General features: G+C 67.0%; 45 protein-coding genes and 2 tRNA genes (2 of these 47 cut by a window edge). 33 read left to right on the top strand and 14 right to left on the bottom strand.

All coding sequences use genetic code 11. The features are described 5' to 3' along the window. Nucleotides 1-221 carry the 5' end (the start) of a GntR family transcriptional regulator gene (locus RWR81_RS01645; protein WP_314453450.1) on the bottom strand. It extends 529 nt beyond the left edge of the window, so only the first 221 of its 750 coding nucleotides appear in the window; its start codon is at nucleotides 219-221; its stop codon lies off the left edge, out of view. A gap of 205 nt (nucleotides 222-426) precedes the next feature. On the opposite strand from RWR81_RS01645, the gene RWR81_RS01640 reads away from it, so the two are divergent. Next, nucleotides 427-1,932 (top strand): PTS transporter subunit EIIC, encoded by a 1,506-nt coding sequence (locus RWR81_RS01640; RefSeq protein WP_314453447.1) that lies wholly within the window; start codon nucleotides 427-429, stop codon nucleotides 1,930-1,932. A gap of 105 nt (nucleotides 1,933-2,037) precedes the next feature. On the opposite strand, the gene pepN is transcribed toward RWR81_RS01640, so the two are convergent. From pepN to RWR81_RS01615, 5 genes are all read right to left on the bottom strand, one after another. Continuing rightward, complete coding sequence (gene pepN, locus RWR81_RS01635) at nucleotides 2,038-4,629, bottom strand: aminopeptidase N (RefSeq protein WP_314453443.1); 2,592 nt, start codon at nucleotides 4,627-4,629, stop codon at nucleotides 2,038-2,040. A 192-nt stretch (nucleotides 4,630-4,821) separates the two neighbouring features. Then, on the bottom strand, nucleotides 4,822-6,243 hold the full coding sequence (locus RWR81_RS01630) for an LPXTG cell wall anchor domain-containing protein (RefSeq protein WP_314453440.1): 1,422 nt from the start codon (nucleotides 6,241-6,243) through the stop codon (nucleotides 4,822-4,824). Between the two features lie 220 nt (nucleotides 6,244-6,463). Continuing rightward, nucleotides 6,464-7,387 carry an LCP family protein gene (locus RWR81_RS01625; RefSeq protein ID WP_399497812.1) on the bottom strand — a complete coding sequence of 308 codons (924 nt, stop codon included), beginning with the start codon at nucleotides 7,385-7,387 and terminating at the stop codon, nucleotides 6,464-6,466. A 324-nt stretch (nucleotides 7,388-7,711) separates the two neighbouring features. Next, the gene (locus RWR81_RS01620; RefSeq protein ID WP_314453434.1) at nucleotides 7,712-8,698 is read right to left on the bottom strand and encodes a peptidase; all 987 of its coding nucleotides are present in this window, start codon (nucleotides 8,696-8,698) and stop codon (nucleotides 7,712-7,714) included. 178 nt (nucleotides 8,699-8,876) lie between these two features. Next, nucleotides 8,877-11,051, bottom strand: coding sequence for a M13-type metalloendopeptidase (locus RWR81_RS01615; protein ID WP_314453430.1), 2,175 nt, complete (start codon nucleotides 11,049-11,051; stop codon nucleotides 8,877-8,879). A 97-nt stretch (nucleotides 11,052-11,148) separates the two neighbouring features. Between RWR81_RS01615 and RWR81_RS01610 the strand changes: the two genes are divergently transcribed. Genes RWR81_RS01610 through RWR81_RS01600 form a run of 3 tightly spaced genes read left to right on the top strand, consistent with a single transcriptional unit; the run spans nucleotide 11,149 to nucleotide 14,039 of the window. Further along, the gene (locus RWR81_RS01610; RefSeq protein WP_314453428.1) at nucleotides 11,149-11,661 is read left to right on the top strand and encodes a ribose-5-phosphate isomerase; all 513 of its coding nucleotides are present in this window, start codon (nucleotides 11,149-11,151) and stop codon (nucleotides 11,659-11,661) included. Between the two features lie 13 nt (nucleotides 11,662-11,674). Continuing rightward, entirely contained in the window at nucleotides 11,675-12,700 is a 1,026-nt protein-coding gene (locus RWR81_RS01605) for a zinc finger domain-containing protein (protein WP_314453425.1), read from the top strand. Nucleotides 12,701-12,740: 40 nt separating this feature from the next. Then, the gene (locus RWR81_RS01600) at nucleotides 12,741-14,039 is read left to right on the top strand and encodes an alpha/beta fold hydrolase (protein ID WP_314453422.1); all 1,299 of its coding nucleotides are present in this window, start codon (nucleotides 12,741-12,743) and stop codon (nucleotides 14,037-14,039) included. Nucleotides 14,040-14,133: 94 nt separating this feature from the next. On the opposite strand, the gene cysE is transcribed toward RWR81_RS01600, so the two are convergent. From cysE to RWR81_RS01585, 3 genes are all read right to left on the bottom strand, one after another. After that, on the bottom strand, nucleotides 14,134-14,709 hold the full coding sequence (gene cysE / locus RWR81_RS01595; RefSeq protein ID WP_314453419.1) for a serine O-acetyltransferase: 576 nt from the start codon (nucleotides 14,707-14,709) through the stop codon (nucleotides 14,134-14,136). A gap of 127 nt (nucleotides 14,710-14,836) precedes the next feature. Next, complete coding sequence (cysK, locus tag RWR81_RS01590) at nucleotides 14,837-15,766, bottom strand: cysteine synthase A (RefSeq protein ID WP_314453416.1); 930 nt, start codon at nucleotides 15,764-15,766, stop codon at nucleotides 14,837-14,839. Between the two features lie 532 nt (nucleotides 15,767-16,298). Then, nucleotides 16,299-17,087 (bottom strand): YigZ family protein, encoded by a 789-nt coding sequence (locus RWR81_RS01585; RefSeq protein ID WP_314453413.1) that lies wholly within the window; start codon nucleotides 17,085-17,087, stop codon nucleotides 16,299-16,301. 157 nt (nucleotides 17,088-17,244) lie between these two features. Between RWR81_RS01585 and rpmF the strand changes: the two genes are divergently transcribed. The 5 genes from rpmF to tig all read left to right on the top strand — a co-directional run bounded on the left by rpmF (nucleotide 17,245) and on the right by tig (nucleotide 19,603). Next, a complete protein-coding gene (gene rpmF, locus RWR81_RS01580; protein ID WP_003784449.1) occupies nucleotides 17,245-17,409 on the top strand; it encodes a 50S ribosomal protein L32 in 165 nt (54 codons plus the stop codon). A gap of 34 nt (nucleotides 17,410-17,443) precedes the next feature. Beyond that, a tRNA-Gly gene (locus tag RWR81_RS01575) sits at nucleotides 17,444-17,514 on the top strand. 49 nt (nucleotides 17,515-17,563) lie between these two features. Beyond that, nucleotides 17,564-17,637, top strand: a tRNA-Pro gene (locus tag RWR81_RS01570). 101 nt (nucleotides 17,638-17,738) lie between these two features. Continuing rightward, entirely contained in the window at nucleotides 17,739-18,038 is a 300-nt protein-coding gene (locus RWR81_RS01565) for an FMN-dependent dehydrogenase (RefSeq protein WP_314453410.1), read from the top strand. Between the two features lie 188 nt (nucleotides 18,039-18,226). Further along, nucleotides 18,227-19,603: a trigger factor gene (tig, locus tag RWR81_RS01560; RefSeq protein ID WP_314453408.1), complete on the top strand. Its 1,377-nt coding sequence runs from the start codon at nucleotides 18,227-18,229 to the stop codon at nucleotides 19,601-19,603. 139 nt (nucleotides 19,604-19,742) lie between these two features. Here the strand turns inward: tig and RWR81_RS01555 are convergent, their stop codons facing one another. After that, the gene (locus tag RWR81_RS01555) at nucleotides 19,743-20,876 is read right to left on the bottom strand and encodes a glycosyltransferase family 2 protein (RefSeq protein WP_314453405.1); all 1,134 of its coding nucleotides are present in this window, start codon (nucleotides 20,874-20,876) and stop codon (nucleotides 19,743-19,745) included. Nucleotides 20,877-21,385: 509 nt separating this feature from the next. Beyond that, nucleotides 21,386-21,745: a cupin domain-containing protein gene (locus tag RWR81_RS01550; protein WP_314453402.1), complete on the bottom strand. Its 360-nt coding sequence runs from the start codon at nucleotides 21,743-21,745 to the stop codon at nucleotides 21,386-21,388. A gap of 473 nt (nucleotides 21,746-22,218) precedes the next feature. Between RWR81_RS01550 and RWR81_RS01545 the strand changes: the two genes are divergently transcribed. From RWR81_RS01545 to RWR81_RS01530, 4 genes are all read left to right on the top strand, one after another. Further along, a complete protein-coding gene (locus RWR81_RS01545; RefSeq protein ID WP_314453400.1) occupies nucleotides 22,219-22,857 on the top strand; it encodes an ATP-dependent Clp protease proteolytic subunit in 639 nt (212 codons plus the stop codon). Nucleotide 22,858: 1 nt separating this feature from the next. Next, nucleotides 22,859-23,533, top strand: a complete 675-nt coding sequence (locus RWR81_RS01540) for an ATP-dependent Clp protease proteolytic subunit (protein WP_314453397.1) — start codon at nucleotides 22,859-22,861, stop codon at nucleotides 23,531-23,533. A gap of 219 nt (nucleotides 23,534-23,752) precedes the next feature. Then, nucleotides 23,753-25,051, top strand: a complete 1,299-nt coding sequence (gene clpX, locus RWR81_RS01535; RefSeq protein WP_314453394.1) for an ATP-dependent Clp protease ATP-binding subunit ClpX — start codon at nucleotides 23,753-23,755, stop codon at nucleotides 25,049-25,051. Continuing rightward, nucleotides 25,048-25,404, top strand: a complete 357-nt coding sequence (locus tag RWR81_RS01530; protein ID WP_314453391.1) for a chorismate mutase — start codon at nucleotides 25,048-25,050, stop codon at nucleotides 25,402-25,404. Before clpX ends, RWR81_RS01530 begins: the two co-directional genes overlap by 4 nt. A gap of 38 nt (nucleotides 25,405-25,442) precedes the next feature. On the opposite strand, the gene RWR81_RS01525 is transcribed toward RWR81_RS01530, so the two are convergent. Together RWR81_RS01525 and RWR81_RS01520 are read right to left on the bottom strand one after the other, a co-directional pair. After that, nucleotides 25,443-27,341: a long-chain fatty acid--CoA ligase gene (locus tag RWR81_RS01525; protein WP_314453388.1), complete on the bottom strand. Its 1,899-nt coding sequence runs from the start codon at nucleotides 27,339-27,341 to the stop codon at nucleotides 25,443-25,445. A gap of 47 nt (nucleotides 27,342-27,388) precedes the next feature. Then, the gene (locus RWR81_RS01520; RefSeq protein ID WP_314453386.1) at nucleotides 27,389-29,281 is read right to left on the bottom strand and encodes an AMP-dependent synthetase/ligase; all 1,893 of its coding nucleotides are present in this window, start codon (nucleotides 29,279-29,281) and stop codon (nucleotides 27,389-27,391) included. Between the two features lie 303 nt (nucleotides 29,282-29,584). Here RWR81_RS01520 and RWR81_RS01515 point away from each other — a divergent pair, with 303 nt between their 5' ends. The 6 genes from RWR81_RS01515 (at nucleotide 29,585) to RWR81_RS01490 (ending at nucleotide 36,806) form a co-directional block, all read left to right on the top strand. Further along, on the top strand, nucleotides 29,585-30,880 hold the full coding sequence (locus RWR81_RS01515; RefSeq protein WP_314453383.1) for an ABC transporter substrate-binding protein: 1,296 nt from the start codon (nucleotides 29,585-29,587) through the stop codon (nucleotides 30,878-30,880). A 141-nt stretch (nucleotides 30,881-31,021) separates the two neighbouring features. Continuing rightward, nucleotides 31,022-32,068, top strand: coding sequence for a sugar ABC transporter permease (locus RWR81_RS01510; RefSeq protein ID WP_314453380.1), 1,047 nt, complete (start codon nucleotides 31,022-31,024; stop codon nucleotides 32,066-32,068). Next, nucleotides 32,065-32,928, top strand: coding sequence for a carbohydrate ABC transporter permease (locus RWR81_RS01505; protein ID WP_314453378.1), 864 nt, complete (start codon nucleotides 32,065-32,067; stop codon nucleotides 32,926-32,928). Before RWR81_RS01510 ends, RWR81_RS01505 begins: the two co-directional genes overlap by 4 nt. A 150-nt stretch (nucleotides 32,929-33,078) precedes the next feature. Beyond that, nucleotides 33,079-34,830 carry a glycoside hydrolase family 13 protein gene (locus RWR81_RS01500; protein WP_314453376.1) on the top strand — a complete coding sequence of 584 codons (1,752 nt, stop codon included), beginning with the start codon at nucleotides 33,079-33,081 and terminating at the stop codon, nucleotides 34,828-34,830. After that, nucleotides 34,811-35,824 (top strand): LacI family DNA-binding transcriptional regulator, encoded by a 1,014-nt coding sequence (locus tag RWR81_RS01495; protein WP_314453373.1) that lies wholly within the window; start codon nucleotides 34,811-34,813, stop codon nucleotides 35,822-35,824. Before RWR81_RS01500 ends, RWR81_RS01495 begins: the two co-directional genes overlap by 20 nt. 79 nt (nucleotides 35,825-35,903) lie before the next feature. Next, entirely contained in the window at nucleotides 35,904-36,806 is a 903-nt protein-coding gene (locus RWR81_RS01490) for a hypothetical protein (protein WP_314453370.1), read from the top strand. Between the two features lie 90 nt (nucleotides 36,807-36,896). On the opposite strand, the gene valS is transcribed toward RWR81_RS01490, so the two are convergent. Next, nucleotides 36,897-39,728 carry a valine--tRNA ligase gene (gene valS / locus RWR81_RS01485; protein WP_314453367.1) on the bottom strand — a complete coding sequence of 944 codons (2,832 nt, stop codon included), beginning with the start codon at nucleotides 39,726-39,728 and terminating at the stop codon, nucleotides 36,897-36,899. A 207-nt stretch (nucleotides 39,729-39,935) separates the two neighbouring features. Between valS and arc the strand changes: the two genes are divergently transcribed. The 14 genes from arc to RWR81_RS01415 form a co-directional block, all read left to right on the top strand. Next, nucleotides 39,936-41,585 (top strand): proteasome ATPase, encoded by a 1,650-nt coding sequence (arc, locus tag RWR81_RS01480; RefSeq protein ID WP_314453364.1) that lies wholly within the window; start codon nucleotides 39,936-39,938, stop codon nucleotides 41,583-41,585. A gap of 5 nt (nucleotides 41,586-41,590) precedes the next feature. Then, nucleotides 41,591-43,366 (top strand): proteasome accessory factor PafA2 family protein, encoded by a 1,776-nt coding sequence (locus tag RWR81_RS01475; RefSeq protein ID WP_314453361.1) that lies wholly within the window; start codon nucleotides 41,591-41,593, stop codon nucleotides 43,364-43,366. Next, nucleotides 43,363-43,551 carry a ubiquitin-like protein Pup gene (locus tag RWR81_RS01470; RefSeq protein WP_003786115.1) on the top strand — a complete coding sequence of 63 codons (189 nt, stop codon included), beginning with the start codon at nucleotides 43,363-43,365 and terminating at the stop codon, nucleotides 43,549-43,551. Before RWR81_RS01475 ends, RWR81_RS01470 begins: the two co-directional genes overlap by 4 nt. After that, nucleotides 43,548-45,104, top strand: coding sequence for a proteasome accessory factor PafA2 family protein (locus RWR81_RS01465; protein ID WP_314453358.1), 1,557 nt, complete (start codon nucleotides 43,548-43,550; stop codon nucleotides 45,102-45,104). The genes RWR81_RS01470 and RWR81_RS01465 overlap by 4 nt, the downstream gene beginning before the upstream one ends. A 195-nt stretch (nucleotides 45,105-45,299) precedes the next feature. Next, the gene (locus RWR81_RS01460) at nucleotides 45,300-45,950 is read left to right on the top strand and encodes an MptD family putative ECF transporter S component (protein WP_314453355.1); all 651 of its coding nucleotides are present in this window, start codon (nucleotides 45,300-45,302) and stop codon (nucleotides 45,948-45,950) included. A 41-nt stretch (nucleotides 45,951-45,991) separates the two neighbouring features. Beyond that, complete coding sequence (locus tag RWR81_RS01455) at nucleotides 45,992-46,789, top strand: energy-coupling factor transporter transmembrane component T (RefSeq protein WP_314453352.1); 798 nt, start codon at nucleotides 45,992-45,994, stop codon at nucleotides 46,787-46,789. Nucleotides 46,790-46,791: 2 nt separating this feature from the next. Then, nucleotides 46,792-48,285 carry an ABC transporter ATP-binding protein gene (locus RWR81_RS01450; protein WP_314453347.1) on the top strand — a complete coding sequence of 498 codons (1,494 nt, stop codon included), beginning with the start codon at nucleotides 46,792-46,794 and terminating at the stop codon, nucleotides 48,283-48,285. 142 nt (nucleotides 48,286-48,427) lie between these two features. Beyond that, nucleotides 48,428-49,060, top strand: coding sequence for an ECF transporter S component (locus tag RWR81_RS01445; RefSeq protein ID WP_314453344.1), 633 nt, complete (start codon nucleotides 48,428-48,430; stop codon nucleotides 49,058-49,060). 70 nt (nucleotides 49,061-49,130) lie between these two features. After that, complete coding sequence (locus tag RWR81_RS01440) at nucleotides 49,131-51,539, top strand: ATP-binding cassette domain-containing protein (RefSeq protein ID WP_314453486.1); 2,409 nt, start codon at nucleotides 49,131-49,133, stop codon at nucleotides 51,537-51,539. A gap of 172 nt (nucleotides 51,540-51,711) precedes the next feature. Then, a complete protein-coding gene (locus RWR81_RS01435) occupies nucleotides 51,712-53,472 on the top strand; it encodes an ABC transporter ATP-binding protein (protein WP_314453483.1) in 1,761 nt (586 codons plus the stop codon). A gap of 2 nt (nucleotides 53,473-53,474) precedes the next feature. Beyond that, nucleotides 53,475-55,214, top strand: coding sequence for an ABC transporter ATP-binding protein (locus tag RWR81_RS01430; RefSeq protein ID WP_314453343.1), 1,740 nt, complete (start codon nucleotides 53,475-53,477; stop codon nucleotides 55,212-55,214). Nucleotides 55,215-55,426: 212 nt separating this feature from the next. After that, complete coding sequence (locus RWR81_RS01425) at nucleotides 55,427-56,380, top strand: ABC transporter ATP-binding protein (RefSeq protein WP_314453340.1); 954 nt, start codon at nucleotides 55,427-55,429, stop codon at nucleotides 56,378-56,380. Between the two features lie 118 nt (nucleotides 56,381-56,498). Then, nucleotides 56,499-57,308 (top strand): ABC transporter permease, encoded by an 810-nt coding sequence (locus RWR81_RS01420; RefSeq protein WP_314453337.1) that lies wholly within the window; start codon nucleotides 56,499-56,501, stop codon nucleotides 57,306-57,308. 85 nt (nucleotides 57,309-57,393) lie between these two features. Beyond that, nucleotides 57,394-57,671, top strand: partial view of a helix-turn-helix domain-containing protein gene (locus RWR81_RS01415; RefSeq protein ID WP_314453333.1) — the 5' portion only. 523 nt of this gene lie beyond the right edge of the window; 278 of the gene's 801 nt are visible here — the first part of the coding sequence; the start codon lies at nucleotides 57,394-57,396; its stop codon lies beyond the right edge, outside the window.

Below are 57,671 nucleotides of genomic sequence, written 5' to 3'. Positions count from 1 at the left end.
GCGACGAATGTCCCCTTGCCCTGGTGGCGTTCCAGGATGCCGTCGACGACGAGGGTGTCGATGGCCTGGCGCACGGTCATGCGGGAGACATCGAACTGCTCGCACAGCTCGCGCTCCGAGGGGACCGGGGTGCCGCTGGCGAGCCCGCTCTTGATGAGTTCCAGCAGGTGGTTGCGCACGACGATGTACTTCGCCGTTCTTTTGCCTGGGTTCTTGGGCATGGGGCTCCCCTGGTCGACAGTGAGTGGAGGTGATTGGAGCATGAACTGCACTGGTCGCGACCATCGTTTCCGCTCCTTCGCGTCCACGCGTCTCTCATTATGGCGGAAGTACGCGTTCGCTGCTTGACATCGAAGGGCCTATCGGCTTTTCTGGTGGCACTGGTCCAGACGTGTTCGGTGTCGAGCCGTCCAGACCACCACCGTCATGGTGACTATCCCTGAGGCGGCAGTGAAGCCGCTCGATCCCGAACTGGAGAACATCGTGTCAGACAAGAAGAAGACGGGCAGCGCCTTCGCGCTCGCTCAGCGGCTGGGGCGATCGCTGATGCTACCTATCGCCACTCTCCCTGCGGCGGGTCTGCTGCTGCGTCTGGGGCAGGCGGACATGCTGGGGGCCGATGGTCTGGCCAAGAACCTGTCCTGGCTGCAACCCGTCGCAGACATTTTCGCCGCGGCCGGCGGAGCGGTCTTCGACAACCTGCCCCTCATCTTCGCCGTCGGCGTCGCTGTGGGATTCGCTAAGAAGGCCGACGGCTCAACAGGAGTGGCCGGCCTGTTCGGCTTCCTCGTCTACCGCGCGGTCACCTGGGCCATGTCTCCCATCGTCATGGGCAAGCCCGCCCCTCTGACTCAGGATGCCCTCGACTGCCTGCACGCCTTCGACCCCGCAAAGGGGAAGATCACTCAGGTGGGTCCCTGGAACCAGGGCATCAAGATCTGCGACATCCCCACCCAGACACCCATCAACTACGGAGTCCTGGGTGGAATCGTCATCGGCGTCGTCGCTGCCCTGCTCTGGCAGCGGTATTACCGCGTCAAGCTGCCCGACTGGCTCGCCTTCTTCGGAGGACGCCGCTTTGTCCCGATCATCACCTCCGGTGCGGCGCTCATCATCGCCCTGGTCATGTCGGCGCTTTACCCGGCCTTCAACTGGCTCATCAACGAGCAGCTCGGCGGCTGGCTCATCAACGCCGGAAACTCCAAGGGCATCGCCGGAGCCCTGGCTGTCTTCGTCTTCGGCACGGTCAACCGACTGCTCATCCCCTTCGGCCTGCACCACCTGCTCAACTCCGTGCCCTGGTTCCAGCTCGGATCCTGCCAGACGGCCTCCGGAGGTACTGCACACGGCGACCTCACCTGTTTCTTCCAAGGGGTTGACGGCTCGAACTCGTGGACCGGGAGCTTCATGACCGGATTCTTCCCGATCATGATGTTCGCCCTTCCCGCCGCCGCGCTTGCCATTTGGCACACCGCCAAGACCGCCAAGCGCAAGGTGACCGGCGCCCTTATGATCTCGGTTGCCCTGACCGCCTTCATCACCGGAATCACCGAGCCCCTCGAGTACGCCTTCGCCTACGTGGCCTTCCCGATCTACGCCGTCCACGCGGTGCTGACCGGGTCCTCCCTGGCGATCGCCAACCTTCTGGGTGCGAAGGACGGCTTCTCCTTCTCCGCCGGGGCTATCGACTACCTGCTCAACTTCGGCAAGTCCTCCGAGCTCTCCGGCGGTGTGCTCCAAGGCCCGCTCATGATCGTCATCATGGGGCTGGTCTATGCCGTCATCTACTACTTCCTCTTCCGTTTCCTCATCACCAGGTTCGACTTCAAGACTCCGGGTCGTGAGGACGATGACGTCGACGCCTTCGCCGCCGCACAGGCGGCCGCCGCCAAGTCCACGGGCAAGAAGACCGAGGAGACGCGCCAGCGCTGAGCGGTTCTGACAACCATCACTCACCTGGCTGGGGCCGGGCACATCATGTGCCCGGCCCCAGCCAGTCCGTCTCTCGATCCCGCTTCGGGCGAGCTCCCGATGCGACTACTCGCTGGTCTCAGTCGCCTGAGCCCTGGCCACACGTCGGGTGTCGTCGAGGTTCTCACGCACGATCCGCCGCAGGGCCGCCGGCGCCTGGGCGTGGGACTCCAACCAGCCCTCCAGAGCGGCAGCCGGGTCCACCCCGTCCAGGCCTACCGTGGCGCAGGACCACAGGCCAGTCAGCAGGTTCTCCGCCATGTGGAAGGTGCGAGAGGACCACACGGAGTCGATGGCCTCCACATACTCCCCCACGAAGGGAACCAGCAACTCGGGCCGGCGTTCGACATTGGTCAGGCCTCGCAGCACCCGAACCTGGGTCTCATTGGGCATGGAGGCGTCATCGATGAGCGCTCGCCAGGTTGCCTGCTTCGCCTCTGGCGTCGGGATGGCGGCACGGGCCTCGGCGGCGCGCTCCCGTCCCGTGGTTGTGCGGTCCCGCGCTTCCTCGGCACGGATCTGCTCCTCCCCGCTGCGGCCGGCGGCCACCAATCCGATCAGCAGGTCCCAACGCAGGTCCTGGTCGATGTCGAGTCCGCTAAGAGTCTTGGTCCCCTCCAGAAGGCCTGCGACGACGTCGAGCTGCTCACCGGTCACTGCGTGGGCGGCCAGGGCGCGTACGAGCTGAAGCTGCTTGTCGCTTCCGGTCTGGGCCGCCCGGGCCAGTTCCAGTAGGCGGTCAGCGATGCCAGGCGCGAGTTCTCGGCGCACGGCAGGGGGCAGGAAGGCCGACAAGCAGGTGGTGATCCGTCCTAGGAGACCTTGGATGACCGAGGAGTGCTCCTCGACGTCCAGCGCCTGCAGTGCCGCCTTCAGGAAATGGGAGGCGGCGAGCTCGCCGTCGCGCACCATGTCCCAGGCCGAGGCCAGGACGATCGAGCGCGGCAGGGACTCGGCGAAGACCTCGATATGCGTGAGCCCGTGGGATAGGGACGCCTCGTCGAGGCGGACCTTGGCGTAGGTGAGGTCGTCATCGTTGAGGACGAGGACATCCGCCCGCTTGGTGCCGACCAGCTCGGGGACTCGTGTCAGCTCGCCGTCGACATCGAGCTCGATGCGGTTGGTGCGCTCCAGCCGCGCCTCGGCGCCCGGGCCGGTCGAGCCGTAGGAGCCGATCGCCACCCGGTGCGGGCGCAGCGATGCTGGCGAGTCGGCCGGGATCTCCTGACGGACGGCCGCCTGGGTGATGACGCCGTCGGCGTCGGTGACGACTTCCAGGCGCAGGGTCGTCACCCCGGCCTCCTGGAGCCACAGACGGGTCCAGGAGCTCAAGTCACGGCCTGAGACCGCCTCCAGCTCCCGGAGCAGGTCACCCAGCTCGGCGTTGGAGTAGGCATGTGCCGCCAGGTATCGCTGGATGCCGGCGAAGAAGTTCTCCCTGCCCACATAGCCCACGAGGGCGGCCAGGACGGAGGCCCCCTTGGCGTAGGTGATGCCGTCGAAGTTGACCTCGACATCGTGGAGGTCGTTGATCTCGGCGGCCACCGGGTGAGTGGAGCTGAGCTGGTCCTGGTTGTAGGCCCAGCCCTTCTCCAGGGCCTGGAAGGTCGTCCAGGCCTGGTCCCACCGGGTGATCTCAGCGGTAGCCAGGGTGGAGGTGTACTCGGCGAAGGACTCGTTGAGCCACAGGTCGTTCCACCAGGTCATGGTGACCATGTCGCCGAACCACATGTGGGCCAGCTCGTGCAGGATGGTCACGGCCCTTCGCTCGACGCGGGCCTCGACGGGCCGAGAGCGGAAGATGTAGTCGTCACGGTGGGTGACGCAGCCTGCGTTCTCCATAGCCCCGGCGTTGAACTCGGGCACGAAGATCTGGTCGTACTTGGTGAAGGCGTAGGGCGTTGCGAACAGGTTCTCGTAGTAGGCGAAGCCCCTCTTGGTCAGGTCCAGGATCTCTGCTGAGTCCATGTGCTCGACCAGGCTCTTGCGGCAGTAGACACCCAGGGGAACAGTACGCCCGTCACTCGCCACATACTCATCGATGGCTCCCACGTAGGGACCCGCGACGATCGCCGTGACGTAGGAGCTCATCGGCTTCGTGGGGGCGAATGCGAAGGTGTGGGCGTCACTCGAGCCGTCGGAGGCCTCAGCGGGAGTCGGCTCGGGCGTGGGGGAGTTGGACAGCACCGTCCAGCTCGACGGAGCGGTGACGGTGAAGGCGAAGGAGGCCTTGAGGTCCGGCTGCTCGAAGACGGCGAACACCCGCCGGGAGTCGGGTACCTCGAACTGGCTGTAAAGGTAGGTCTCGCCGTCGGCCGGGTCAGTGAAACGGTGCAGTCCCTCTCCGGTGTGCATGTAGGCGCAGTCAGCAACGACGACCAGCTCGTTGTCGGCGGCCAGCTCCGTCAGGGTGATGCGCGAGTCCGCATAGACCTCAGCCGGGTCGAGGGCGTGCCCGTTGAGGGAGATGGAGTGGACAGTGGAAGCGATCAGGTCGATGAACGTGGAGGACCCCGGTGTGGCGGAGAACCGCACGGTGGTGGATGAGCCGAAGACTGTCTCACCACGCGTGAGATCGAGGACGACGTCATAGGTCTGGGTGCGCACTGTCGTACTGCGCTCTGCGGCCTCGAGACGAGTCAGGTTCTGACCGGGCATAAGAACTCCTGTCTGAAAGGGCGGTGCTTGCGGCTCATGGGGTCAGGCGATTGTCTCACCTCCGGCTCGTCCTGGAAGGATCGCTTGTAGCGCATGATGTCGCCGGGGAGACGACACATATGTGTCGTCTCCCCGGCGACTGGGACGGTCCCGGTGTATCGGGATACTTTATGAGTTGTGAAGAGTGGGGGCTCAGTTCTTGCTGCGGCGACGTAGGAGCAGGACGCCTCCTCCGACGACTACGAACAGCGCCGCGATGCCGCCGAAGATCAGGCTGTTCGCTCCGGTATGTGCCAGCGCCTTGCCGTTGTCGGCAGCCTTCGGGCGAGAAGAGGACTCTTTCCCTCCCGGGCTTCCGTCACGTCCCTGGCTGTCGGCCCTCTGACCTGTCTCAGCTTTCTTACCCGGATCATCGTTGTTACTACCCGCGTTGCTGTTCGCAGTGCTCCCGTGGCCGGCGGTGGGGTGCTCGGGACTCTCGGTGGGGCCCAGACCACCGGAGGCCTGGTGTCCGCGGTCGGCATGGTCACCACCACCCGGGTTATCACTGGTTTTGCTGGGCTCGGTGGTCCGCGGCTCGCCGGTGGAGGAGTTCCCCGTCTCGCTGCCGGCGTCGGCCTTGCTCCCGGCGTTGCCGTCGTCCTGGGTGGCGGTGGCGCTGGGCTCGGTGGTCCGCGGCTCGCCGGTGGAGGAGTTCCCCGTCTCGCTGCCGGCGTCGGCCTTGCTCCCGGCGTTGCCGTCGTCATTGATAGTGAAGACACGGTTCGAGACGGTGGTCAGGGTCTGACTTGCGGCCGTCTCGTCGTGATGGGAGCCGGTGAGAACCAGCAGGTACTCTCCGTCGGCCGCATCGGCTGGGGCGGGTAGCGCGCCCAGGAGACTGCCGCTGGTATCGACCGTCAGCTCGCCGAGGGCGTACTGGATATCTGCATCGTTCTTGTTCTTGAGGACGACGCTGACTTTCTCGCCGGCGTAGAACCCCTGCGCGTTGAAGGAGAAGGTCTGAGAACCTCCCTCCGACGCGGCAGAGACCTCGTAGGAGCCGGTGATGCGGGTGTCGTCGAAGAAGATCGGTGCCTGCTGCCGGTTCGTCACCGGAGTCGTGTCGGTCTGGTCGCCGTAAGTCGTACAGCTCGCACCGATAGTCCACCCGTCGGTGCCGGGTGCGATGCTCGAGCCGATGGACTTGATGAGTGACGCTATGTCCACGTCGGTCGACCAGGTGCCATCCGAGGCCGCCTCGGTCTTGACGACGTCGGAAACGCCGCCGTCCGGTGCATAGAGCGCGATGTCGACGGTGGCCTGCCGTCCCGTGCAGTCGGTCCCGGAGACGGTGAAGGATGTGTTGGTGCTGGCGGAGGCGAACGTCCTCTTCTGAATGATCCTGAAGCCGCTGCCTGAGTCGGCCGCGTCGGAGCTGGTGGGGCTTGCGGTGCTTTCGCCGGGGCTGCTGCTGGCGCTGCTCTCACTGGTGGCGCTGCTCTCACTGGAGCTGCTCGGGCTGTCGGTGCTGCTTCCATTGGAGTCGCTGGCGAGAGCCGGTGAGGCAATGAGAGAGGCTCCGGCCATTGCCGCCACTGCGCTTGCTGCGGCCAGGGGGCGTCCAAGACGCATGTGTCCTCCTAGGTCTACGGGGAAGGATGGCTGCCGATGATCCGCTTCTTCACCGGTTCGTATCTACCGTAGCGAGGAAAAAGTGGAGGATGCTTGACTGAAGCGTGATGCCGAGCACTTCTCTGAGTGTCATCACTCACGTGAGAAACCTGTATTTTAGTGGGGTGAGGTCAAAAATATTGCGATTTCGCATCATTCTTCTGGTAGTAATGCGGCATGCTCAGGAGCCCGTGGGGTGACAGCTCTTGGGGGTGTATCCGTGGCGGGCCAGCAGATCGCGTGACTCCTGGCTGGGGGAGACGATGATGGAGTCGTCCCGAGGCCCTGTCGGAAGGTCGACGAGCGTGGTGGAGCCGGTCTTCTCGGACTTCGAGGCACTGCGTCCCAGCGCTGCCAGGTCGCTGAGACCGGTGTCTGAGTCAAGGGTGATGTTTCCGGCGATGGTGTGCGCCAGTCGGTGGAGCTCCAGAGGGTTGCTGGAGCGTTGACTGATGGCGGACAGAGCCGCCCGCATCACCGTGGCGGTGGATTCGCTGCGTCGCCGTGCGCCGTCGGCCTCGCTCATCGACACCCAGGTCCCATTGTTCAGGATCTCCGGATGGCGGGAGCGGACCAGGGCGAGGGCGTCGATTCCTGTGAGCCTGTGAGGGCCGGCGGAGGTGATGTTCAAGCCGGTGTAGGCGTCCCGCACCGGTTCGGGGACATCCACGTCGATACCTCCCAGCGAGTCGATGATGTCGGCGAACTGGGCCATGTCGATGGTGATGAGATGGGTGGTCGGAACCCCGAGCCCGGTGCACAGGGCGTTGACTGTGTTCTGCGGTCCGGGGACGTAGGTGGTGGCCAGGCGGTCCAGCTCCATGCCTCTGCTGTTGATGGTGAGGTCTCTGGGCAGGTTGATGATCGTGACTCCGGAGTCGGAGGGGCGTACCAGGGCGATCACATCGGCCCGTGACCCCTCCACCTCCTGAGCGGTTCCGTATCGGCTCTGCTCACCCGGTACGGTGGTGCGGGAGTCTGTTCCCAGGATGAGCCAGGTCTCGCCTGCTGCCGCGGAGGACGTGGAGGGCATTGCGATGTCGACACGCGCGGGGCGGTGGGCCAGGACGGCTGCATCGGCCCCTACTGCGAGGCAGGCGGTCATCGTCACGGTGATCAGTGCAACGACGATCTTTCGACGTCGTGACCACTGCCTCAGGGATTGGCGGCGGTGAGTCCACCGGGGGCGGGGCGGGGTGCCTTCGGCGGCGCCTTCCGCGTTCTCGGCTGCGGAAATGCTGGTGCGCTCGTTATCGGAGGTGAAGTCCATGGCCTCAGTAACCGACTCCGGGGGACGTCCTGGAGCCACGTGCGGTCTTTGCCTGCTGTGTAGTGCCTGCGATTCCATAGAATCGCAAGGGGAGGCGGCACCTCAGTAGTGCCGCCTCCCCTTGGGGAGAAGGTGACTCAGTCACCCTGGGAAGTGCCGTCAGGCCTTGCGGCGACGCGCGATCAGGACGCCACCGCCGATGGCCACGAGGGCGACTGCGATTCCGCCGAAGAGCAACCCGTTGGCACCGGTGTGGGCAAGTGGCTTGTTGGAGGTTGGGGCGGCTGCCTGGGTGGCTCCAGTTTTGACCGAGACGGTTGCGTCGCCTCCACCGCTGGGGGCGGCTGCCCGTGGAGTGGCATCGGTGGTGTCGTCAGAATTGCCGCCGAGGCCGTTGTCACTGGTGCCGTCGTTGTTGTGCTCGGCGAAGTCGAAGGCGCCGTCCTTGACAGTGATGACCTTCCGGCTCGTGGCGGACTCGCCGTAACGGTTGCCCTCAAGGGTCAGTAGGTACTGGCCGTCGGGCACGCCGGACGGAGCGGGCAGGGAGCCGTGCACCTTGCCCTCGGCGTCGGCGGTCAGCTTGCCAACCGGGTAGGTGACGGAGGGGTCATCCTTGCCGATCAGGGTGATGGTGACCTCCTCGTTGGCGGAGAAGCCGGTGGCGTTGATCGTGAAGGTCTGGGCGCCGTTCTCATCGGTGCTGATCTCGTAGCCGCCGGTCACGTCGGTGTTGTCGAAGGCGATGACCGTCTGGACCTGTCCGTGCTCCTCGCCGTAGGAGACACAACCGGCGCTAATGGTCCAGCCGTCGGTCGAGCCGTCAGACTTGGCCTCAATGCCTGTCGACTTGATGAGTTCGGGCAGGTTCAACGTCGCGGACCAACTGCCGTCGTCTGTGGTGTCCGCCTTCACGATGGAGGACATGGTGCCGTCGGGGGCGTAGAGAGCAATACCGACGGCGGCGTCTTGGCCGGTGCAGCCGGTTCCGGAGACCTCGAAGGCGGTGTCCGAAGGGTTGACGATGTTGGGCTGGTCGTCAGCGAACTTGAAAGCGTCGTCGGCCAGGGCGGGGGAGGTGGCCAGGGAGGCGCCGACTGCGGCGGCCATAACGCTCGCGGCGGCCAGGGGGCGTCCAAGACGCATGAGTACTCCTAGGTGTACGGGGATACGTGCCAACCGGTGAATCGGGCGTCACCGCGTCGTTATCCACCATAGCGTTGAACAGGAGTAGGTTCCATTGCTTTTCGTGACGGAGATGTCACCATGCTGTGATTTCGTCGTGATTCCCCTCACTGGAAAAAAAGGACTATTTCTTTGAGCTTCACCAGATGGACACGCGTTTGTCGGGCGCCAACCACAGGGCGTCATCGGACGTGACATCGAAGGCCTTGTAGAAGGCGTCCACATTGCGAACGATTCCGTTACACCGGAACTCCGCCGGCGAGTGCGGGTCGACGGTCAGGAGGAGTTCGGCGTAGTCCGGGCGGCTCTTGGAGCGCCAGATTCTTGCCCAGGAGTAGAAGAAGCGCTGCAGGCCGGTGAGTCCGTCGATGACCGGTGCTTCATCCACCGAGGAGATGCCGGCGTCGGCCAGGGCCAAGGAATAGGCCTTGAGGGCGATGCCCAGACCACCCAGGTCGCCGATGTTCTCCCCGATGGTCAGAGCGCCGTTGACGTGCGGGATCTCCGCCTCCGCCGTGCCCGCGGCCCCGTGCTTGGCGATGACGACCTCCGGCGTGTAGGCGTCGTACTGGCTGATGAGCGCGCTCGTGCGCTCGGAGAAGGCCTCTCGGTCCTCCTGGGTCCACCAGTCGCTGACCTTCCCGGTGCCGTCGAAGGTGGAGCCCTGGTCATCGAAGCCGTGGCCGATCTCGTGGCCGATGACGGCGCCGATCCCTGCGTAGTTCACGGCGTCGTCGGCCTGCGGGTCGAAGAAGGGCGGCTGAAGGATCGCAGCGGGAAAGACGATCTCGTTCATGGCGGGGTTGTAGTAGGCGTTGACCGTCTGCGGGGTCATGTGCCATTCGTCGCGGTCCACCGGCTTGGTCAACTTGCTCAGCGAGTAGGCCGTATCGGCCTGCTCCACGCTGCGCACCGAGGCCAGGACATCCCCCGGGACTACCTCGACGGCGGAGTAGTCGCGCCAGCGCACCGGGTAGCCGATCTTGGGGGTGAACAGCGCCAGCTTCTCCAGGGCGCGTTCCCGTGTGGCCGGACTCATCCACTCCAGTGAGGAGATGGACTGGCGGTAGGCCTCGATGAGTCGGCCCACCAGGGCCTCCATCATCGACTTGTGCGACGGCGGGAAGTGCCGCTCCACGTAGATCTCGCCCAGCGCCTCACCCAGGCAGGACTCCACCAGGCCGACACCGCGCTTCCATCGGGGTCGCAGTTCGTCAGTCCCCTGGAGCGTGCGGCCGTAGAAGTTGAAGTTCTCCTCCACGAAGGCGCGTGACAGCAGGGTGGCGCGTCCGTGAACGACGTGCCAGGCCGCCCATGCCTTGAGGTCCTCCAGGTCGGTCTCCTGCCATACTCCGGCCGCGTGGGGGAGGTAGTCGGGCTGGGTGACGATGGCCTCGTCGAGGAAGGAGGTCTGCTCGATACCGGCGGTTCGGGCGGCCGCGCGAATCCCCTCGCGCCACTCGTGCCAGGGCAGGTCGGGCGCCGAGTCCACGATCTCCTGCCAGGACATCGGGTTATTCATCTTCTCCACGTCACGGCAGGCGACGCGGTCCCAGTGGCCCTTGGCCAGAGCGGTCTCCACGGCCATGATCCGCTCGGCGAGGTCCTCATCGGAGGAGCCGAAGGACTCCGCCAGGCCCGCCAGCGCCAGCATTCTGGCCATGTGCGCCACGTAGGCCTGGCGCAGTGGGGCCTGAGCCGCCTCGCGGTAGTAGGACTCGTCCGGCAGCCCCAGCCCTGACTGGCCGATCCAGCTCGTGTAGCGCTCCGGATCGTTGATGTCGACCTCGACATCCGCACCGACCACGCCCATGAAACCGATGGGCATCATCGCTCCCAGCGCTCGGGCCAGCTCCTCCTTGGAGGAGGCATCCAGCACCGGCGCCAGCTCCTCAGCCAGAGGCTCGGCCCCGAGCTCCTCCAGGTGGGCCTCGTCCATGAAGGCCTCGTAGAGGGCGCCGACTCGGCCCCGGTTGGTGGCCAGGGCCTCCGAGGTTCCCTCGGGCGCGACGGAGGAGAAGTCCTCGGCAAGCTCCTCGACGATCCGGCGGCAGGCGGCCTCGGCCTCGTCGCGCAGCACGGTGAAGGCACCGCTGCTGGGGCGATCCGCCGGGATCTCCGCGGTGGCGAGCCACCCGCCGTTGACGAAGCGGAACAGGTCATCCTGGGGCCGGATCGAGGAATCGCTTGTGGCCGTCTCCAGGACGCCGGCGAGAACCGGGTGTGTGGTCTCAGTAGCGGTGTCCAGCCATGCGGGGGGGCGTGATGGTGAGTCGGAGGAAGGGTCGGTGGGAATCGGCGAGGCGTCAGTCATGACGAACACGCTAACTCGGCTCGGCCCCGTCGGTGTCCTGACAACGCTCATGCTCTCCTGGTGCGGAGCGCTGTTCGCGTGAGGCACAATCCTGTCCATGCGTATCCATATCGCCTCCGACCACGCCGGCTTCGAGCTCAAGGGCGCTGTGATCGAGCATCTGCGGGAGGAGGGGCACGACGTCATCGACCATGGAGCCCACTCCTACGACCCGGATGACGACTACCCTGCCTTCTGTCTGGCCTGTGGGGAGGCCGTGGTGGCCGACGCCGGAAGCCTCGGCATCGTTCTCGGGGGGAGTGGCAACGGGGAGCAGATCGCCGCCAACAAGGTTGACGGGGTACGCGCGGCTCTGGCCTGGTCGATCGAGACCGCCCGGCTGGCTCGCCAGCACAACAACGCCAACGTCGTCGCCCTGGGTGGGCGCATGCACGACCTGGGAGCGGGACTGGCGATCATTGACGCCTTCCTCAGCGAGCCCTTCAGCGGAGACGAGCGTCATGTGCGCCGCATTACCCAGCTCACCGACTACGAAATGCGTACCCACGACGGCGCCGCTCCCGCCGGAGGCCCCTCCGGCGCCCCCACCATCACCCCTACCGGGGTCTGACCGGGGTCGCCGTATGCCGGAGGGCCACACCATCCACCGGCTCGCCGCTGCCCTGGGCGAGCTCTACGGTGGACAGAACCTGCACGTCTCCTCCCCGCAGGGGCGTTTCGCCGAGGGGGCCGGGCGTTTGGACGGCCAGGCGCTTCTGGGCAGCCAGGCCCACGGCAAGCACCTCTTTCTTCCCTTCGGTTCCCACGCCGACATGTCACACGACGACCCCAGTGTCACCTGGCTGCGGATTCACCTGGGTCTCTACGGTTCGTGGACCTTCGACGGCGACCGCGAGTTCATCGCGCCCCACGCCATCGGCGCGCCCCGCAGACGCGTGGGTGAACGTGGCGAGCACGCCCTCAAGGGAGGAGGGGGCTCAGCCCTGACCGGGCTGAACGGCGGTGCTGCTGGTGCCGACGACGCTCAGCGGAACGATGGGGGCGCCGATGTCCTTCGTCAGCATGGCCCGGCTCCCGACGAGTGGAAGCCGCCCGAGCCGCGTGGTGCGGTGCGACTGCGATTGCTCGGCGAGCACGGGGTGGCCGACCTGACCGGGCCGGCGGCCTGCGAGCTGCTGGACGCCGAGGGCGTGGCCGCCGTACGCCGCCGCCTCGGCCCGGATCCGCTGCGTGCCGACGCCGACCCGGAGGTCTTCGTGGCCAAGGCCCGCTCGCGGCGCAAGAGCATCGGGGAGCTCCTCATGGACCAGTCCGTCATCTCCGGGGCCGGCAACATCTACCGGGCCGAGACCCTCTTCCGGGTCGGGGTCTCGCCCTTCCGAGCGGGTAACCGCATCAGCGAGGAGCGGCTGCGGGCCGTCTGGGAGGACCTGCGCCCCCTCATGGAGTACGGGGTGGCCACCGGCTTCATCACCACCGTCGACCTCGACGACGTCCCCGACCCCCTGCCGCCCGACGACCCCGAGGCCGGCCGGTGGTACGTCTACCACCGCACCGGCCGTCCCTGCCTGCGCTGCGGGACCCCGGTGGCGGAGCGGGAGGTGGCGGCCCGTCGCCTCTTCTGGTGCCCGACCTGCCAGGCCCGCTGAATCCTGCTGGAGTCCCGCCGAGCGCCAGTAAGGTGGCGGCATGTCGAACGCCTCTCCCGCCCTGCACTCCTCGAGCTGGTCCTCCTCGACTGCCGGCCTGCTGACCCGGGACCACTGTCTGACCGTTCCCCTGGACCGCAGTGGGCAGGAGGACCCGGCCCCGGACGGGACGGACTCCATCACCGTCTACGCCCGTGAGATCTCAGCCGCGGTCGTCGACCCGCTCTCCCGGCCTCCACTGGTCTTCCTCCAGGGCGGGCCGGGCTGCGAGGCGCCCCGGCCCAGTGCCGATGCCGGCCTGGGCTGGATCGGTGCGATCCTGGAGCACTATCGGCTCATCCTCATCGACCAGCGTGGCACCGGCGCCTCCAGCCCGGTGGACCGCCCGGACGTTGCCGGCTCGAGCGCGGCCACCGCCCGGCTGCTCACCCACCTGCGCGCCGACGAGATCGTCGAGGACTGTGAGGACCTGCGTCGGGCCCTGGGCCTGGAGCGCTGGAGCCTGCTGGGCCAGTCCTTCGGAGGATTCTGCGTCACTCGTTACCTCTCGGAGCACGCCCAGAGCCTCGAGACTGTCTACATCACCGGTGGCCTTCCCGCCGTCGGGCACAGCATCGACGAGGTCTACACCCTCAGTTACGAAACGATGCGGGCCAAGAGCGAGGAGTACTACGCCCGCTACCCGCAGGACCGCGACCGGATGGCGCGCCTGGCTGAGAAGGCCGGTCGGGGCGAGTTGAGGACGGCAGGCGGGGACCTCGTCGGACCTGAGCGCCTGCGCTCGCTCGGCGCCCTGCTGGGTGGAGCCGGGGGAGCGGACACGATCCACTACCTCCTCGAGCGCGACCCCGACTCCTGGGCATTCCGTTACGACCTGGGGCAGTGCCTGCCCTTCGGCGGCAGGTTCCCGCTCTACGCCGTCATCCACGAGTCCTGCTGGGCCGACACCGGCACCACTGACTGGGCCGCCCAACGCGTGCGTCCCGCCGTCTTCGACGACGATCCCACCCTGCTGACGGGCGAGCATGTGCGCCGTGAGGTCTTCGTCGAGGATGCTGGTCTGCGCCCCTGGCTGGAGGTGGCTGACCTCCTGGCCGCGCACGAGTGGCCGGCACTCTACGACCCGGCTCGCCTCAGCTCCACGACGACCCCCGGGGCGGCGGCCGTCTATGCCTGTGACGTGTTCGTGCCGATGACCACCTCCCTGGAGACGGCCGCGCTCATCCCCGGCCTGCGCACCTGGATCACCAGCGAGTATGAGCACGACGGCTCGCGCGCCTCCGGCGGCCGGGTCTTCAACCGCCTGCGTGACCTGGCCACCGGAGTGATCGCCCGCTGATCGGGTGCATGGGTGCGCTCAACGGGCGATCCAGGGGCATGCCGGAGTACTCGAGGGACGGCGTGAGGCGGTCGCCGGGTCGCTGAGAGGTAGCTCAGATGTAGATGGTCGGGTCCATCATGAGCTCGGGGTCAGTGCGAGGGTCTCGGGCCCGGCTGGGCACGCCCACCGCGACGTGCCCCGTCGGCAGGTTCTTCACCAGGACCGCGTTGGCTCCGACCTTGGCCCCGTCCTCGACGACGACCGGCCCCAGGACCTTGGCGCCGGCGCCGATCTGGACATCGTTGCCGATCGTGGGGTGACGCTTGCCGGGGTTCATGGACACCCCGCCCAGGGTTACCCCGTGGAACATGAGGACGTCATTGCCGACCTCGGCGGTCTCGCCGATGACTACGCCCATGCCGTGGTCGATGAAGAAGCGCTCACCGATCTTGGCGGCCGGGTGGATCTCGATGCCGGTGAGGTTGCGGGCGGCCTGGGACAAGGCTCGCGCGGCGAACCGGTGCCCCTTGTGCCACAGCTTGTGGGCTGCCCGGTGGGCCCACAGTGCGTGGACACCCGGGTAGAGGAGTGCCACCTCCACGTTGGAGCGTGCGGCGGGATCGCGTCTGCGGGCCGTGGCCAGGTCCTCGCGGGCCAGGTCCAGCAGGGACCTGTGGGAGTTGTGCATGGTGTGCTCCTCTGACGGGGTGACGGTGCGGCCCAGATCGGTCTACTGAGCCGTCACCTCACCCGCTGCGCCGGTGACAACACCGACGGCGGCTCGCCTGTTCCCAGGTTCGCCGCCGTCGGGGCCGTCAGTCGAGGTAGTCCTTGTACAGAGGCGTGGACAGGTAACGCTCACCGGTGTCTGGCAGGACGGTGACGATCGTCTTGCCCTCGAACTCAGGACGCCTGGCCAGCTCACCGGCGGCGGCCAAGGCGGCGCCTGAGGAGATGCCCACGAGGAGGCCCTCCTCCGCGGCGGCGCGGCGTGCGTAGGTGATGGCGACGTCGGACTCGATGTGGAGCAGTTCGTCCCAGATTCCCTGGTCGAGGATCTCGGGAACCACGTTGGGCCCCAGGCCTTGGATCTTGTGGGGAGCGGCCTGCCCCTCGCTCAGCAGCGGGGACTCGGAGGGCTCGACGCCGTAGATCTTCACTCCCGGCTTCTCCTGACGCAGCACCTGGCCCACACCGGTCAGTGTGCCTCCGGTACCGATTCCAGCCACGAAGACGTCGATGTCGCCTCCTGTCTGCTCCAGGATCTCCCGGGCCGTGGTCTCGCGGTGGACCTTGGGGTTGGCGGGATTCGTGAACTGGGAGGCCAGGATCGAGTTGGGGATGGCCCCCTGGATCTCCTCGGCGCGCTTGACCGCACCGGCCACACCGCCCTCGGTAGTCAGCACCAGCTCGGCGCCGAAGGCGCGCATGATGGCCCGTCGCTCCTTGGACATGGTCTCAGGCATGGTGATGATGACCTTGTAGCCCAGGGCCGCTCCCACCATGGCCAGGCCGACGCCGGTGTTCCCGGAGGTCGCCTCCACGATGGTGCCACCGGGCTTGAGAGCGCCGGACTCCTCCGCGGCGCGAACGATGGACAGGGCGATGCGGTCCTTGACGGAAGATGCAGGCTCGAAGGCCTCGACCTTGGCCAGGACGGTGGCGGGGGCGCCATCGGTGACGCGGTTGATACGGACCAGGGGGGTGTTGCCGACCAGAGCGGTTGCGTCGGGTGCGTAGGTCATAGTGATGTCCTTTGGGGTTGCGGGTTGATCGAGCTCCTCGGCTCCGGTTCCGGCCTGGCAACGGCGAGGGCGGCGTTGAGCGCGAGAACTCTGGATAACAGAGAAGGGGGACGGTCCGCGTCCGTCAAGAGTGGCCACGTTGCGTCATGTGGCTGAGAACAGCAGGGGTGACCGCCTGCTCCGGGAGCGCCGGGCATGCGCGCAGCGGTACGCGCACAGATGTCGTGGCCTGGCGCTCTACCGACACCGGCAGCAGCAACGCACAGGCATACAGAACGCCGGGAGCAACGCAGGAGGCGTGGCACGCATGACGGTCATGGCCATCACGGGTCCTCCTGTCCTGAAGGCGACTGGCTGCGCCGTTTGGTCTCTCAACTGTGTCTGAGCTGCTCGTGCAGCTCCCCCGAGGTTCTGGTGCCTCGGTCATTGCCAGAACCTTACCCCGTCTACGGCGGTGATCGCCACACTCGGTCATACGCCTGAGTCGCATCCTGATCGCGCGCAGTCATGCTGTGCTTGTGGCTCAGGAGTCTCAGTCCGTGACCGCCGGCAGCTCGACCAGACGGCTCCCCGCGGGATCGGCGGTCCCCTCGCCCCGGGTCAGGGCGGCCAGTGGTGCTTGCAGGGCTGAGGGGTCGGCGCAGGACGTGGCCAGCACCAGGACGGCGTGGGTCGGCCCCCAGATCGTCTCCTCGACGTGGATGACCGGCTCGTCCTTGGAGGTGCCATCGGCCTCGGTCGGTCCTGCCGACACGGTTCGATCTCGGGAGCGCAGTTCCGCCTCGATCCTGCCGGCCTGGGCGACCGGCACTCGTAGGTCCCACAGATGGAGCCTGGTCAGCAGGGCGCGCGATGCCTGTTCCAACGCCTGGGCCGTGGCCTCCGAGTATGCCCGCACCAGTCCGCCGGTTCCCAGAAGCGTCCCGCCGAAGTAACGGGTGACGACGACAGTCGTGTTGGTCAGACCTGTTCCACGCAGCACGTCGAGCATGGGCTGTCCCGCCGTACCGGAGGGCTCGCCGTCGTCATTGGAGCGCTCAGTGGGCTGGTAGGAGGCCGACAGGGCATCGGGCTGAGAGAGGTCGGTGATTGTTGTCGCCGAGCAGTGGTGGCGGGCATCGGGGTAGGAGGAGCGTACGCGGGCGATGAACTCACGGGCCTCTTCCATGGAGTCGGTACGGCAGGCGCGCGCCAGGAAGTGCGACCTCTTGATCTCCAGGTCGGTCTCGGGCTGCTCGCCACGAGTCAGCGTGAGAAGTCCCGGGACACCCGGTCCCTGAGATGACTGGTCGGACGGTGTCTGAGAAGCGCGCGAGGCCATGGGAAGATCCTCGCATGTGGAGGCGCGGGACCGATGTCACACGCAATGGGGCGGTCCTGGACTGGAAGCAGTCGCGCGAATGTCGTTATGGTGTCCCTCGGTCCAGTTTCGAGGGGTCACCTGAATCCCTAGTGGTTTATGAGAGAGGAGCGGGCCCATGGCAGTGCCGAAGCGGAAGATGTCCCGCAGCAACACCCGCAACCGCCGCTCACAGTGGAAGGCGAAGCTCACCGAGCTCAACACCATCCGCGTCCAGGGCCGCGAGATCTCCGTGCCCCGTCGTCTGGCGCGGGCCTACAAGGAGGGCCTCATCGAGCAGTGAGGCTGCCGGTGGAGGGCGATAACCCTTCATCCATGCGGGTGTAGCTCAATGGTAGAGCCTCTGCCTTCCAAGCAGATTGCGCGGGTTCGATTCCCGTCACCCGCTCTGTGAGCCGAAAGGGGCCGCCTCCTCGGCGGCCCCTTTCATCACGTCACGGGCTGTGGCGCAGTTTGGTAGCGCACCTGCTTTGGGAGCAGGGGGTCGCGGGTTCAAATCCCGCCAGCCCGACTCTTCGTCCTGTGGGGCAATGATGCGCTGTGGACTCGTGCCGACGTCGGACGGGTGAGCCGCGACCGTAGCGTGACCCCGCGTGGCTCTACGCTGGGTGCATGCCCTCGTACCGATCTATTCTCACGGTGACCGTGCTCAAGCCGGGACATGCGTCGGAGGACGTCGAGTCCGCCGCCCGTGAGGCCGTGAGGCGGATGACCGTTCTGGAGTCGTTCCAGATCGGTATCGTGCGCGGCCGGCCCCGAGTGACAGTCCGTTTCACGAGTGTCGACGATGCCGAGGCCCGCGAGGTGCACGCGATCGTCGTCGATGAGGTCAGGAAGGTCGCCCAGGTCGAGCAGGCATGGCCGGCCTGCGTCCGCGCAGGCAGGAGCGTGCCGCTGGAGCTGGGCTCGTGACTGGCCGCGACTGAGCATGACGGCTCTCGACCCTGTGTCCAGAGTCATGCGTCAGGAGAGGATGCATCATCGATCCGACTGCCCGTTTGCCCTAAGATGGCACGGATTGACGCCACAGACGCGCGTCCGCCGAACACTACCGAACGCTTCGGTGTTACCGCAGAACTCAGACCTTGGGAGCAACCCCCGTGAAGACCACTGTCGAGAATCTTGACCCCAGTCGTATCAAGCTGACCGTCGAGGTCCCCTATGAGGAGCTCAAGCCCAGCCTTGATGCTGCCTACAAGGAGATCGGCTCCCAGATTCAGGTTCCCGGCTTCCGTCGTGGTCACGTACCCAACCGCGTCATTGACCAACGGGTCGGCCGCGGCGCCGTCATCCAGGAGGCTGTCAACAACAAGCTCTCCGACTTCTACCGGGACGCCATCACCGAGGCCGAGCGGGTCCCCATGCTCCAGCCCGAGGTCGACGTCGTCGAGCTGCCCAACGCCACCGGTGAGAACGGTGGCCAGCTTGCCTTCACTGCCGAGGTCACCGTTCGCCCCGTCATCGAGCTGCCCGACCTGAGCAAGACCGAGCTGACCGTGGACGCCGTCGAGGTCACCGACGAGGACGTCGACACCGAGCTGGACAACCTGCGCGCCCGTTTCGGTTCCCTGAAGTCCGTGGGGCGCAAGGCCAAGACCGGTGACTTCGTCACCATTGACCTCAAGGCCGTCATCGACGGCGAGGAGGTCGACTCCATCTCCGGTGTCTCCTACGAGATCGGCAAGGGCAACATGCTCAAGGGCTTGGACACCGCGCTGCGTGGCCTCAAGACCGACGAGTCCGCGACCTTCACCACTGAGCTGGCCGGCGGTGAGCACGCAGGTGAGAAGGCTGAGGTCACCGTGACCGCCACGGCCGTCAAGCAGCGCGAGCTGCCCAAGGTCGATGACGAGTTCGCCCAGCTCGCCTCCGAGTTCGACACCGTCGAGGAGCTGCGCGAGGACCTCATCAAGCAGGTCACCGAGCGTAAGACCGGGGAACAGGCCGTCGCCGCCCGTGACGCCCTGCTCGAGCAGCTGCGCAGCGAGGTCTCCTTCGACGTCCCTGAGGCCGTTGTCGAGGCTGAGATCGCCCAGCACCTCCAGGCCGAGGGCAAAGAGAGCGACGAGGAGCACGCCAAGGAGATCCGGGACGACATCGTCACCGGCGTGCGTGACCAGATCATCCTCGACGTCCTGGCCGAGGACCTCAAGGTCGGCGTGGCTCAGGACGAGCTCCTCGAGTTCCTCTTCCAGACCGCTCAGCAGTACGGTATGGAGCCCGCCCAGTTCCTTCAGGGAGCCCAACAGGCCGGCCAGATCCCAGCCTTCGTCTCCGAGGTCGCCCGTAACAAGTCGCTGGCCATGGCCCTGCGTCAGGCCAAGGTCGTGGACTCCAAGGGCGAGGCCGTCGACCTGTCGGCCTACATCGGCTCCGACGAGGACGATGCCGCAGCGGCTGCAGAGGCTGCTGCCGTCGCAGCCGCCGAGGCTTCCGACGAGGAGAGCACCGACTCTGCCGAGAGTGACGATGAGTGAGCTGACAGTCGGCTGCGCAGCGAGTTGACACTGTCCCGGAGTACAGGGGAACCATCGGCGGGCCCGCCTTCTTACGAGAAGGGGCCCGCCGATCTGTGTGCCGCCCAGATGCTGTTACCGGGCAGCTGCGGAATCGAACTCAGCTCGCGGTCACCAGCTCTTTGCGCCTGGGACGAATGACGCCGAAGTTACGCTCCGGAATTGCCATCTTGAAGTAGTAGGCCACCCCGATGGGAACCACGATGAGGCTCACGAAGAGGCAGTAGAAAGGCTGGAAGATGAGCCACTTGTTCCCATGGTCCCAGTGAAGCCAGACGATAGCTGCGTAGTAGATGAACAGCGCAAGCAGGAGCGTCCAACCAGGAGAAGCGACCGCAATCCACCTGAGGATGAACATACTGATGACCACAATTCCGCTGTACAACCACAAGAAGGGGTGATGGAAGCCGAATCTGAAGTTGATGATGAAGAGTCGGAAGGAACCTCCACTCCATGCAATCCGTTGGCGCCACCAGGAGTACAACGTATCCGGAGCGTTGGTGTTGACATGGGCAAGAACGTGGACGGCCTTGTAGCCCAAGGCGTCGCCGATAATGCCGGACTCAATATCGTTGCCTTGGAAGAACAACGAGTGGCGGGCCATGATCTGGCGCATGACATCGGTCTTACCGATATGAAGAGCGCCACTGAGCAGCCATGGCATAATTCTACGGGCGCGCATGGAGACCACGTACTCGTGGCGCTGCATCTGGACGATAAAGGGGCCCCTTTTCTGAGGGACAATGGTAACCGAGGCGAAGTCGGCCTTGTTGGCCACGAGCGCTCCGACGATGTGGGTCAGTGGCTCCTTTGCCGTCGTGTCGGCGTCGAGGCAGACAATATAGGAGTTGAGCGGGGCGGCCAGTAATGCGTCTCGAACAACTGTGTCCCGAGTAATGCCGGAGGTGCTTCGTTTGCGTCCCACCTTGCGAGGAATGTACTCGCTGCGGAAGATCACGAATCCGTAGCAAATGGCGATATCTTCAAGATCTCGATAGAATTGCTCGGATTCGCCGGAGGTCGTGCATAGGACCACTCGGTTTCCGTAGGGGCGCAGATAGTCCGCGTTCTGAAGGTACTTGACGTTGCCGTAGATCGGCACGAGCACGCTGAAGTCGTCTGTGACAGCGCTCGGGTCCACTTCCACTGCCTTATACCACTTCGACGTGATGCCGGCCCATATATCGATCCCGATCCAGAACAGGATTCCCACCAGAAGAGTAATAATGATCATGTGGTGGTCCTCTCTGGTGCGTGGAATTGTGCGGGCTCGCTGAACACTAGTAACCCCTTACTGGGTGGTGTCGGCAGGCTGAGGGTGTATCGGTTGAGAGGAGTGGAAAGTGTTGAAGGATAAAATGAATGTGAGGGACTGGTGGCGTTGAGTGGCGAGGCGCAATAGGACCTCGGCCATACATAATCTAACCCTTGGTTGGTTTAATTAACCAGGAGAGTCACGTGAGATGTCTTACCGTGCCGGTATTGTCCTTCATCCTGGGTGGGGCATGTCACTACATGGGGTGCTCTGGTCACGAGTCACTGCTCTGATGCTGGAGAACGCTGCACTGAGAGCCTTGGCCTGGCGGACATCGTCAGGGCTCGCACGAGGACGAGGGGTGGGGATGGTGGAACATTCGGCGCTCCGCTATCCCCACCCCTCGCGATGAGGGCCGACTCATCGATGGGTGGTCTTGTTCATGGGTGAGGCCTTACTCCGTGGCGGCCTTGTTCATGGGTGAGGCCTTACTCCGTGGCGGCCTTGTCGACGTCGACCATCACCAGCTGCATGCGGCACGGTGTCACGGCCGTCAGAGCGTGACGGTCACCGGGTGCCAGGTAGATGACGTCCCCGACCTCCATCCTCTCGGTGCGCTCGCCGATGGAGAAGTCCATCTCACCCTCCAGGAGCGTGACGATCACTGCCCGGGGGGAGGAGTGCTCGGTGAGGACCTGACCGGCGTCGAAAGTGAAGATGACGGTGCGCAGGATGTCGTTGTTGACGACGACCCGTGAGGTCGTGGCCTCCTCGGAGATGGGGAGTGCGGCGTTGAGGCCGAGCCGGAACAGGGACTCAGTGGACGGGGTGCTGGCAGCGGGGGACATGTGTTCTCCTTCGGTGCTGGGTGATTCTGGGTGATGAGGACTGTGAAGGTTGTAAGGGCTGAGCCGACCATGCCATGAGGTGATGGCGTCCCGAGCGCCGGCGTCGGCGCGGTCGTCGTGACGAACAAGGTGCAGACAAAGGCGTGGGCAACAGCCGTCTTTCGGGTCCCGCGCACGTTCGTTGGACCTGTGTGCCGAGTCCTGGCAGGGTGCTCAGGAGCATCGCCATCGCTGTGGCCCTGACGGGCGGCCCGTGACGACCGTCAGAGCAGACAGTACCTGCGACGCGACCGAGGGGTGTGATCCGCCGGGGTGCTGACCGTCGGGGAGGACGCCGTGATCGCGGGGGATGCTCAACGTGGATCCTCTCTCGGCCGGTGCACCTGCGCCGTGGGCGAAAAGGGTGCGATGGCGGGCATGCTGGCCGGGGGCGTCGCGTTAGCGTTGGCGATACCGAACATGAGAGGACTGACGTGAGCGAGCTCTACACACCCGCTGCGGTCGCCCCGCCCCAGGCAGCCGACACCGACGGTGCAGGTCTGGGGCTGACCGACTCCATTTACAACCGCCTCCTCAAGGAACGTATCATCTGGCTCGGTTCCGAGGTGCGCGATGACAACGCCAACGCCATCTGCGCGCAGATGCTGCTTCTGGCTGCCGAGGATCCTGAGCGGGACATCTACCTCTACATCAACAGCCCCGGCGGTTCGGTCACCGCAGGCATGGCCATCTACGACACCATGCAGTACGTCCAGCCCGATGTCGCCACCGTGGCCACCGGGCTCGCGGCCTCCATGGGGCAGCACCTGCTGTCGGCGGGCGCCAAGGGCAAACGCTACCTCACCCCGCACGCCCGTGTGCTCATGCACCAGCCCTCCGGCGGTGCCGGCGGCTCAGCCACGGACATCCGCATCAACGCCGATCTCATCATCAAGATGAAGCAGGAGCTGGCGGAGATTACAGCGGCCAACACCGGGCACACAGTGGAGGAGATCATTGCCGACTCCGACCGCGACCACTGGTTCTCGGCTCAAGAGGCCCTTGAGTACGGCTTCGTCGACCACATCGTGCGCTCCAGCCGGGAGATCGGCAAGCAGAACGGAGGCAACTGACATGTCCTCGTCCCAGCCCTACTTCGAGGCCGTTGCCCGTCAGGTCGGCGCCATGCCGCAGGCCCGCTACGTGCTGCCCCAGTTCGAGGAGCGCACCGCCTACGGCTTCAAGCGCCAGGACCCCTACGCCAAGCTCTTCGAGGACCGCATCGTCTTCATGGGGGTCCAGGTCGACGACGCCTCGGCCGACGACATCATGGCCCAGCTCCTGGTCCTGGAGTCCCAGGACCCCGACGGCCTCATCACCATGTACATCAACAGTCCCGGCGGCTCCTTCACGGCGCTGACGGCCATCTACGACACCATGCAGTACATCAAGCCACAGGTGCAGACCGTCTGTCTGGGGCAGGCCGCCTCCGCTGCCGCCGTGCTGCTGGCGGCAGGTAGCCCGGGCAAGCGCCTGGCCCTGCCCAATGCGCGGGTCCTCATTCATCAGCCTGCAATGGAGGGCATGCAGGGGCAGGCCAGTGACATCGAGATCGTTGCCGATGAGATCGATCGCATGCGCGCCTGGCTCGAGGACACGCTGGCCGCGCACACCGGTCGGGACCGCGCCGGGATCCACGCCGACCTTGAGCGCGACAAGATTCTGACGGCCGCGGCCGCCAAGGACTATGGGATCGTGGATCAGGTGCTCACCTCCCGTAAGGCGCCTGCTTCTCCGCACTCCTCCTGAGTTGTGCGCACGGTCGGCGCTCCAGCCGGTTTCCGGCGAGGGCGCTGACCGTGCGGACGGTGAAAAGGAGTAGCCAAAACGCTGGCAGCATGATGTGCGACATGGCATATTGCGGACTGGACACGCCGCCCATGTCCTCGGCGAGCCCGCCCTGCCAGCCCGTAGGCTGGCGCGAGGCCCGCCCTGGCACGGGGACTGATGACGAATCTGGAGGAAACGGTGGCACGTAACGCTGAGAGTGTGGATCTGCTCAAGTGCTCCTTCTGCGGCAAGAGCCAGAAGCAGGTCAAGAAACTCATCGCCGGGCCCGGTGTCTACATCTGCGACGAGTGCATTGAGTTGTGCAACGAGATCGTCGACGAGGAGCTGGGCGAGTCCAATGCCGGCGTCCCTCTTGAGCTGCCCAAACCTCGGGAGATCTTCGACTTCCTCAACCAGTACGTCATCGGCCAGGAGGCCGCTAAACGAGCCATGAGCGTAGCGGTTTACAACCACTACAAGCGTGTCCAGGTCAAGGAGCGCTCCGTGGCCGAGGGCGACGGTCTGGAACTGGGCAAGTCCAATATCCTCCTGCTGGGGCCCACCGGAACCGGTAAGACCCACCTGGCCCGGACCCTGGCCCGACTCCTCGACGTCCCTTTCGCCATCGTCGACGCCACGGCCCTGACTGAGGCCGGTTACGTGGGCGAGGACGTGGAGAACATCCTCCTCAAGCTCATTCAGGCCGCAGACGGCGACGTCAAGCGCGCCGAGAAGGGCATCATCTACATCGACGAGATCGACAAGATCGGTCGTAAGGCGGAGAACCCCTCCATCACCCGCGACGTCTCGGGCGAGGGTGTGCAGCAGGCGCTGCTCAAGATCATCGAGGGCACCACGGCCTCCGTACCTCCGGGCGGTGGACGTAAGCACCCCCACCAGGAATTCCTGGAGATCGACACCACCAACATCCTCTTCATCGCCGCCGGAGCCTTCGCCGGGATCGAGGAGATCGTGCGCCATCGGCGGCGCAAGGAGTCCGGAGCCCAGATGGTGGGCTTCGGCGCGCAGCTTGCCGGTCCGGGCTCCAAGGACGTCTTCACCACACCGGTGCGTCCCGAGGATCTTCACAAGTTCGGTCTCATCCCGGAGTTCATCGGTCGTCTGCCCGTCATCGCCACCGTTCAGGACCTGGGGGTGAGCGAGCTCGTGCGTGTCATGACCGAGCCCAAGAACGCCCTGGTATCCCAGTACCAGTACCTCTTCAGCCTCGACGGTGTCGAGCTCGAGCTGACCGATGCCGCCATTGAGGCGGTGGCTTCCCTCGCCCTTGAGCGTAAGACCGGCGCCCGCGGACTGACCTCCATCGTGGAGGAGGTTCTGGGACAGGCTATGTTCGAGGTTCCCTCTCTTCCCGAGGTCGGGCGCGTCGTCGTTGACGCCGATGCTGTCAGAGGTACTGGAAGACCCCGCTACCAGGCAGGATCGGGAACACTCAGCTCGACCACCAAAGTGGGGGAGCGGAGCCGGACCGCATGAGCGCGGGCCGGACCGGAGTTCCTCCGCAGCTGGCCGTCTATCGCGCCACCATTGACAACCTTGACGCCGCCCTCGTCCATCTTCTGGCCGAGCGTTTCCGCTGCACCCAGCAGGTGGGCCTCCTCAAGGCCGAGTTGGATCTGCCGCCGGCCGATCCCGGGCGCGAGCGTGAGCAGGTGGCGCGCCTGCGGGCTCTGGCGGAGGAGTCCGGCCTCGATCCGGTCTTCGCCGAGAAGTTCTTCGCCTTCATCGTCGCCGAGGTCATCCAGCACCACGAGGAGATCCGCGGTGGACATGAGACCGAACGCGTCCGGAAAGCGGGATTGCCGACGCCGGCGAATGCAACCGTCTAGCCCGTTGCTCGGGAGTGCGCGCCCCGTCGTCGGTCTTTTCAGTCCTGCAATGGTGTCGCGGCGCTGGGTACGAGCGGTGTGCGCATGTAGAGTGCGTCGATCTCGGCGGCGAAGCGCTTCTCCGCCTCGGCGCGGCGCACCTTGAGCGAAGGCGTGAGCAGGCCGTTGGCCACCGTGAAGTCCGTGGACAGCACCTCGAAGGTACGGATCGACTCTGCTCGGGAGACCGCCTCATTGGTGCGCGCCACCGCCCGTTCCAGCGCCGCACGCACCCGCGGGTCCCGGGAAGCGTCGACGACGCTCATCTCCTCCAGTCCGTGGGAGGACAGCCACAGTGGCAGCATCTCGGCATCCAGGGTGACGAGCGCCCCGACGCAGGGCCGGTTATCACCCACCACGAGCACCTGGCTGACCAGCGGGTGCCCCCGCAGCCGGTTCTCCAGCGGCGCCGGGGCGACGTTCTTGCCGCCGGCGGTCACGATGAGCTCCTTCTTGCGCCCGGTGATGCGCAAGAACCCCTCGGCGCTCTCGAAGGAGCCGATATCTCCGGTACGCAGCCACCCGTCGTCGGTGAAGGCCTCGGCGGTGGCGCCCGGGTTGTTGTGGTACCCGGTGAAGGTGCCGATACCCCGAACCATGATCTCCCCATCCGCACCCAGCCTGACCGCACAGCCCGGGAGCGGTGTGCCGACGGTGCCGATCCGGGTGGCGCCGGGCAGGTTCACGGTGCACGGACCCATGGTCTCGGTCAGACCGTAACCCTCCAGGACGGTCACGCCGGCACCGCGGTAGAAGTGCCCCAGGCGCTCGCCCAGTGGTCCGCCCCCGGAGATCACGTGGGTGACTCGTCCACCCAGGACGGAGCGCAAGGCGGAGAAGACGAATCGGTCGAAGGCCGCGCGCTGGGCCCTCAGTCTGCGAGAGGGGCCCTCGGGAGTGTCCAGGGCTCGTGAGTAGGCGATCGCGGTCTTGGCCGCCAGACGGAAGACCTTCTGCCTGGCTCCGGTCGTCTTGGCGTCAGCGGCGTTGTAGATCTTCTCGAAGACGCGAGGCACGGCCAGGACCGCGCTGGGCTGGAAGGAGCCCAGGTCGTTGACGAGATTACGCACGTCGGGCACGTGGCCCAGTACGCCCGAGCGTGAGCACACGATCGCGATCTCCACGAACCGGCCGAGCACATGGGCCAGCGGCAGGAACAGCAGAAAGCGGACCTCGGCCCCGCCCAAGACCTCGGGCACGTGCGGGCAGACGTTGACGCACAGGTGCACGAGGTTGCCGTGGCTGAGCTCGACGCCCTTAGGACGGCCCGTCGTGCCGGAGGTGTAGACGATGGTGGCCGGGGACTGTGAGGTCAGGGCCGCGCTGCGCCGGTCGAGCTTTCCGGGGTCCACGCCGCGGCCCGCCTCGATGAGCCCAAGGACGTCCTCGCGCTCCACGCACAGGACCTGCAGGTCCGCCAGCTCGGGCACGGTGGAGGTCAACGCGCCGACCATGGAGGCCATGGCCTCGTTCTCCACGACGATGAGCCTCACGCCGGCATCGGAGAGAATCCACTGGGCCTGTTCGGCTGAGGAGGTCTCGTAGACGGGAACCACCACCAGGCCCGCCTCCCAGGCGGCGAAGTCCAGTAGTGTCCACTCATACGAGGTGTGCGACATGATGCCGATGGCATCGCCGGGCTCGAGCCCCTTAGCCACGAGTCCCGCGGCGACCTCGCGTACCTGGGTGCGGAAGGCGCTCGCGCTCATCTCCCGCCAACGCCGCCCCAATGGGGACTTGCGGGCGATGAGTCCACCGTCGGGATTGCGGCGCGCGCGCTCTGCCAGTGCCCAGGGCGTCGTCATGCCGTCGTGAACCGGGACCAGGGGCTCGGTGGCGTACTCCCCGGAAGGGGCGGAGGAGACTGTATCGGCCGGGGATGTGGAGACGTCGGTCATGGTAGAGAGTATGCCCGCCTCGAACGGTCGATGGCGGCTGCGCCCTCTTACTCCTGCGGTCCCTTGCGCGTGGAGGAGTAGATGTCCGCGATGACCTCGGCATGTGCCTCCATCACCGGGCCGCGTTTGACCTTCAGCGAGGGCGTGAGCAGGCCGTTGGCCTCGGTGAAATCAGTGGTCAGTACCCGGAAGGTGCGGATCGACTCGGCCCGGGAGACCGCGCGGTTCGTGCGTGTCACGGCCCGGTCCAGAGCGGCGAGCACCTGTGGGTGGGCGGACGCCTCGACGACGTCCATCGCCGGCAGCCCGTGGTTGCGCAGCCACTGGGGGAGCATCTCCTTGTCCAGCGTGATGAGCGCGGAGATGAAGGGCTCTCCGTCACCGACGACGAGCACCTGGCTGATGAGCGGGTGGCCGCGCAGCCGGTCCTCGAGCTGGGTGGGGGCGACGTTCTTGCCGCCGGCGGTGACGATGAGCTCCTTCTTGCGCCCGGTGATGCGCAGGTAACCGTCGTCGTCGAGAGCACCGATGTCGCCGGTGCGGAACCAGCCGTCCGCCGTGAAGGACTCCTGCGTCGCCTTGGGGTTCTTGTGGTAGGTGGAGAAGACGCCCAGGCCACGGACCTGAATCTCGTCGTCCTCTCCGATGCGGATCTCGTTGCCGCACACGGGCGGGCCGACGGTGCCGATCTTGTTGAGCCAGTCGGCGTTGACACTGATCGGACCGATCGTCTCGGTCAGGCCGTAGCCCTCCAGCACAACCAGTCCCAGACCTCGGTAGAAGTGGCCCAGGCGCTGACCCAGGGGACCGCCGCCGGAGACGATGAATCGGGCGTTGGATCCCAGGAGGGCCCGGATCCTACGGAACACCAGGCGGTCGGCGACCACGTGCGCCCGCCGCAGGGAGCGGGAGGGGCCGGCCGGGGTGTCCAGGGCCCGGGAGTAGGTGATGGCGACCTTGGCGGCCCAGCGGAACAGCTTGAGCCTGGCACCGCCTCCGGCCTTGGCGTCGGCGGCGTTGTAGATCTTCTCCAGGACGCGCGGCACGGCCAAGACGTAGGAGGGAGCGAAGGACTGCAGGTCCGGCAGGAGCGTCTTGACGTCGGGGGTGTGCCCCAGTACGCCCTCGCCGGCCAGGGACAGCAGCTGGAGGCAGCGGGCGTAGACGTGGGCCAGCGGCAGGAACAGCAGCAGTCGCACATTACTGCCCCACAGGACGCCGGACAGGTAGCGTACCCCGTGGTAGGGGACACCGACGGCGTTGCGGTGGGTGAGCTCCACACCCTTGGGACGGCCGGTGGTGCCCGAGGTGTAGATGATGGAGTAGATGTCGTCGACCTTGAGGGCGTTGGAGCGCTGATCGACCTGCGAGGGGCTGACTCCCGAACCGGCCTGAACGATCGTCGTGATGGCGTCGGAGTCCAGTGCGAGAACCTTCACCGGGTGCTCGACGTCGGCGACGGCGCCACGTACGAGCTCGGCCAGCGTGCCGCTCTCAGTGATGACCAGGCACACGTCGGAGTCGGTGACGATCCACTCGACCTGCTCAGCCGAGCTCGTCTCGTAGATGGGGACGGAGATCAGGCCCGCACGGGCGATGGCCATGTCCAGCAGGAACCAGTCATAGGAGGTGTGCGCCATGATGCCGACGGCGCTGCCCGCCTCAAGACCCATGCCGATGAGGCCCGCGGCCACATGGGCGACCTCCTCACCAAAGGCACGGGCCGAGACCTCCTGCCAGTCGCCTGACACGGAGGACTTGCGGGCCACGAGCGGCTTGTCGCCGCTGCGGGCGATGCGGTCGGCGAGCAGCCACGGAACCGACCAGTGCGCCTCGGGCTGGAAGGGGATCTCGGTGCTGGAGACCCCGCCGGTCATGTGGCCGGGGTAGCGCGGCGACCTGGTGCCGGTGCCTGGGGATGAGGAGGGGTGAGAGCTCACGATCTCATTGTGTCAGGCCGATGGAGAGGCGACGTTCCATTGAGGTGAGAGATCCGGGGGACGGCTGTGGAGGTTTTCACAGGCGGTGTGCGGCGATCTCGTGGAGTCCGTGCGGCGGCGATGTCGGGTGGGACGTGGTCGGCGTGAGAGTTCCTCTCAAAGGACGAGGGATCACGAAGTCGAAATGTATTGACGGCCCGGTTACCGGTGTGTAACGTGAGTTACATGTTCGAGTCGACGCGCGTCGACAGCCTGGTCTCATGTGAAAGAGGGGCCAGCAATGGTTTCAAGGAGGAAACACACATGACACGCCTTCCCCGCCGCCAGTTCATGCAGGGGTCGATCCTGGCTACCGCCCTGGCGGCCACGGCCTCCTGCTCGAAGAAGAGCGGCGGCACTGACAGCGGACCCGTGTCCTTCGAGGGCACCGGTCCGATCACCTGGGTCCAGGGCAAGGACAACTCTGCCGGCAAGGTTCAGGCTCGTATCGATGAGTGGAACAAGGCCAACCCCGATGAGCAGGTCAAGCTCATCGAGCTCTCCTCCGAGGCCGACCAGCAGCGCACTTCTCTCATCGACAACGCCAAGACCAACTCCAGCACTTATGACGTCATCTCGGTGGACAATGTCTGGGTCTCCGAGTTCGCCGCCAATCGCTGGATCGTTGAGCTTCCCGAGGATGAGCTCAAGAATGACGACATCATCGAGCCCGTCTGGCAGACCGGAGTCTACAAGGACAAGCTCTTCGCCGTTCCGTACAAGACGGATGCCCCGGTGATGTTCTACCGCAAGGACTTCCTGGCGGAGGCCGGCGTCGCGGTCCCCAAGACCTGGGACGAGGTGAAGGCCGCCATTGATGCGGTCAGGGCCCTGCCGGGGCATGAGTCCATCGGCGGATTCGGCGGCCAGTTCGCCAAGTACGAGGGACTCACCTGCAACGCTGCCGAGTTCATCCATACCGCTGGTGGCGACTTCTACAGCGATGACAGTAAGGTGGTCGTCAACTCACAGGAGTCCATCAAGGGTGTCCAGTGGCTCGTCGACGGCTTCTCCCAGGGATACATTCCCAAGGAGTCCTTGGAGTGGAAGGAGGAGGACGGCCGTAACGCCTTTGAGGCCGGCAACCTTCTCTTCTATCGTCAGTGGCCCTACCAGTACGCCAACAACCTTGAGGCACTGGGGACGGACAAGTTCGATGTCGCCGCGCTGCCGAGCATTGACGGCAAGCCCTTTGTCCCCACCCTGGGCGGGCACAACTGCGCCATCACTCAGGGCTCGAAGAACAAGGCCACCGCCCTGAAGTTCGTCAAGTGGTGGATCAGCAAGGAATCCGAGAAGTACGCCCTGGACACTCAGACCCTCGCGCCGGTTCTCGGGTCGCTCTACGAGGACGCTGAACTGCTGCAGAAGTTCCCCTACCTGACCATCCTCCGGGAGAGTCTCAAGAATGCCAAGAGCCGTCCGCATGCGGTCCTCTACGGGGATGTGACTGCGGCGATTCAGAACGCCATCTACCCGGTGATCCAGAATCCGGGCAGCAAGTCACCGAAGGACGCCATCGTCTCCTTGGAGGAGGAGCTGAAGAAGCTGGAGTCCTGAAGCAACCCTCTGTGGGCCGATGATACGTCGCGGTTCTTTTGTGGGAAAGCGCGCCGCCCCGCCGGGCGCCGTGTTGTTTCCGTCGTCCTCGTGGCGGCTGCGCTTTCCCTCACGGTCTCGGCAACCCAATCAAGGAAATCCATGAGTACAACGACGCTTCCTTCTTCCTCAAAGGCCGTCAATCGTCAGTCCAAGAACGCCAAGGCTCAGGCGCGGCTCGCCTGGTTGCTCATCACACCGACCGTTCTGGTCCTGACGATTGTCATCCTGATACCTATTTTCCAGTCACTCCAGCAATCCATGTTCGGCAAGGCGGGGGTGGACCCGGAGACGGGCTTCGTCTCCGACACCGAGCCGTTCATCGGGATGAGGAACTACACCGATATCTTCACCGAGGCCGGTGGCCGCTTCTGGACTGCCGCCTACAACACGACACTGTTCGGAGTGGTAACAGTCGCCCTGGAGACCATTCTCGGTGTGGCCATGGCGCTCATCATGCACAGGGCGATGAAGGGCCGCGGTATTGTGCGCGCCTCCATCCTCGTGCCCTGGGCGATCCCCACAGCCGTCTCCGCCATCCTGTGGGGCTGGATCTTCAACCAGAAAGGCGTCGCCAATGCCATTCTGGGGCAACACATCATGTGGGCCTCGGGCGGGTTCAGCGCGAAGATGGCCATCATCATCGCCGACGTGTGGAAGACGGCCCCCTACATCGGACTGCTCACTCTGGCCGGGCTTCAGCTCATCCCCGACGAGGTCTACGAGGCGGCCAAGATCGACGGTGCGAGCGCCTGGAGGCGTTTCACCTCCATCACCCTGCCTCTGGTCAAGCCCGTGCTCGTGGTGGCGGTTCTCTTCCGCGCCCTGGACGCCCTGCGCATGTTCGACCTGCCCTACATCCTCATCGGTCCCAGGAAGGACAGCGTGGAGACCCTCTCCATGCTCGTCCAGGATGAGGCCTCCAACCTGAGGTATGGCAGTGCCGCGGCCTACGCCCTCATCCTGTTCCTCTACGTCTTCGTCTTCGCCGTCGCGTTCCTGAAGATCACCAACACCGACCTCAGCGGCAACGATGAGGCTCGACGCAAGCGCAATGAGCGCAAGCTGCCGGTCAGCGCCTTCTTCAAACGCTCCGGCTCCTCTACTCCTGCCCCTCGGACGGCTACTGAAAGGAGTCAGCAGGCATGAGCACCTCCACCGCCGCACCGGTCCGCAAGACCAAGAGGAACTGGGGGAACATCTTCTCCATCGTCGGCATCGCCCTCATCGTCATCTACTGCCTGGCGCCCTTCTACTGGATGCTGGTGTCCTCCCTGCGTCCTGACAAGGAGATCTTCGATAACAGCTGGTGGCCTCAGCACGTCTCCTTTGAGAACTACAAGGCGGTCTTCTCCTCGAAGAATGACTTCGGAAACGGACTCATCAACTCACTCATCGTCTCGATCGTCGTGACGGTCGTCGCCCTCCTGGTAGCGACTTTCACGGCCTACGCACTCGCTCGTCTGAGCTTCCGGGGGAAAGGCCTTCTCCTGCTGCTGGTCATCGCGACCTCGATGTTCCCTCTGGTAGCCATTATCGTGCCCCTGTTGAAGAACTTCTCCGAATGGGGGTGGACGGACACCTACCAGGCGATGATCGTTCCTGATCTGTCCTTCTCCCTGCCCCTGGCCGTGTGGAACCTGACGAGCTTCTTCCGGCAAATGCCCCAGGAGCTCGAGCAGTCCGCCATGGTTGACGGGTGCACCCCCGGCCAGGCCTTCCGCAAGGTCATCCTCCCGCTGGCGGCACCGGGGATCTTCACCACCGCCATCATTATCTTCATCGGTGCCTGGAACGAGTTCCTCGTCGCGGTCACCATGATCACCAATCCCAGTATGCAGCCGGCCACGGTGCTGCTATCGAAGTTCACCGGCGCGTCCCAGTTCAACACGCCCTTCGGATCCCAGATGGCGGCCGGTGTCATCATGACGCTGCCGCTGGTCCTCATGGTGCTCCTCTTCCAGCGCCGCATCGTGGCGGGTCTGGCCGCCGGCGGCCTCAAGCAGTAGCGCCGACGCCGGCTGCGGCCCGAACCGCTATAGGGTTCGCACGTCACAGCGTCTCTCTGCGGGGTGGCAGCACCAAGCCGCCCCGCAGAGGACATCTGACCTCCTCGCCCTCACCTCGCCGCAGCACCGCGGCCCGATCAGGACCCACCTATGACCTCAACCGATGACTCCCGCTCCCAGAACCTCCCGCCGCGAACAGACACTGACGCCTGGTGGCGCGACGCCGTTGTCTACCAGATCTATCCACGCTCCTTCGCCGACGCCAATGGCGACGGAATCGGCGATATCCAGGGAATCCGTGAGCACGTCGACCACTTAACCGCGCTTGGAGTCGACGCCGTGTGGCTCTCACCCTTCTACCCCTCGCCCCAGGTAGACGCCGGCTACGATGTCTCCGACTACTTCGACCTGGCCCCTGAGTACGGGTCCCTGGAGGATCTTGACGCTCTCATCGCCGATCTCCATCAAGCCGGCATCCGGGTGGTCATAGATCTGGTCCCCAACCACTCCTCCGACCGGCACGAGTGGTTCCAGGCCGCTCTGGCGGCGGGTCCTGGTTCCCCAGAGCGTGACCGCTACATCTTCCGCCACAGCGTCAACGGCGCCCCGAACAACTGGGGCTCGCTGTTCGGGGGCCCCGCCTGGCAACCAGTGGAGCCCCTCACTGGGCGAAGCGAGGACCGGGACTGGTACTACCTGCACCTGTTCGCGGCCGAGCAGCCCGACTTCAACTGGTCCAACGAGGACGTCCACGAGCACTTCCGCTCCTTCCTGCGCTTCTGGGTGAGGCGCGGCATCGACGGATTCCGTGTGGACGTTGCCCACGGCCTGGTCAAGGCCGAGGGGCTGCCCGACGACGACCTCGGTCCGGACCGGTGGAACGTCGTCGGCGCCGAGGGCGGGGGCGGGAGTGAAAACCTTCCTGACGTTGGCCCCGCCTTCAACCAGCCCGGGGTCCACGACATCTACCGCGAGTGGCGCCGCGTGCTGGATGAGATGGGAACGGACATCCTCATGGTTGCCGAGGCCTGGGTGCCCACCGAGGCGGATGCCGCCCTGTACGTGCGCGCCGACGAGATGAGCCAGGCCTTCAACTTCCCCTTCCTGGACGCCGGGTGGGACGCCGTCGAGCTGCGCCGGGTCATCGACGTCTCCCTGACCGAGTACGGTGCCGTTGGGGCTCCGGCCACCTGGGTACTGTCCAACCACGACGTCGTGCGCCACGCCTCCCGCCTGGCCTACCCCGCCGAGATGGACACCGATCCTGGGATCGGGCCGAAGGACCCCCAGCCCGACGCCGAACTCGGCCTGGCCCGGGCCCGCGCCGCCACCCTGTTCATGCTGGGCCTGCCCGGCAGCGCCTACCTCTACCAGGGTGAGGAGCTGGGGCTGCCCGAGCACACCACCATGGAGGATGAGGCCCGCCAGGACCCCCTGTGGGAGCGCACCGACCACCTCGTGACGGGGCGCGATGGCTGCCGGGTTCCCCTGCCCTGGACACGGGACGGGGTCTCCTACGGTTACAGCACCACCGGCCGCACCTGGCTGCCCCAGCCCGAGGGGTGGGGCAGCTACTCGCCGGAGGCCCAGGAGGGACACGAGGACTCCACCCTCAGCCTGTACCGGAGGGCCATCGCCCTGCGCCGAGAGCGCCGGCTCGGGCGTGGTTCAGTGGAGTGGCTTCCGGCTGAGCCCGGGGTCCTGCACCTGCGCAACGGCAGCACCGGCGTCGCCCTCAACACCGCCGAGCAGCCGGTGACTCTCAAGGGCTCCGGTAGCCTGCTGCTCACCTCCTGGCACCAGGATGACAGGGGTGATGCGGGTGCCGTCGTCCTGCCGCCCAACGGCGCCTGTTGGCTGGATCTGCCCGCCGGAGGACCCGATGGCGGCGACCCGCGCTGACGTGGCCAGGGCGGCGGGGGTGTCGCCATCGACCGTCACCTATGTCCTGACCGGCCAGCGCTCGACGCGTTCCAGCACACGCGAACGGGTCATGCGGGCCGTGCGTGAGCTCGACTATCACCCCAACACCGCTGCCCGATCACTGGCCTCCCCGCTGCTGCGTACTGTGGGGGTCCTGTTTCGGCGTCAGCGCTCGACCATCGATGCCAACGACCTCGACTACGTCGACGGAGTGCGCCGGGCCCTGGAACCCAGCGGGATCCAGGTCGTCATCCCGGTCATGACCTCCTCGGCACCGCTGACCGAGCTGCATGCGCTTGTCCGCTCAGGCTCCCTGGGAGGGGTCGTCCTCATGGACGTGGCCCAGGGCGACGAGCGCGAGAAGATGCTCCTGGAGGAGAGGATCCCCGCCGTCCTCATCGGATCCTCAGGTCTCAGTGGAGGTACCCCGTGCGTTGACACCGACTTCGCACAGATGGCACACGCGGCGGTGTCGCACCTGGCCGGCCTCGGGCACCGGCGTGTCATTGCGCTCATGCGGGAGACCGCACATGACGACTCCCATGCACGCCAGGACCAGGCCCGTGAGCTCCTGCGGGCTGCCGATGACCTGGGGATGGACGTCCTGGTGCATCAGGTGCCGGAGCTGGCACTGGCCGGCAGTGACGTCGTGGGGGCAGGAGGCCTGGTGGAGGGGTGCACCGCCGTCATCTCCAACAACCCGGCCGCCTGCATGGGACTTGCCTGCGCGGCACACGCCCACGGACTGTCCATTCCTGCTGACCTGTCCGTGCTCACACTCGGGGTCACGGAGTACCGCGGGCGGCAGGGGGAGGCCTTCAGTGAGTTGAGTGTGGACCGTGAGTCGATGGGAACCGCCGTCGGAACCCTGCTGCTGACCCGTCTGAGGGGAGAACCCGATCCGGCCGAACGCAGCACGCTCATGTCCGCAGTGCTGAATGACCGTGGTTCCACGGCACACTACTGGGGTTGAGGGGCAGATGCGAAACCACCCGGATCGTCGCATGATCTGCCAGACTCGACGGTGAGGGTGCGGCGTTGAAGGAGAAGGGATGACGCGGAGCAGGACCCGCGTGGTCAACACTCTGATCGTCCTTCTGAGCGTGGCCGTGGTCTGCCTGGCCTTACTCCCGTGGCTGATCCCCAGGATCCAGGAGGCGGTGCGGGACAAACCCGACCCCGGCCGGGTCCTGACGGCTATCAGGGAGCATCAGGCGGTGCTGGACGCCGAGTGGACCGATACGGAGGCCTCCACCGAGGCTTCTCCGCCCACACGGGCCGAGACGACCATCCGCGATCTGCGTGAGCGGCTGGCTCAAGACGGCATTCCGGCGACCTCTGCAACGAGCGAGGTCAAGCGCATCAGGGCCACCTACCAGGATGACGACAGCGTCCATGTGATAGCCGAGGTCTCCACGTCCAAGACCTACGCAGACGGTTCCGGCACGACCAGTGTGGAGACGAACCTCCACATCCTCGCCCTCACCGGGAACGATGCCGACGGCTACACCGTGGTTCGTGACGAGATCGTCGATCCGGCGCGTCCCAGCCCTCCCGATGACATCCGCCACCGCGCCGACCTGATGGCGCTAGGACTGAGCATCGTGTTCGCCCTCATCACCGTCATCGCGATGGTGCTGTCCTGGCGGGGCCGTGCCCATCTGCCCCGTGGCCTCGCCTGGCCGCGGTATAGCGGTATCTTCGCTCTGGCGGTCGGTTTCGCCTGGGCGTACACGGTGGGCAATGCCCGCATCCTGGACGACTTCGGGGGCAGCACACTGAGTTGTAACGGGGAACGTTTCGACTCGCTCGACTCCCGGCTCATCCCCTTCTACTCCCATGACTGCGTGACTCAGAGCCGCATCGACGTGCTTGCGGCCCTGCTGGCTGCCGTGGTCATCGTCCTCATCGAGTACCGGATCCTGTTGAGACTCGAGGCGAGAACCGATCCGTGAGCCTGTCCGGTGCGTCCTAGAACGACGACGGTGACGCCGCCCCGCCCTGGGATGGCGCCACCGTTCGTCAGAAGACCGGTTGCTAGCGGTTCACTTCTTCTTGGCCGGCTTGGCCGGGGCCTCGCCGAGCTCGGCGGCCGTGACCGTCACCAGTGCGGCTCCGTCGGCCGACTCGGAGTCCGCCGCCTGGGCGGCCTGCTCGACGGTGAAGGGGCCGGTGACCTTGGCGGCCTCCGTCAGGTCCGCACGCACCGCCTCGATGGCCTCGGCGTACTCGGGCCGGTCGGCGGCGACAGCCAGCGTCACCGAGAGGATCGGCGTCTTCTGGCTCGTCTTTGCCTCCGACTTCACCTTGCGTAGCGCCGCCAGGGCGGTTCCGGCGCGGGCGACCAGTTCGGCGTCGGCCCCGGCGGAGGCCTCACGCAGGCCGACTGACTGCGGCCAGGCCGCCCGGTGCACCGAGCTGCTGCGGTACCAGCTCCACACCTCCTCGGTGGCAAACGGCAGGAAGGGGGCCAGCAGACGCACGAAGGTGTCCACCGCGATCGCCAGCGTCGCCCGCGCCGAGCGGACGGCCTCGGGCTCGTGAGAGCCGTCGAAGTCGTTGGCACGGTCCTTGACCAGCTCGATGTAGTCGTCGCAGAAGGTCCAGAAGAAGGATTCGGTGACCTCCAGGGCGCGTGCGTGCCCGAACTCCTCGAAGGCCGCCGTGGCAGTGTCGACGACGTCGGCCAGCGCGGCCAGGACCGCGCGGTCGATCGGCTCGCTGACCACCGAGGCGTCCAGGCAGGGGGCGGGTGCCGCGGCCACGGTGGCCTCGTCGGCGTCCCAGGGGATCCCCATGGACAGGGCGAACTTGGAGGCGTTGAGGACCTTGATGGCCAGGCGGCGGCCGATCTTGATCTGGGTCTCCTCGAAGGCCGCGTCCAGGCCCAGGCGCGCCGAGCTGGCCCAGTAGCGCACGGCGTCGGAGCCGTACTGCTCCAGCAGGCCCATGGGGGTGACCACATTGCCCTTCGACTTGGACATCTTCTTGTGGTCGGAGTCCAGGATCCAGCCGGACAGGCCGGCATTCCGCCACGGCAAGGCCGCGAACTCCAGATCGGCGCGCACCACCGAGGTGAACAGCCAGGTGCGAATGATGTCCTGACCCTGCGGGCGCAGGTCCATTGGGTAGACCCGCCCGAAGAGGTCCTCATCGCTCAGCCATCCCGAGGCCAGCTGGGGCGACAGGGAGGAGGTGGCCCAGGTGTCCATGATGTCGAGCTCGCCGACGAAGCCGCCGGGCCTGCCGCGCTGGTCCTCGGTGTAGCCGGCCGGGACGTCGGAGGAGGGGTCCACCGGCAGCTCGGACTCGTCCGGGGTCAGGACCGCGTCGTAGTCGACCTCGCCGTCGGAGCCGACCTTGTACCACAGCGGGAAGGGGACGCCGAAGAAGCGCTGGCGCGAGACCAGCCAGTCGTTGTTGAGGCCCCGCACCCAGTTCTCGTAGCGCACGCGCATGAAGTCGGGGTGGAAATCGAGCTCGCGGCCGCGCTCGAGCAGCTCGTCGCGCAGGTCGGTGCCGGAGGCCGGGTTCGTCCACTTCTTGCCGCCGTTGCGGATGTACCACTGGCGGGAGGTGACGATCTCCAGGGGCTTGTCGCCCTTCTCGAAGAAGTTCGTCTGACGCACAGTCTTGGTGGGCTCACCGCGCATCTCACCGGTCTGCGCCAGACGGGCCACGAGGGCCTCGCGGGCGGAGAAGGCGGTCTTGCCGGCCATTGCCTCATACATCTCGCGGCCCGCCTCGGAGGTGATCCACTCGGGCGTCTCGGTCTCGATGCGCCCGTCCTTGCGCAGGATGGCGCGCAGCGGCAGCTGCAGGTCGCGCCACCAGTCGATGTCCGTGGTGTCACCGAAGGTGCAGCACATGGCGATGCCGGCGCCCTTGTCCTTCTCCGCGGCCGGGTGCGGCAGGACCGGCACCTCGACGCCGAATACGGGGGAGGAGACCCTGGTGCCGAACAGGGGCTGGTAGCGCTCGTCGTCGGGGTGGGCCACCAGGGCCACGCAGGCGGGCAGCAGCTCGGGGCGGGTGGTCTCGATGCATACGTCGACGCCGTTCTCCACCGGGGCGCCGGCGGCCTCGGCCTTGGCGGCGGCCTCCTCATCGACGATGTGGAAGGCCAGACGGTGGTAGAAGCCGGGGTACTCGCGAGACTCCAGCTCGGCCTGGGCCACCGCCGTCTGGAAAGTGACGTCCCACAGGCCGGGTGCCGCCGCCTGGTAGGCCTCACCACGCTCAAGGTTGCGCAGGAAGGCGGTCTGGGCGACCTTGCAGGCTCGCTCACCAATGGTCTGGTAGGTGTGCGACCAGTCCACGCTCAGGCCGAGCCGGCGCCACAGGGCCTCGAACTGCTTCTCGTCCTCGACCGTGAGGAGCTCGCACAGCTCGACGAAGTTGCGACGCGAGACCGGCACCTGGTCGCGGGCCTTGATCGACTTGCCCTCGCCACCGGTGTGCGGCGGGGTGAAGTCCGGGTCGTAGGGCAGGGAGGGGTCGCAGCGCACCCCGAAGTAGTTCTGGACGCGGCGTTCGGTGGGCAGGCCGTTGTCGTCCCAGCCCATGGGGTAGAACACCGCCTTGCCGCGCATGCGCTGGAAGCGGGCCACCGTGTCGGTGTGGGTGTAGGAGAAGACGTGCCCCACGTGCAGGGAGCCGGAGACCGTCGGTGGCGGGGTGTCGATGGAGAAGACCTCCGCGCGCTCGGCGCTGCGGTCGAAGGCGTAGGTCCCCTCGGACTCCCAGCGCTCGCCCCAGGTGGTCTCCAGGCCGTCGGTCGACACCTTGGCCGGCACTCGCGGGCCGTGAGGCTCGGAGGGCAGCAGACGGCTGGACGATAACGGGGGAGCGGTGGGGCTCGTGGGGGTCTCAGACATGGGGTCGATTCTGTCACGGCGCTGCCGGAGGCCTCGACACGGCCCGGTGTGAGGTCGGCAGAGGTCAGCAGGGGCCAGTGGCGCTCGTCCGTGTCCGGAGTGCTGTTCCTGGTTACGAAACGACTGTGGATTGGTACGCTTGTACCAGTGAGGGCAAGGGTCGATGAGGACTGGGCCAGGGCAGTCCGGTAGTCAAGGAGGACGCGTATGAAAGACGAGCCGGTGGAGTACAAGGACTCAGAAGGGGAGACGCTGTTGGGTGTCTCCAGGAACCCGTCTGCGGAGGTTGCCAGAGATGTCAGTGCGGACGTGACCGACCGGCTGCATGAGCTCACCGAGCATGCCGGTGTGCTCAGCCGCAAGAACACCCACCTGGCCAACGCCCTGCGAGCGGCGCGCCAGGAGCTGGCTGCCCTCCATGAGGACATCAAGGCCCTGCAGCTTCCGCCCCTGGCGCACGCCACCGTCCTGGCTGTAGACGTCACGGCGCGCACCGCCGACGTCTCCATCGCCGGGCGGCGCCACCGGGTGGGTGTGGGGCCCTCCGTCGTGGCCTCCTCCCTGCACCCGGGCGACGACGTCGTCCTCAACGAGCACCTCGTCATCACCGCCACCTGCCCCTCGCCGCGCTTCGGCGAGGTCGTCACCGTCAAGGAGACCTATGATGACGGCACCGTCCTGGTCCTGGCCCGCCACGACGAGGAGCAGGTCCTCACTCTCTCGGCGGTCCTGACCGACCGCCGCCCCCGGGTCGGCGACGCGCTCGTGGCCGACCTGGCCGTGCGCATGGCGCTGCGCCCCGTGGTGCGCTCCGAGGTCGAGGAGCTCGTCCTGGAGGAGGTGCCCGACGTCGGATATGAGGACATCGGTGGACTGGGTGAGCAGATCGAGCTCATCCGCGACGCCGTCGAGCTGCCCTTCCTGCATCCCGACCTCTACCGCGAGCACCGGCTCACCCCACCGCGCGGCGTGCTGCTCTACGGGCCGCCCGGCTGCGGCAAGACGCTCATCGCCAAGGCGGTTGCCGCATCCCTGGGCGCCGGTGGCCGGGGCGAGGCCTACTTCCTCAACATCAAGGGCCCCCAGCTGCTGGACAAGTACGTGGGGGAGACCGAGCGGCGCATCCGCGTCATCTTCGCCCGTGCCCGGGAGAAGGCCGCCACCGGGGTCCCCGTCGTCGTCTTCTTCGATGAGATGGACTCCCTGTTCCGCACTCGCGGGTCCGGGCGGTCCTCGGACGTGGAGACCACCGTGGTTCCGCAGATGCTCGCTGAGATCGACGGCGTCGACGAGCTCGACAACGTCGTGGTCATCGGGGCCACCAACCGGGAGGACATGATCGACCCGGCGATCCTGCGACCGGGGCGCCTGGACGTCAAGATCCGTATCGGCCGACCGGACCGGGACGGCGCCGCCGAGATCCTGGCGACCTACCTGACGCCCGACCTCCCGATCAGCCAGGAGCTCCTGGCCGCCCACGGCAGCGCGCAGGGAGCGGTGGACGCTCTCATCGACCAGGTGGTCGAGGCCCTTTACGCCCGCCGCCGCGCCACCGAGATGGTCGAGCTCACCCGCTCCGACGGACAGGTGGAGATCCTCCACGTCGCCGACCTCGTCAGCGGTGCCATGCTCGCCAACATCGTCGATCGGGCCAAGAAGGCGGCGGTCAAGGACCTGGTCACCAGCGGGAGGCGCGGTCTGACGCAGGAGCACCTGCACCGCGCCGTCATCGAGGAGATCATGGAGAACGAGGGTCTGCCCGCTACCGTCCACCCCGACGACTGGGCCCGCGTCAGTGGGCGGCGCGGCGCCCCGGTGACCTCCATGACCGTGCTCCAGCGCCCCCGGGAGGAGTGAGGACAGTGGCATCGACGAGCTCTCAGCGGATCCCCGGCCGCGAGGTCACGGTCATGGGTCTGGAGACCGAGTACGGCATCCTCGGTGCTGAGCCCGAGGACGTCGTGGCGGCCTGTCTGGAGGCCGAGAGCGAGCAGGGGCGCTGCCCGGGTGTGCGCTGGGACTACTCGGGGGAGTACCCCCTGCGTGACGCCCGCGGTTTCGAGGTGGACCGCTCAGCGGTCGATCCTTCCATGCTCACCGACGTCTCGGGAGCCGCATCCGTCGAGGGCCCCGTCCCCGGGCGCCTGCGCACCACCGTCGTTGCGCGCCTGACCGCCCAGGAGGAGGCCTGGCAGCGCGGCACCGCCACCTGCCTGTCCAGTGGCGGGCGCCTCTATGTGGACCACGGCCACCCCGAGTACGCCACCCCCGAGTGCACCGGGGCCGCGCAGGCCACCCTGGCTGACCGGGCCGGGGACCTCCTGGTGGCCCGGGGGGCCGAGCTACTGCGCCGTCATGGCTCGGCGGCCCGCCTGTTCAAGAACAACGTCGATGGCAAGGGTGCCACCTACGGCACCCACGAGAACTACCTCGTGCCCCGTTCGATCGACTTCGACGACCTTGTCCAGGCCCTCGTGCCCCTGCTCGTGGTGCGCCCGCTCCTGGTCGGCTCCGGCCGGGTCGGCACTGGCGCCGTCTCCCAGGACGCCGCTTTCCAGATCAGTCAGAGGGCCGACTACCTCGAGAAGGTCGTGGGACTGGGAACCACGGTGGACCGTCCCCTGGTCAACACCCGCGACGAGCCCCACTCCGACCCCGAGCGCTGGCGGCGCCTCCACCTGGTGCCTGGTGACGCCAACTGCTTCGACACGATGACCTGGCTCAAGCTCGGCATGACCTCCCTGGTCCTCCAGGTCCTGGCCGACTGCGTCCCGGCCTCCTGGCGTCGCCTGCGCCTGGCCGACCCGGTGGCCCAGGCCCGGGAGGTATCCCGCGACACCCGCCTTCGCGGCGCCCTCGAGCTCGCCGACGGACGGCGCCTGAGCGCCCTGGAGATCCTGGAGCAGTACCTCGAGACGGTGCGCGGCCACCTGAAGGGCCAGGGGCGTCCCGCGCCGGCGCCGGCGGGCGACCCCCTGAACCCGGACCTGGCTGCGCTGGCCGACGGCTCCGACATCGGCGGAGCCGAGACCGGTGCGATCCTCGCCTTCTGGCAGGCCTCGTTGCGCGAGCTCGAGACCCTGCGCGCCGGGGGTGACGAGGCGGGAGGCCCGGGGGACTCGGAAGGTCCCGCAGGGCACCTGGAGTGGGTCGCCAAGAAGCAGCTCCTGGACGCCACCGCCCGCCGCCACCCCGATGCGCGCGGGCGCGACGTCCTCCACTCCGTCGACCTGGCCTGGTCCGAGCTGTCCCCGGCCGGGCGAGGCCTGTCCGAGCGGGTACCGGCCGGCGTCGTCGCCAGGAGCGGGCTCGGCGACCAGATGCTGGAGGCCGCTCTGAGCGAGCCGCCCACCACGACCCGGGCCTGGCTACGCGGTAGGCTCGTGGGTGCCTTCCCCGGCCAGGTGGTGGCCGCCGGCTGGCACTCCATGGTGCTGGAGACCGGTGAGAAGGATCAGCGTCGTCTGCCCCTGACCGACCCCTTGTCCTTCACCCGCGCCATCGCGTCCCCGGCACTCGAGGGCACCACCGACGTCGTCGAGGTCCTGACGCGCCTCACGGGTGAGCGTCTCGGCCATCCAGAACCGGGCACCGGACCCGTAACTACACCCGCCACCCTGTCAGGAGAGCAGACATGAGTGAGTTCGCCCAGCCTTCCCGCAGTCGCCAGGACGACCCCGCCCCCGACGATGACCCGACGCCCGCCCCCGCCGGGCCTGCACGGGGCCAGGGCCTGGACTCGGTCCTGGACATGATCGACGACGTCCTGGCCGTCGACGCCCAGGAGTTCGTGCGAGGCTTCGTCCAGAAGGGCGGCCAGTGAGCACCAGTGCCCCGGGGCCGCGCGTCACCGGCCTGGAGACCGAGTTCGGTGTCCTGTGCGCCTCTGTGGGACAGACCGGTGAGGCGCAGGGCACCCTGCCGGACGTGGAGCAGGCGGCGGCGCTCATCTTCCGCCACCGGCCCACCGGATACCGCAGCACCAACCTCTTCCTGCCCAACGGCGGGCGCCTCTACCTCGACATCGGCGCCCACCCCGAGTACGCCACCGCTGAGTGCGTGCGCGTGCGCGACCTCGTGGCCCAGGACCAGGCCGGGCGCGAGATCCTGGCCGGCATGGCGGAGCGCGCCGCCGCGGGCCTCGCCCAGAAGGGGATTTCCGCCCGCATCCACCTGCTGGCCAACAACACCGACTCCGCCGGCCACACCTACGGCTGCCACGAGAGCTACTCCGTGCCCCGCCACCTGCTCGACGACGCGCCCGGGACTCAGGGCGCCGATGCTGGGCGAGGTGAAGCCACCATGGCGGTGCTCACCTCCTTCCTGGCCACCCGCCCCGTGCTGGTCGGCTCCGGGAGACCACTGGAGTCGGCCGCTGCCGGCAGTGCCTCGGACGGTCAGGGGCCGGAAGGCGAGGACGCCTCCTGGGGCCTGTCACCGCGCGCCCCGCACCTCAAGGCCCTGGCCTCGGCCGACACCACCGGTCAACGGGCCCTGGTCAACACCCGCGACGAGCCCCACGCCGACGCCACCCGCCTGCGCCGCCTGCACGTCACCTGCGCCGACACCACCATGGCTGAGCCGACGACGGGACTGCGCAGCGCCCTGACCCTTCTGCTCCTGGACGCCCTCGAGGCCGGGTGGGACTTCACCGACCTCGTCCTGGCCGACCCGCTGGCCACACTGTCCGCGCTGGGGGAGAGCCCCTGGGGCGATGTCCCGGCCGTCACCGTCGACGGCCGCCGCCTGAGCGCCGTCGACCTTCAGGAGGCCTTCCTGGAACGCCTCACCTCCTACCTGGACGAGGTCGGAGTGCCGGACTTCCTCCGTGGTGCTGAGCACCTACTGACAGACCTGGCCCCGCGCGTCATCTCCTCGCTGCGCAACCATGACGACGGCTCCATCGACACCGAGATCGACTGGGCGATTAAGCGCCGCCTCATGAGCGCCCAGCGCGAGCGCCACCCCGAGCTTGCGGGGGAGGTGCTGGACGCGCTGCGCTCGCGGGTCGACCTGGCCTACCACGACCTCAACGCCGAGACCGGGCTGGCCCCACGCCTGGTTGCCCAGGGGGCCATGGTGCGCCTGTGCGAGCCTGCAGAGATCGAGCGCGCCCACCACATGCCCCCGGCAACACGCGCAGCCCTGCGCGGAGCATTCGTGGCGGCCTGCCTGGAGGTGGGCGCCGACTTCTCGGTGACCTGGGAGAGCCTGCGCCTGGACTCACCGCCCGCCGCGCCGATCGACCTACCCGACCCCCTGGCGACCGTGAACGACGCCGCCCAGTCCCTGACCCAACAGGTGCGGCGCCTGCGCCCTGAGGAGATGCACCGCATCAACCTCGTGGGACGCGGAGGCCTGGGGGCCCCGGGCTAGGCTCCTTCGTCCGCCGCGCCGGACTCCGCCATCGTCAACCCACCATCCGGTTTTCCCGTCTTTTCAACGGTTAGTTCTGTGTGCCCTAGTGCTGCTCAGCGCCGGTTCGGCCCTTGCGGGAACCACTAAGGAGGAGTAGAAACTTAGGCGTGCCTCACCAAAGCTGGTGGGGAGCTGATGAGTCAAGGAGCCGGTATGGCCAACACAGTCAGTTCAGCCAGAACAGCCGAGAACAGCCCAGCCGGCCGCAGTGACGGCCGGGCGAGGAGTATCACCTCACCGCGCAACCTCATCAACGTGGGAGTCTTCACCGCCCTGTACTTCATCGCCCTGTTCGGCTCCGGGATGCTCGGGGCGATCCATCCGATCATGATCTTCGTCGGAGGGATCATCGGTGTCATCGTGGAAGCGATTATCTGCATGCTGTACGTGTCCCGGACGCGGGCCATGGGTGCCTACACCATCCTGGGTCTCATCATCGGCATCCTCATGGTCGTCACCGGACACGCCTGGGTCACGCCGCTGGTCGCGACCGTCCTGGGACTCGCCGCTGACGCCATCACTCGTGCCGGCGGATACGACAGAACCATCACTAACGCCCTGGGATTCGCCGTCTTCTCCATGTGGGCCATCAGCCCGATCCTGCCGGTGATATGGGCTTCAGAGGCTTATTTCGCCCACATCCGCGAGTCCATGGGGGACACGTACGCCAGTGATCTCCAGGCGCTGATCAGCCCGATGTTCCTCCTGGTGTGGATGCTCGTCATCGCGCTCCTTGCCTACGTCAGCGCCCTGCTGGGAATGAGGGTGCTGCGCAAGCACTTCAAGCGAGCGGGCGTTGCCTGAGCATGCGGCGCACGCGACCCCGGGGGTCCAACGTTTCTGCGATGGGCGTGGAGGAGTCCCCGGCCTCACCGCAGGAGCTCGCTCGAGAGGGCTGCTCTGTCCTGGATGCCGCCTTTGGGGGACGTCCCCGCCCCAGGGGTGCCGCTGCTCCTCGTGTCCACGCCGATCCGCGCAGCAAGTTCATCCTGCTGCTCGTGTGCAACGTGCTGGTCATGGGCATGGCCTCCAACCGCGCCGTTGGACTCATCGCCGTTCTGGTGGGCGTGCTCATCGCCCTGGACGAGCCGGTGCGCGTGCTCATCAGCTACTCCGCCATCACCGCAGTGTTCTGGGGGCTCACCCAGCTGCCCCTGTGGTGGCCTTCCGGGGTCGCGGTCTTCTGTGGGGTCGTCGCCTACTGGCTGCTGCGCTTTGCCATCTCACTGTCGCTGGGGGCCTGGTTCGTCACCACCGCCCGCGTCAGCACCCTGCTGGCGGCGCTCAACCAGCTGCGCGCGCCACGGTTCCTCACCATCCCGTTGGCAGTCCTCTTCCGCTTCGTGCCGGTGGCCCTCGATGAGGCCAGGGGCGTCATGGAGGCCATGCGGCTGCGCGGCTACAGCGGCTCCTACCTGTGGCGCCACCCGCTGGACGGCATCGAGAAGCTCGTCGTCCCGGTCCTGGCCGCCTCGGCTCGCAGTGCCGATGACCTGTCGGCCGCAGCCCTCATCCGGGGCCTGGGCAGCGGTGGTCGCCCCACCGTTGTCGACCGCCTGCGTTTCGGGGCTGCCGATGCCGTGCTCCTCGCGCTCAGCGCCGGCCTGGTGGTCCTGGCGCTGCAACCCGTCTGGGGGAGGTGACGATGACGCCCTCCCACGATTCTCGCCTTCATCTTCGTGGCGTCTCCTACGCCTATCCCACCGGCCAGCGGGTCCTCGACGACATCGACCTGGACATCGCACCCGGAAGCCTCACCCTCGTGTGCGGGGCCTCGGGATCTGGCAAGTCCACCATGCTGAGGCTGCTCAACGGGCTCATCCCGCACTTCCACGACGGTAAGCTCACTGGCCGGGTCCTCATCGACGACCAGGAGGTCTCCTCCGTCCCGATCGAGCGCTCCGGTCTGCGCACCGCCACGGTCTTCCAGAATCCCGCCTCTCAGTTCTTCACCACCACCGTCTCCGACGAGCTCGCCTTCGCGCCCCAGAACTACCAGGTGCCCGCGCAGGAGATCCGGCGACGCCGAGCCGATGCCCTGGAGGAGCTGGGCATCACGGACCTGGCCGGTCGGGACCTGCGCGGCCTGTCCGGCGGACAGACCCAGAAGGTCGCCTGCGCCCAGGCCCTGGCCCAGCGGACCCCCGTCATCCTCCTGGACGAGCCCACCTCCAACCTGGATCCGAGCGCGATCGACGATGTGCGCGCAACCATTGAACGACTCAAGACCGCCGGGCGGACCCTCGTGGTGGCCGAGCACCGCATCTACTTCCTGCGCGGCCTCGTCGATGAGGCCGTCATCATGGGGCAAGGGCGCGTCCTGCACCGGATGACGGGCGAGGAGCTGTGGCGGATCGGTCAGGCACGGCGCAAGGAGCTGGGCCTGCGCACCTTGGAGCGGCCCCGGCTGGCCACGAGCCCCGTACCCGTTGCGGCCCTGGCTGGCCACGCGGATGGGGCGGCCGACGACGCGGTGAGCGGCGTCGAGCGTCCCTCCCGCGCGACCGGTGGCACACTCCGGGCTGAGCCTGACGAGGTTCCGGAAGAACCGCGAAAGGAAGACCTGCGTATTGAGAATCTCAAGGTCGAGCGCGGTGGCCGCCTTATCCTCGACATCCCCGAGCTCACCTTCCCAGCCGGTGCGATCACCGGCGTCATAGGGGCCAACGGGATCGGGAAGACGACCCTGGCGCGAGCCGTCTGCGGTCTGCAACGCACCCGCCGGGGCGCACGCGTCTCCTGTGGCGGCAAGGATCTCACCGCCGGCCAGGCCTTCCTCGTCATGCAGGACGTCCACCGCCAGCTCTTCGCCGAGTCGGTCTCCCAGGAGGCCAGCTTCCCGCAGCTGACACGTCTCGACCTGGCTGACCTGGCCGACCGTCACCCACTCTCTCTCAGCGGCGGGCAGAAGCAGCGGCTCGTCATCGCCACCGCGATCGACCAGGACGCCCGCGTCGTCATCCTGGACGAGCCCACCTCCGGCGTTGACCACCGCCACCTCGTGGCTATCGCCGCCGAGCTGCGGGACCTGGCTCGCGAAGGGCGCGTCGTCATCGTCATCAGCCACGACATCGAGTTCCTCAACGAGTGCGCCGACTACGTCGTCGAGATTGAAGGAAAACTCACCAGAGAACAATAATGATAATGATTTGCAAATGCGGTGGCGTCCGAGTAGACGTGAGGTCGTCGCGCTGCCCCGTCTGGTACCGCCCGGCTCGGCGTCTGTGCGTGACGCCCGACCGCTCTCACCATGATCTGCAAGAAACTTACAAGGAGAAGACATGAGCACCACCAACCGCCCAACGGCGCCCGCCGGGCAGGAACGCACCGTGCGCACGTCGTCACGCTCGGGCCTGGCCGACTCCGCGCTCGGAACCCGCAACCTCATGACGATCGCGGCCCTGGCCGTGGTCTCGATGATCCTCCTGGTGCCCCTGAACTACCTGGCCCCGGCGGCGGGAGCCTCCCGAGACGCAGTTCTCCTGGGCTGCGCGATCATGGGACTGTGGCTCGTTCCTTTCCTGCTGCCCGCCACCGTCGTGCGCCGCCCCGGCGCCGTGATGATCGCGGCCCTTCTCATGGGGATCATGAGTGTCTTCACCACTCCGACGGGTCCCGCCGCCATCGTCGGCACCCTCATCGGCGGAGCCTTCGTCGAGACGCCCCTCGCCCTCATGCTCTACCGGAAGTGGACCTGGTGGTCCTTCCTGATCTCGGCGACGACCTTCGGCCTGCTCAACGGCATCATGTACGTCTCCGTCATGAGCGCCTCGGCGGGCATCGCCTCGGCGAGTGCCGGCGTCATCATCGCCGTGGTCTCGGCACTTGTCGGTGGTGTCATCACCATCGTCCTGACCCGGCTGCTCAACCGCGCCGGCGTCGGCATCGACCACCGCGTGACCGGCCGTGCCTGAGTCGACGCTCGCCGTGTCCGACGCGCCGGCGGTGGAACAGCCGCATGGCGGGCCGGAAGGATCGGCCCTGGTGAGGATCGAGGGGCTCAGTGTCCACTACCTCGGACGCGAGAGCTGGGTCCTGGACTCAGTGAGCCTCACCCACCTGCGCGGTCGGGTCACAGCCGTCATCGGTCCGTCGGGCTGCGGCAAGACCACGCTGGTGCGTGCCCTGTGCGGTCTCATCCCGCACTGCCTGCCCTCGGAGTACTCCGGCAGCCTGAGCCTGGACGGCACCGAGGTCGCAGACGCCACTGTCCAGACCCTGGCCGAGACCGTCGCCTACGTCGGTCAGAGCCCCGACGCCGCTGTCGTCACCCGCAGAGTCCATGACGACGTCGCCTTCCCCCTGCAGAATCTCTGCCTGTCCCGGACCGAGATCTCCTCACGGGTCCATGAGGCCCTGCGCAGGGTGGGACTGATCGAGCGTATCTGGGACGACCCCTGGACGCTTTCAGGTGGACAGCGTCAGCGGCTTGCCGTCGCCGTCGCCCTGGCCATGCACCCCCGGCTCCTCGTCCTCGACGAGCCCACCAGCACCATCGATACCACCGGCCGCGAGGAGTTCTACGACCTCATTTCCTCTCTGACAGCCTCCGGCACGGCGGTCGTCGTCATCGACCACGACCTCGACCCGGTGCTACCCATCGTCGACCAGGTCCTGGCTCTCGATACCGTCGGAGGCATCATCGCCGTCGGCACCCCGCGTGAGGTCTTCATGGGGCACCGCGGTGAGCTGACCGACGCCGGCGTATGGATGCCCCGGGCGCTGCGCGACGCCGAGGACGGCCTGCCCGCGAGCTCTTCCGCACCTGAGGCACCACTGACCTGCGCCGAAGCCGGAGTCCGAGTGCCGCGGCTCGCTGATCTGTGTGCGGACGTCGAGGTGCGCTACCTGGAAAAACAGATGCGGGACTCCGCTGAGAGCTGGCAGCAGGTTGAGTCCATCGACACTCGCGACGCGCTCGCCGGCCGCACCCGGCCGGAGCCCAGAACCAGTGTCGAGCTGGTCGACCTTGAGGTGCCGGGGCGCTCGCCCAGCGTGTCCATGCGACTGGGGGGCGGAGAGCTCGTGGGGCTGGTCGGCCCCAACGGCGCGGGCAAGTCCTCGATCCTGTCCGCCCTGGCCGGCCTCGTGCGCTCCACCGCACGCAAGGCGGTGGTCGGTGGCCGGGACGTCGGCAAGGGCAGGCACCCGGTCGGATACGTCTTCCAGAACCCCGAGCACCAGTTCGTGGCCACCACCGTCGGAGCCGAGCTCGCCGTCGGAGGCACGCCGCCGGAGCGGGTCAACCAGCTCCTCGAGCAGTTCCACCTCGTTGCTCACCGGGACCACCACCCCCTGACCCTCTCGGGCGGCCAGGCCCGGAGGCTGTCGGTGGCCACCATGGTCAGCGAGGAGCGCGACGTCGTCGTCCTGGACGAGCCCACCTACGGGCAGGACTGGGACAACACCTGCGAGCTCATGGACTTCATCGACCAGCTACGAGACCAGGGGCGCACGGTCATCATGGCCACACACGACCTCGAGCTCGCCCTGGAGCACTGCACCCACATCATCGCCCTGCCGGGGCCGACGGCGCGAACCGGAACGGGCCCGGACCCGGCGCACAAGGTCGCCTCGGCCGACGACGCCGGTCAGACGGCGAGGACAGTCGATGCCGAGGCGGATGCCTCGCCCTCCGGATCGCTCGGTCTTCCTGCGGTCCCGCCCAGGCCCCAGCCGCGGCGAGGCCTGTTCACCTCCCTCAACCCCCTCACCCTCTTCCTGGCGGTTGTGCCCGCCATGGTGATGGTCTTCGCTCTGCGCAACCACCACCTCAACCTGGGCCTGATGCTGACCTCCTCGCTCCTCGTCGTGGCCGCGCGCGCCTCCCTGCGGCGCACCATCGCCTCGGTGATCGCCCCCTGGGCCGCCACTGCGCTCTTGATCTGGATCCTCAGCGCAGGGTACCGCCAAGAGAATGCAGTGACTCTCTACGACCTGGGTGACGCGGTGACAGGAGGTACCAGCATCGGCGCGCTTGTCGCACTCGTCCTCGTCTCAGGGGTCTCCACCGACCCCGAGGCCCTCATCCGGACCCTGACCACGACCTTCCACATGCCTTACCGCCTGGGGGCGGCGGGTACCGCGGCCATCGCTTTCATCACCCGCTTCCATGACGACTTTGTCCTTCTGCGCACCGCCAGGGCACTGCGTGGAATCGGAAGGCGCTGGGGGCTGCTGGCCCCCGTGGTCCGCTGGATCGGATCATTCCTGCCGCTGATGATCCTGGCCATCCAGCACGCCGAGCGCGTCGCCCTGTCCATGGACTCGCGCGCCTTCGGTGCCCATCGGCAACGCACCGAGATGACCGACGAACCCTTGAGAGCGCGCGACTGGAGCGTCGTCGTGCTCACCTGGACGCTGGTCGCCATCACCTGGAACACACTCCGCTGAGGAGAGCACCATGCCCAACCGACCGATTCACCAGACGACTCACCAGACGACGAAACGCTTCACCGAGGAGCCAACCGACCGCCCCGAAGAACCCGAAGAAGTTGGTGACACCGGCGGCGCTGGGCATCCCGGCGTCACCATCGGTGAGCTCATCCGGCCCGCCCGCCCGGCTATGATCGTCTCCGGCCTGTTGACCGCAGTCGGAGCCCTGATGTCCATCGTCCCCTTCGAGGCCCTGCGCAACATGGCGGCCATATGGCTGGGGGAGACCTCGCCGGAGGGCTGGCGGGGCAGCCTGTGGGTGTGGGCGGCCATCGCCGTCGTCGCCCTCTTCCTCTCCCAGGCCCTGTACCTGGCCGGCCTCGGGGTCACCCACCTGGCCGAGGCCAGGCTGCGTCGCCACCTGCGCCAGCGGATCGTTGACGCCATCAGCCATTTGCCCCTGGGACGGGTGGCGCAGATCCCGCACGGCACCATCCGCAAGATGGTCTGCGACGACACCTCCGCCATCCACACCCTCGTGGCCCACGTCCCCGGGGACGCCACCAACGCCGTCGTCATGGCGGCGGCCGGCACGGCCTACCTGTTGTGGACCGACTGGCGCCTGGCCTGCGCGCTGGTGGGGCTGTGGGCGCTTGCCCTGGTGGTGATGGCCATGGCCCTGTTCGGCGTCTCCGACATCACCGAGCGCTTCGGTGCCGCCCAGACGGCGCTGGCCGCCGCAACCGTTGAGATGCTTGAGGGCATCAAGGAGATCAAGGGGTTTCAGGCCACAGACGCCTCCCGCACCCGCTTCAGCCAGGCGCGCACCGAGTTCTCCAGGCTGTCATACGAGTGGGTGAGCAAGTCCGGCAAGGCCATCAGCGTCATGGGTGCGCTCCTGCGTTCCTCCACGGTCTTTGTGACCGTCGCGGTGCTGGCCGTCCTGTTCACCGCCCAGGGGTGGACGCCGCTGTCAGCGACCCTGCCCTTCTTCCTGGTGGCCCTGGGGCTGCCGGAGGGACTCATGACTCTCATCGGTCTGACGCAGCACATGTACGAGTCCAGGCTGGCCGCTCAGGCCACCGCCGGTCTGCTCTCCCAGCCGCCGATGCCCGAGGGAACCCACGACGACGGTGAGGGGCCCGCTCCCGGGCGCGTCGACGTCGAGGACGTCACCTTCTCCTACGAGGCGGGCTCTGCGGTCCTGCACGGAGTGTCCTTCACCGCCGAGCCGGGAACCGTGACGGCGCTCGTCGGCCCCTCCGGCGGAGGCAAGTCGACCCTGGCCCGCCTCATCGCCCGCTTCTACGACGTCGACGACGGCGCCGTGCGCGTCAGCGGCGTCGACGTGCGTGAGGCGACCTTCCCCTGGCTGCTCTCGCGCGTGGCGATCGTCCTGCAGGACGTGGCCCTGTCCCATGAGTCCGTCCACGACAACATCGCCCTGGGACGTCCCGGTGCCACCCGGGAGCAGGTCGAGGCGGCCGCCCGGGCGGCCTGCATCCACGAGCGCATCACACGCCTGCCCCACGGCTACGACACGGTCCTAGACGACGAGGGCGGATTCCTCTCCGGGGGAGAGCGCCAGCGCGTCACCCTGGCGCGCGCCTACCTCCAGGACGCCCCGGTCCTCGTCCTGGACGAGGCCACCGCTCAGGCCGATCCCGCCTCCGAACGAGACATTCACCGGGCCCTGTCCCAGCTGGCGGCCGGACGGACCGTCATCATCATCGCCCACCGCCTGTCCACCATCCGTGACGCCGACCAGATCCTCGTCGTCGACGCCGGACGCATCACCGAGCGTGGCACGCATGAGGACCTCCTGGCCGCCGGCGGCCGCTACGCCGCCATGTGGAGCAGCCAGGACCTGAGCGAGGAGACCGACGCCGCCGCGCTGACCGCCCCGGCCGAACAGCTCGGAGCCGAGGCCGCCGGGCAGGAGGAGAAGTAGCCATGTGGAAGCTGCTGACACGAATCGTCAACGCCGCCGAGATCCGGGTCATCACCGCCTGGTTCGCGGCCTCCGCCGTCCTTCAGGGCCTCACCCTGGCTCTCATGATCCCCTTCCTGCGCGCCCTCTACTCGCGCTCGGAGTCGCTGACCGGTTGGCTGATCGCAGTCGTGCTCATGGGGGTGATCACTGCCGCAGTGGACACCACGGCCATGCACCGCTCCTACCGGGTCAGTGTCTTCGAGGTCTGCGACACGATGATCGACCGCATTGCCGAGCACGTCCTGACCCTGCCCCTGGGCTGGTTCAGCGCCGAGCGGGAGGCCGTGGTCGTCAACGCCACCTCCAGGGAGGTCAACACCCTCTCCCACCTGGCCTCCATGGTGATCCCACACCTGTGCAACGCCTTCATCGTGCCGCTGGTCATGCTGGGGGCCACGGCCATCGTCGAGTGGCCCCTGGCGCTCATCATGGCCGCCACCATCATCCCTCTGGCCCTCGTGTTGCGCCTCATGGGGGCCGCTACCACCCGTGCCAATGAGATGGAGGACCGCACCGCGACCGTCGCCGCCGGACGCCTCGTGGAATTCGCCCGCCTTCAGCCGGTGCTGCGCGCCACCGGCGTCACCGAGACTGGCTGGGCGCCGGTGCGCGCCGCCCTGGAGGCCGACTCCGAGTCCACTCTCGAAGGTCTGAGGGTCAAGGGCAGGCCCGGCCAGTACTTCAACCTCATCGTCAATGTCGCTTTCGCGCTGGTCATGGCGGTCGGCCTGTCACGCGTGAGCGGGCACCGGCTCGACGTCGTCGGATATCTCGCGATCATGACGGTCACCGCGCGCACGCTCCTGCCCCTGACCAAGGCTGCTCTGTACGTCTCCGAGGCGGACAACGCGAAGGTTGCTCTGCGGGTCGTGGGGGACATCCTCGACGCGCGTCCCCTGCCCGACCCCGAGCCCGGCCAGGAGATCGAGCCCCAGGGAACCACGATCTCCCTGAACGACGTCACCTTCTCCTACGACGAGGGCCGCCCCGTCCTGGCCGGCGTCTCCCTGACCGCGCCCCAGGGGAGAGTGACCGCCCTGGTGGGCCCGTCGGGGGCGGGCAAGTCCACGATCCTGCGCCTGGCCGCCCGGTTCTGGGACGTCGACGACGGGACCGTCACCATCGGTGGGGCGCCGGTTCGCTCCATGCGCGCCTCGACGATCATGGGCATGACCTCCATGGTCTTCCAGGACGTCTACCTGTTCGACACCACGATCCGGGAGAACCTGCGCATCGCCCGACCCGAGGCCACCGACGCCGAGCTGGCCGAGGCCGCCCGGCGCGCCCGCCTGGACCGCGTCATCGAGGCGCTGCCGCACGGGTGGGACACGCAGGTCGGTCCCGGTGGGCTGAGTCTGTCCGGTGGGGAGCGTCAGCGCGTCGCCATCGCCCGCGCCTTCGTCAAGGACGCACCGATCCTCCTGCTCGACGAGATCACCTCGGCCCTGGACGGGGAGAACGAGTCCGCCATCACCGAGGTGGTGCGCGAGCTCTCCCGAGGCCGCACCGTCATCGTGGTGGCCCACCGCCTGTCCACCGTCCGCCAGGCCGACGAGGTCGTCTTCCTCGAACCGAGCCAGGCCGGTGCCCGCGTGGCCCAGCAAGGCTCGCCCCAGGAGCTGGCTGCCGTCCCCGGGCCCTTCCGCGAGTTCATCGAGGCCTCCACGGCCTCCTCGCGCTGGCACATCCGTCAGGGGTGACGCGGGGCCGCCTCAGGTAAGACGAGTATGGTGGGCAGACGCGGCCCCGTACCGGTTGGTATGGGGCCGCGTTTCTGTTGTTATGAGAGCCTTCAAAGTCCTATGAAACCTCCTGTCAATACTGAGTGGTATGTTTGATACCATCCGGTACGGGTCGGTCTGATGGTCGATCGGGTGCTCGGATCCAGGTAGTTGAACGAAAGGAGGGGGTCATGGCCGATGTACTAGCCATTGAGGACCTTCACAAGCACTTCGGAAGCGGGGCGCACGCGGTGAGAGCCAACGCCGGCGTCACCATGCAGGTGGGTGCCGGCGAGGTGGTCGGGCTCCTCGGGCACAACGGCGCGGGCAAGACCACGCTGGTCAACCAGGTGGTGGGGCTGCTGCGTCCGACCTCCGGGAGCATCAGACTCGACGGCGTCGACGCCGTTGCCGACCCCGCTCTCGCCCGCCGTCTCACCAACGTCCAGGCACAGGCCAATGTCCCCATCACGGGGCTCGCTCCTCTGACGGCCATCGACCTCGTGGGGCGCCTGCGAGGAGGCTGTCCGCGTCAGACGCGCAGACGCGCCGAGGAGCTCATCGATGCCCTCGACCTGGGGGAGTGGGCCACGACTCCCGCGCAGAAGATCTCCGGTGGCATTGCCCGTCTGACGGCCTTCGCCATGTGTGCCGTCGTCCCCGGGCACCTGGTCATCCTCGACGAGCCCACCAATGACGTCGACCCAGTACGCCGTCGCCTGCTGTGGGACCAGATCCGCCTCCTGGCCGATGCTGGATCCGCGGTCCTCCTCGTGACCCACAACGTGCGGGAGGCCGAACGGGCAGTCGACCGCCTCACCATCCTGGACCACGGTCACGTCATTGCTGAGGGAACTCCCGCAGCGCTCGTGGCCGGCCACGGATCGTCCTTCGTCCTGGAGGTCAGTCGAGCTCCAGGCCGGCGGATCGAGCCTCCCGCGGGAATGAGCCTGACGCAGCACGATGCCGTGCGCGCATCCGTGGCAGTGGACTCTCACTGTACGACCCAGGCCGTGGAGTGGGCCGCTCACGCCCTCCAGGACGGAGCGATCGAGCGTTACGAGCTGGCACCGGTCTCACTGGAGGACGTCTACGTGGACCTCACCGGGAGTACGGGGGAGGAGGTGCGCCGTCATGCCGCCTGAAGCGTGTGAATCCGCGGGAGGCCCGGATCGTCCCGATGATTCGCGTCGTCCCCACGCCGCCACGTAAGCGCGGTGGGACTCCCGTCCCCAGAGAAACATGAAATGTAAGGAGAATCCGATGCCTGCTCCAACCAGTGCCACTACTGAAGCGGTCCCAGCCAGTAAGACTGTTCTCGAGATCGCGTCCCAGAAGATCTCGTTCTGGCGTCAGCTCGGCCTGCTCATCCAGTGGCAGCTCCGTCGCAGCCTCCCCATGCTTCCCTTCTTCATCATCGTCCAGACGCTGCTGGGCGTCTCCACGGTTCTGGGATACGGGCTCATCGCGGGCTACCCAGGCCGCGAGGCGAGTCTCTACCTGGCCGGCGGCGGGCCGGCGATCGCGCTCATCTCGCTGGGACTCATCATGACGCCCCAGTGGGTCTCCCAGTCCCGCACTGAGGGCAGCCTGGACTGGATGCGCACCCTGCCTGTCCCCAGAGTCGCCTTCCTCCTGGCAGACCTCACGATCTGGACCGCTCTTGCACTGCCCGGCCTGGTTGTGGGCGTCATCGTCGCCAACGCCCGCTTCGACGTCGACCTCGCCCCGCAGTGGTGGCTGGTGCCCGGCGCCGTGCTGGTCGCCCTGACAGCGGCCTGCATCGGCTACGCCATTGCCACGCTCCTGGCTCCGGCCCTGGCTCAGATCCTCTCCCAGGTACTCGCCTTCGGCATCATGCTGTTCTCACCCGTCAGCTTCCCCGCCGACAGGCTCCCCGACTGGGCCCAGGAGATCCACCGCTGGCTGCCCTTCGAGCCCATGGCTCAGGTGGTGCGTGCCGGTCTGTTCTCCCACGACGCCACCATGCCTACCCGTTTCTGGGTCCTGCTGTGCGTGTGGTGCGCGGTGTCCGTCGTCGGCGCGTCATGGGCACTGGGAAGGCGGCCCTGAGCCTGCCGGGATGCACACGTGGTTGGAGCCTAGTGGAGGAAGTGCCGTGAAACCCTTCTTGAGGGGCCTCCTCTACAGTTGGGGCATGACCGCCAGGAGCTCCGACCACGGGCAGAACAGTGACAGCGACTCCGGGGCCTCCGCCTCCGACGACATCAGAGAGGCAACGCGTGCTCTCAACGAGGCGATCAGCGCCTTCTCCCAAGCAGTGAGGGCGGCCGGTCAGGGAGCGCTTCGGAGCAGCGAGAGTGCTGTAGCGGCCTCACTGGACCTCGCTTCCCGGAAACTGGCCTCCGCTTCCACCGCGGTCGGTGGTACCGCCCCGAGGCGGGGCGGCGGGCGCCGTCGGAGCGAGGAGACCAG

The sequence above is a fragment of the uncultured Actinomyces sp. genome (genome assembly GCF_963526355.1).
Taxonomy (GTDB): domain Bacteria; phylum Actinomycetota; class Actinomycetes; order Actinomycetales; family Actinomycetaceae; genus Actinomyces.
The sequence above is the reverse complement of the archived record's forward strand: the minus strand, read 5'-3'. Positions and strand labels throughout refer to the sequence as shown.

Coding starts and splice junctions, on each gene's coding strand:
- RWR81_RS01640 (WP_314453447.1), top strand. CDS start 427: ATGGTGACTATCCCTGAGGCGGCAGTGAAGCCGCTCGATCCCGAACTG.
- pepN (WP_314453443.1), bottom strand. CDS start 4,629: ATGCCCGGTCAGAACCTGACTCGTCTCGAGGCCGCAGAGCGCAGTACG.
- RWR81_RS01630 (WP_314453440.1), bottom strand. CDS start 6,243: ATGCGTCTTGGACGCCCCCTGGCCGCAGCAAGCGCAGTGGCGGCAATG.
- RWR81_RS01625 (WP_399497812.1), bottom strand. CDS start 7,387: ATGACCGCCTGCCTCGCAGTAGGGGCCGATGCAGCCGTCCTGGCCCAC.
- RWR81_RS01620 (WP_314453434.1), bottom strand. CDS start 8,698: ATGCGTCTTGGACGCCCCCTGGCCGCCGCGAGCGTTATGGCCGCCGCA.
- RWR81_RS01615 (WP_314453430.1), bottom strand. CDS start 11,051: ATGACTGACGCCTCGCCGATTCCCACCGACCCTTCCTCCGACTCACCA.
- RWR81_RS01610 (WP_314453428.1), top strand. CDS start 11,149: ATGCGTATCCATATCGCCTCCGACCACGCCGGCTTCGAGCTCAAGGGC.
- RWR81_RS01605 (WP_314453425.1), top strand. CDS start 11,675: ATGCCGGAGGGCCACACCATCCACCGGCTCGCCGCTGCCCTGGGCGAG.
- RWR81_RS01600 (WP_314453422.1), top strand. CDS start 12,741: ATGTCGAACGCCTCTCCCGCCCTGCACTCCTCGAGCTGGTCCTCCTCG.
- cysE (WP_314453419.1), bottom strand. CDS start 14,709: ATGCACAACTCCCACAGGTCCCTGCTGGACCTGGCCCGCGAGGACCTG.
- cysK (WP_314453416.1), bottom strand. CDS start 15,766: ATGACCTACGCACCCGACGCAACCGCTCTGGTCGGCAACACCCCCCTG.
- RWR81_RS01585 (WP_314453413.1), bottom strand. CDS start 17,087: ATGGCCTCGCGCGCTTCTCAGACACCGTCCGACCAGTCATCTCAGGGA.
- rpmF (WP_003784449.1), top strand. CDS start 17,245: ATGGCAGTGCCGAAGCGGAAGATGTCCCGCAGCAACACCCGCAACCGC.
- RWR81_RS01565 (WP_314453410.1), top strand. CDS start 17,739: ATGCCCTCGTACCGATCTATTCTCACGGTGACCGTGCTCAAGCCGGGA.
- RWR81_RS01555 (WP_314453405.1), bottom strand. CDS start 20,876: ATGATCATTATTACTCTTCTGGTGGGAATCCTGTTCTGGATCGGGATC.
- RWR81_RS01550 (WP_314453402.1), bottom strand. CDS start 21,745: ATGTCCCCCGCTGCCAGCACCCCGTCCACTGAGTCCCTGTTCCGGCTC.
- RWR81_RS01540 (WP_314453397.1), top strand. CDS start 22,859: ATGTCCTCGTCCCAGCCCTACTTCGAGGCCGTTGCCCGTCAGGTCGGC.
- RWR81_RS01530 (WP_314453391.1), top strand. CDS start 25,048: ATGAGCGCGGGCCGGACCGGAGTTCCTCCGCAGCTGGCCGTCTATCGC.
- RWR81_RS01525 (WP_314453388.1), bottom strand. CDS start 27,341: ATGACCGACGTCTCCACATCCCCGGCCGATACAGTCTCCTCCGCCCCT.
- RWR81_RS01515 (WP_314453383.1), top strand. CDS start 29,585: ATGACACGCCTTCCCCGCCGCCAGTTCATGCAGGGGTCGATCCTGGCT.
- RWR81_RS01510 (WP_314453380.1), top strand. CDS start 31,022: ATGAGTACAACGACGCTTCCTTCTTCCTCAAAGGCCGTCAATCGTCAG.
- RWR81_RS01505 (WP_314453378.1), top strand. CDS start 32,065: ATGAGCACCTCCACCGCCGCACCGGTCCGCAAGACCAAGAGGAACTGG.
- RWR81_RS01500 (WP_314453376.1), top strand. CDS start 33,079: ATGACCTCAACCGATGACTCCCGCTCCCAGAACCTCCCGCCGCGAACA.
- RWR81_RS01495 (WP_314453373.1), top strand. CDS start 34,811: ATGGCGGCGACCCGCGCTGACGTGGCCAGGGCGGCGGGGGTGTCGCCA.
- RWR81_RS01490 (WP_314453370.1), top strand. CDS start 35,904: ATGACGCGGAGCAGGACCCGCGTGGTCAACACTCTGATCGTCCTTCTG.
- valS (WP_314453367.1), bottom strand. CDS start 39,728: ATGTCTGAGACCCCCACGAGCCCCACCGCTCCCCCGTTATCGTCCAGC.
- arc (WP_314453364.1), top strand. CDS start 39,936: ATGAAAGACGAGCCGGTGGAGTACAAGGACTCAGAAGGGGAGACGCTG.
- RWR81_RS01470 (WP_003786115.1), top strand. CDS start 43,363: ATGAGTGAGTTCGCCCAGCCTTCCCGCAGTCGCCAGGACGACCCCGCC.
- RWR81_RS01460 (WP_314453355.1), top strand. CDS start 45,300: ATGGCCAACACAGTCAGTTCAGCCAGAACAGCCGAGAACAGCCCAGCC.
- RWR81_RS01455 (WP_314453352.1), top strand. CDS start 45,992: ATGGGCGTGGAGGAGTCCCCGGCCTCACCGCAGGAGCTCGCTCGAGAG.
- RWR81_RS01450 (WP_314453347.1), top strand. CDS start 46,792: ATGACGCCCTCCCACGATTCTCGCCTTCATCTTCGTGGCGTCTCCTAC.
- RWR81_RS01445 (WP_314453344.1), top strand. CDS start 48,428: ATGAGCACCACCAACCGCCCAACGGCGCCCGCCGGGCAGGAACGCACC.
- RWR81_RS01435 (WP_314453483.1), top strand. CDS start 51,712: ATGATCGTCTCCGGCCTGTTGACCGCAGTCGGAGCCCTGATGTCCATC.
- RWR81_RS01430 (WP_314453343.1), top strand. CDS start 53,475: ATGTGGAAGCTGCTGACACGAATCGTCAACGCCGCCGAGATCCGGGTC.
- RWR81_RS01425 (WP_314453340.1), top strand. CDS start 55,427: ATGGCCGATGTACTAGCCATTGAGGACCTTCACAAGCACTTCGGAAGC.
- RWR81_RS01420 (WP_314453337.1), top strand. CDS start 56,499: ATGCCTGCTCCAACCAGTGCCACTACTGAAGCGGTCCCAGCCAGTAAG.